Here is a 53,923-nt window from a genome sequence, read left to right as displayed (position 1 = left end):
GGAGCCAACCGAGGAAGACTGCGTACTGCGTCGCGAACCATCCCGCGGCGAGGGCGAGGCCGCGCGGAACGAAGGAGGTCCTCGCGCGAAGCGCGGGACTTCCGAAGCGGTCGGCCACGAGGAGCGCGCCGTGGAGGACGCCCCAGAGCACGAACGTCCAGCTCGCGCCGTGCCAGAGGCCCCCGAGCGCCATCGTCGCCATGAGCGCGAACACGGTTCGACCGGAGCCGTTGCGACTGCCTCCGAGCGGCTTGTAGAGGTAGTCGCGCAACCACGTCGAGAGCGTGATGTGCCAACGCCGCCAGAACGCGCGCGGACTCGTCGCGAGATAGGGGAAGTCGAAATTCTCGGGAAGGTCGAGGTTGAGGAGCTTCGCGCTCCCGAGCGCGATGTGCGTGTAGCCCGCGAAGTCGCAATAGATCTGCACGCCGAAGGCGAGGACGCCGAGAAACACCCACGCGCTCGAAAGCTCCCACGCGCCGGGCTTGAGGAAGACCGCGTCGACGAACGGCGCGAGCCCGTCCGCGACGACGAGCTTTTCGACGAGGCCGAGCGCGATGAGCGAGAGGCCCGGCGCGAGGTTCGAGGATCGGAACGCGATGCGCTCGTGGATCTGGTGGAGGAACTGCTTCGGCCGCACGATCGGCCCCGCGACGAGGTGCGGGAAGAAGGCGATGAACGTCGCGTACTCGACGAACGACGTGGACGGCTCGAGTTCCCGGCGGTACACGTCGACGAGGTAGCTCACGCTTTCGAAGGTGTAGAAGGAGATCGCGAGCGTGGGGAGGAGGCCGTCGAACGGCAACGCGACGCCCTCCGGCGGGAGGCCGGTCGCGATCGCGAGGGACCGAACGAAGAACCCGGCGTATTTCACGAGGACGAGCGTCCCGAGGCTCGCGACGAGTCCCGCGACGAGGAGCGCGCGGCGCTTGCGGGCATCGCCTTCGCGGGCGATCGCGAGGCCGAGGCGCCAGTCGACGATGGTCGTCGCGAGGAGAAGGATGAATGCGCCGCCGCCGGTGACCGCGAAGAAGATCCAGCTCGACGCGAGAAGGCCGATGACGCGGAGACGGTTCGAGCGGAGGACCGCGACAAGGAGGATGGTCGCCGCGAGGAGCGCATAGTACGGAAGGTCCCCGAAGGCGGTCACGCGCGCGCCTCCAGGAGGCCCGCGACGAGGTCGGCAAGGCGGGCGCTGAGCTTCTCGCGGCCCGCCCGGTTCGCGTGCACGTGGTCCGCGAAGTCGTCGGGCGCCGCGATTCCCTGGGCCCCGACGAAGGGGACTCCGTGGCGCAGGCTCGCCTCGGCGGCGCGCGCGCGGAAGGCCGCGAGCGAATCGGCGGGGACGAGGTCATCGAAGGCCGGGTTGAGGGGGCTCTCGACGACGAGGGTCGGGATCCCCGCTTCGGCGAGGGTCCGCAGGACGAGCTCGAAGGCGCGCGTGTTTTCGTTCTCGCGGTCGCCGACGGTCTCCCATCCGCGAGGAAACGACGCGAGGGCGGCTTCGAGCGCGGGCCCAGAGAGCGACTCGGCCGAGGTCGTCCAGGGATCCTTCACGCTCGAGACGCGCAAACTTCGGTCGCGGGACCGGCGCTCGTTCTCGTCCTCGAGGCCGAGCGCGGAGGCCACCGCGTCGCGAAGCGCGTCCCGGATGGCTTGCCGCTCCATCGAAAGCCGCTCGGGCGAGAGTCGCGCGAAGGGCGGGGGATCGAGGGCCTCGATGTGCGCAGGGCCCAGAAGCATCGCCGCCTCGCTGCCCGGGGCCGGCGCGGCCGCAAGGTGCGCGACGGGCATGAACCGGTTCACGAGGCCGTCAGGCGGCGTGTCGCGGAACGTGAAGGGGCCGACGGTGTAGACGACGAGGGCGGGCCGCGCCTCGACGAGGAGCGGAAGCTCCGGGATGCGGCGAAGCGGCGTGTCGCCGCCCACCGCGAGGTTGAACGTCTCGTGCGGAAGGCCTCGCTCCCTGAGAAGGCGGTCGACGATGTACGCGTCGACGCCCTCGCGCGCGTCGCTCGCGCCGATCACGATGACGCGCGGCGCGTCGCCGCCCCTCGCGCCCGAAAGGAACGTGTAGGCGCGACGCGCGGCCGCGGCTTCCGCGTCCACGTCCTCCGCCTGGTGGACGGCCCATGCGGAGATCGCGTCGTAGGCGACCGCCGCCGCAATAAGCGCGACGACGAAGGCCGCAGCGTACGCGAGGCCGCCCCTGTCCATCGCCCGGGGTCTCGGGGGCCCTCCTCATGACCGTTGTGGGCCCGGACGAGGGCGCTCGAACCCGGAGAGGCCCTCCGCCCTCATTCCCCGCGCAAGGCCTGCGACCTTGAAGCGTTCGCCCATGCCCCCGGGAAGGGCGAGGGTCCGCATCGCGAAGAGGCCTTCGAGGTCGCCCGAGACGCGGGCCGCCTCCATCTCGTCCACGAGGCCGTTCCCCAGGAGGAACGACCCCTGGTTGACGGGCCCCGCGACCGCGAAGCCCGCGCGCCGGCCGGCTTCGGCCACCGCGTCGAAGTCCACGTCGGCCGTGAGGTCCGCCGAGCCGGGGTCGGCGAGCGGGTCCACGATCGCGTGCTGCCGATACGCGCGGAGCGTCCCGCGCGGCAGGTGCTCGCCGCGGATCTCGTGCGCGGCGCCGCCGTAATCGAGGACGATCGCGACGCCGCGCGTGAGCGCGCTCGAAAGGTCGGCGATCCACGCGAGGGCTGCGGGCGAGGCCTCCGCGCGACAGCCCGAAGGCAAATCGCCGACGAGCGCGGCGAGGGCCGCGTCGGCGGGCCCGAGCGGCACCTCGACGAAGCGGCCCGCGGCGTCGAGGCCGACGCCCAGTTCGACGAACCCTTCCGCCGTCGCCTCGACGCGGCGCGCGGGGAACGCGTCGAGGAGTTCGTTCGCGACGACGACCCCCGTGATCGGCGCGAAGTCGCCGATCGCGGGCCGCGTGTCGAGGCCGCGCGCGCGCTGGGCCGCCGCGAGGCCCGGAGCGCGCTCGACGACGCCCACCGCGAAGCCCTCCGCCGCGAGCGCCGAGGCCAGCGCCCCGGTGCCGCCGCCCGCGTCGATCACGCGGAACCCCGGCGGGTCGCCGAGGCGGGCGCGCACGTCGCGCGCGAAGCGCGCGAGGCACCGCGCGAAGGCGGGCTCGTTCGTGGCCGTCGCGAAGTCGCCCGCGCGACCGATCGCGGGGCCGCGCGCATAGTATCCGTCCTCGGGGTCGAAGAGCGCGGCCTCCATGTACGCGTCGAAGCGGAGCGGACCCTCGCGCGCGATCCGCGCCCTGAGCCGGTCCGCGAGGGTCACGCGCCGGGAAGCGGGGGGCGGGCCTTAAGGGGTTTCATGCGCTCGCGCCCCGCGTGCGCGTTGTGGACGGATCGCAGGGGGAAGGCGGGGGGCAGGTGCTCCGCGTCGCCCTTGCGCTTTCGGCCGTTGCGCGCGTGCCGGTGCGCGTCGTGAATGTGCGCGGCCGACGCGACCCGCCCGGGCTCAAGCCGCAGCACGTCGCCGCGGCGCTCGCCGTCGCGGAGCTCTGCGACGGGGAGATCGGGGGCGTCCACCCCGGCTCGACGGAGGTGACGCTCCGGCCCGGCCTCGCGCTCGCAAGCGAGCGGAGCTTCAGGGTCGGGACCGCGGGGAGCGTCGCGCTCGTCCTCCAGGCGGTGCTCCCGGTCGCGCTCGCTTCGCGGGAGCGGCACGTCCTCCGGGTCGAAGGGGGCACCGACGTGCCGAAGGCGCCTTCGTGGACCTACGTGTCGCGGGTCCTCGAGCCCGCGCTCGACCGCCTCGGCGCGCGGGTCGCGTTCTCGCTCGAGCGCCGGGGTTACGTGCCCGTCGGCCGCGGCGTCGTGACCGCGACCGTCGAGCCGACGCCGCTCGACCGCGTCCGCCTTCTCGACCGCGGACGGCTTGCGGGGATCGAAGGCGTCGCGCACGCCCACGGCCTCCCGCGGCACGTCCTCTCGCGCGCGACGGACGCGGCCCGCGACGCGCTCGCGTCGGCGGGCCTCGCGGCGACGTTCGAGGAGGACCACCACCGCGGCCCGGGCATCGGCATGGGCTTCGACCTCGTCGCGCGCTACGCGAGCGGCGCCGTCCTCGGCGCGAGCGCGCTCGGCCGCCGCGGCTACCCGGCCGAGGAGGTCGGGCGGGAAGCGGTCGCGACGCTCCTTGCGGAGGACGCGACGGGTGCGCCCGTGGACGAGCATCTCGCGGACCAGCTTCCCGTCCTCATGGCCGTCGCGGGAGGCGGCGCCTATCGGGCCAGGCGGCTCTCGCTCCACGCTTCGACGGCGCTCGACCTCGTCGCGGCGTTCGGGCACCGCGTCGAGCGGACCGAAGACGCGTCGGGCGTGCTCGTCGAGATCGGCTGATCACGTCTCGATCGGGAGGATCCGCGCGGGTTCGGGGTCGACCTCGGTGACGAACGTCTCGCCGAACGGTTTCAGCGCCGCGAGGAGGGCGTCGCGGCGGCCGACCGCGAAGAGGCTTCCGCCGAGCATGCTCATGGACGCGTGCCCGTGCTGGCGCGCCGTCTCGACCGCGTCGAGCAGGCGGCCCTTCAGAAGGCCGGTTTCGATCGCGAACGCGTGGCTGAGGTCGAAGAAGCGCTCCACGGTCGGCTCCGCGAGCAGGGCGTCCACGGCGCGAGCGCCCGCCGCGTTGATCGCGCGACGCTTCGCGGGATCCGCGAGGACGCTCTTCGTCTCGAGGGGTTCGTCGACGACGCAGAGCACGAGCTCGCCGTAGCCCATGAACGACTGGACCGCGCCGTAGGGCGGGAGTCCAGGGGCGCGTCGGATCTCCCAACCGCCGTGGATCGCGCCCGCGACGTCGCCGAGCCCGGACCGGTTCGCGATCTCCGCGGCATGCGCGGCGCGCACGGCTTCGGTGCGGCCGACGCCCAGCGCCTTCGCCGCGGCCATCGCGGCCGAGAGCGCGCCCGCCGCGCTCATGCCGAACCCCTGCGACACGGGGAGCTGCGTCTCCGTGAAGACGCGCATCGCGACCTTCGCGCGCTCGCCCGCGGGCGCGTCGCGGTCGTACGGGACCTTCCCGTCCGCGATCGCGGCCTTGAGGACCTCGCGCACGGCGTGCCGCGTGACGGGCGCCTCGGAGCGCGACTTGTCGAGCGAGATGTCGAGCGAGAACCTCCGCGCGGGCTCGACCTCGACGAACGAGAGCGCGCCGAGTTTCGTCGCGAAGCCCGCGCCGCGCGAGCCCTTCCGGTCCCACTCCGAGGCCTCGTCGCGGATCTCGAAGAATCCCGTGACGTGGCCGGGCGAGAACGCGGCGGCGCGGCGCGGCGTCACGCGGCGCCCCCGAGGACCTTCGCGAGGCGGTCGAGGATGCCGCGCGCGACGCGGTCCTTCGGGCCCGCAAGCGGCGCGACCCCCTTCGCGTCGACGACGAGCACCGACGCCTCGGCGCGCCCCGCGTTCGCGACGTCGTTCGCGACGACAAACGCGGCGCCGTTCGCGGCGAGGGCCTCGCGCGCCCTCGCCGCGAGGGCGTCGGGCGCAAGGCCGCTTTCGGCCTTGAACGTCACGAGCGCGCCGTCGAACGCCGCGCGGATGGCCTTCGCGACCTTGGGCGTCGGCGCGAGGCGCACGACGGTTTCGCCCTCGGAAGTCGGGATCTTGCCGCGCTGCGGCGCGGCCGGGGCCCAGTCCGAGACGGCGGCCGGCATGACGACCGCGTCGAAGCGGCGCGCCTCGGGGGCGAGCGTGAGGAGGTCGGCGACGGTCGCGAAGCGTTTCGTCGGGATCCACGCGGGCGGCTCGACGCTCGCGCGACCCCACCACAGTTCGACCTCGGCGCCGAGGCGGAAGGCCTCGCGCGCGAGGGCCGCGCCGAAGGCTCCCGTGCCGCGGTTCGAGACCACGCGCATCGCGTCAAGCGGCTCCTCGGTGCTTCCCGCGACGACGAGGACGCGGCGGCCCTTGAGCGTGCGCGGCCCGGCGAGGCGCACCGCGTGCTCCGCGATCGCGACCGGGTCCGCGAGCTTGGCCTTGCGCTCCTCGAAGACGGGGTCGAGGACCTCGACGCCCGCGGCCCTCAGGCGCTCGAGGTGGCCGACGAGGAACGGGTTCTCGTACATCGTGCCGTGCATCGCGGGCGCGATCAGGACGGGCGCGACGCCGAGGTGCGTCGTCGCGAACGTGGTGACCGGCGTGTCGTCGATGCCGAGCGCGATCTTCGCGACGGTGTTGCCCGTCGCGGGGGCGACCACCATGAGGTCGCCCTTGAGGTCCACGTGCTCGACTGCGCCCGTGAGGCGTGTGATCGTCCTGTGGCCCGTCGCGAATTCGAGCGCGTCCGGGTGGATGATGCGCTCCGCGGAGGGCGTCATCACGGGAATGACGTCCGCGCCGTGGCGGATGATCTCCCGCGCGACCTCGACCGCGCGCACGGCGCTGATCGAGCCCGAGACGCCGAGGATGACGCGCTTCCCCGCGAGAAGGTCCGAGGCGGCCCCGCGGATGACGTCGCTCGGGTGCATGGTGGGCCACGTGCGGTTCCCGGCATGAAGCTTCCCGACGACGTCGCCGAAAAGGGCAAGACCGGGGAGCCCCTCCGCATCGCATGGCCCTCAAGACCGCCCTCTCCGTGCTCGGCGGCGTCGTGCTCATCCTCGTCCTGGGCGGCGGCTACGCCTGGACCTCCGACTACGGCTTCGAGGCGACCGTTACCGAGAAGCGGGCGACTTCGGACGGCGGCGTCATCGTCCTCACGCCGAAGGTGCTTCCGACGACCGTGGAGCAGAATCTCGCGCGCGAGGCGTTCTGCATGATCAAGGTCGGGAACTTCGTCGTGTACAACATCCAGAGCGAGCGCGTCCGCGTCTACGAGTCCGAAGGCGGCCGGATCATCTACGACACCGCGAACGGCGGCCTCCAGGTCGCGCCGCTGCCGCAGTGTCTTTAGCGAGCACGGACCGGGCGTCCCGAGGCGAAGCGGTCCACATCGACCGCGGCGATCGCGCGCGCGTCAGTAGTGGAAAATCATCCCGCATTCGGGGCAGGAGCCCGGGGCTTCGTAGTCCGTGCTGCACTGGGCGCAGGTCACGCGGAAGAATTCCGGCTTGTCGCGTCCCAACGATTCCTTTGTCGCGGCCAAGTCGATGAACCCGGGGCGAAGTGTTCGCTCGGGCGCCTTAAGAGTTTCGACAATGCCCACGCCGGCCGACCGCACCTGCGGACGAACGCCGGCCGGACCGGGCGGATGCTTCGAGCGTTGATCGCGGGGCCTTGCTCCCGCTGCTCGGGAAAACGTCCGCGCGTCGGGCGCGCGAAGAAGTGCGGCTGTCGGGATTTGAACCCGAGTCGGAGGCTTGGGAAGCCCCAGTTCTAGCCAAACTATACTACAGCCGCGAGGCGCGGAGCGGCGCATCCGCCGAACGTCGCTTAAACATTGGCCTTCGCCGGGCGGCAACACCAAGGCGCCTGAGCCCTTCTCGAAGGGCATGGACATCATCTGGCGCGGCCACAGCTTCTTCGAGCTGCGCACGGCGCAGGGCCACGTGATCCTCATCGATCCGTACGACCAGAACGGCCTCACGCGCGCGCGGGCGCGCGACCTCGACGCCGACCTCGTGCTCGTGACGCACGGCCACGCCGATCACGTCGGCGCGACGGTCGAGGTCGACCGGCCGACGGTCGCGACCTTCGAGCTCGCGAAGCTCCTTCACCGCGCGGGCGTCGCGGACGTCACGGGCATGAACGTGGGCGGGAGCTTCACGGGCCTCGACGGCGCGCGGATCTGGATGACGTTCGCCGCGCACACGAGCGCCTACGAGGTCGGCGATCCCCCGTGGGCGTACGGCGGGGCGCCCGTCGGGTTCGTCGTGGACGACGGCGAGACGAGGTTCTACCACGCAGGCGACACGGGTCTTTTCGGCGACATGCGGCACGTCATCCGCGACGTGCTCCGGCCCGATGTCGCGGCCGTGCCGATCGGCGACCTCTACACGATGGGCCCGGAGCACGCCTCGATCGCCGTCGACTGGCTCGGCGTGGAGACCGCGATCCCGATGCACTACAACACGATGCCCGAGATCCGGCAGGACGCGCAGGCCTTCGCGCGCCTCGTCCAGGACCGCGCGCGGGTCGTCGTCCCGGACGTCGACGAGCGCCTCCGGTTCGAGGGCGGGGAGCCTCTCCTCGCCGCCGGTCGCACGAAAGGTTAAGGAAGCGGGCCCGCTCTCGTCGACGGTCCATGGGCCACGCCCCCTTCTCGGACGCCCTCGGCGGCGCCGTCGCCAAGGCCGCCGAGGCGACCCTCCTCAAGGAGATCCGGCAGGATCCCGTCCCCCGCCACGTCGCGATCATCATGGACGGGAACCGCCGCTTCGCGAAGGTCGCGGGCCTGGACCCCCTCCTCGGGCACGAGATCGGGCGGGACACGCTCGAAAAGGTCCTCGACTGGTGTCTCGAGGTCGACGTAAAGGTCCTCACGGTGTACGCCTTCTCGACCGAGAACTTCGCGCGCGCCCCCGAGGAGGTCGAGAAGCTCATGGACCTCTTCGAGACCAACTTCCGCAAGATGGCGGACGACGCGCGCGTGCACAAGCACCGGATCCAGGTGCGCGCGATCGGCCAGACCGACACGCTCCCGGCCCGCGTGCAGGCCGCGATCCGCTACGCCGAGGAGAAGACCGCGGGTTACGATGCGTACCGCTACAACATCGCGATCGCCTACGGCGGGCGGCAGGAGATCCTGCGCGCCGTCAAGGCGATCGCCGCCGACGCCGAGGCCGGACGCCTGCGCCCCGACGACGTCGACGAGGCCCTCATCTCGAAGTACCTCTACACGGGCGACCTGCCCGACCCCGACCTGATCCTGCGCACCTCCGGCGAGGAGCGGATCTCCAACTTCCTCCTCTGGCAGCTCGCGTACAGCGAGCTGTACTTCACCGACGTCTACTGGCCCGGCTTCCGCAAGGTGGACTTCCTGCGCGCGATCCGGACGTACCAGCAAAGGAAGCGACGGTACGGGAAGTAGCGTCCCGTCACGCGCGCCCCGCGTCGACGGGCCGCGATCGCGGCGACGCCCGTCCCGCAGGCCACGTCGAGGACGCAATCCCCCGGCGCAACGCGCGCGGCGCGCGGGAGGTGCTCGGCCGCCGGGATGTGCGTGAACCCGACCTCCCGGTACCGGGCGCTCGACCACAGGGCCCCGACCTTGGCGGCATCCGCCATGCAGTCCTGGTCCGGCGGGCGGTGCTTGTGCGCCGCGAATCCTTCAAGCGTGGGCTCCGAGCCTGCCCGCGGCAGCCCTCGGGGTCCTTTCAGAGCCCTTCCTTGATCTCGTAGATGCGGTCGGCGACCATCCCGTTCGCCTCGCGGTGCACCCGCTCCGCGGCCTCCTTGCTCGGGGCCTCCACGAGGCAGAAGACGCGGCCCTCCTTCTCGTTGAACCAGTATTTGTGATAGTGCACGTCGTACTGGCCCTGCTTCTCGAGGTCGCGCTTGTGGGCTTCCGCAATCTTCTCAGGGGTGAGCCCGCGCACGTTCTCGTGGACGTCCATGTAGAGCGGCATACCCGCGACGAGCGACGCGCGCGTGCAAGAACGTGGCGCCGAATTGGCCACCGGGCGGCCCCGACGTCCGTTTCGTAGCCTGGCGCGGCACCTTCATGCGTCGAGGATGGCCTCGCGACGCCGATGGACGTCACGCTCGCGCCGACCCTTGCGACGCTTCGCGAAGTCTACTCGATGCCGCGCGACATGGCGCGCTTCCGCGAATACCTCCGACGCATGACGGAAGGGACGCGCGACGTCGTGGTGCCCATCGTGAACGCGAACCCCATGGCGAAGGATCACGTTCTCAAGGCGCTCGACGCGCTCGAGGCGTTCGACGCGGAACGCGTCGCGCTCGAGGCCGCGTGTCGCGCGGCGGCGCGCCTCCCGCACGTCGCGCGCGCGTTCAAGTTCGCGCTCGTCCTCGCGGACGACGTCGGCGGCGGTTGGACGGATCGGCACCTCACGGATGCCGAGCACCGCTTCGAAGGCGGGCCGATGGTCAAACGAGGTTTCGCGACCGCCCTCGTGTGGACGAGCGAGACCCCGACCGCCGAGGGCGTTGCGACTCTCGCGGCCGCCGCCGTGTACCGCGCGGCGCACCTCGCGCGCCACGGCGCCCCCACAACGCTCGGCGAGGCGATCCGCCAGGAGGGTCGCGTCGCGCGCTTCGCGGGACGCACGTTCCCGGCGGTTGCGCCCGCGGACGCCGCGGTCGCGCAACGCGTGATCGCGACGCGGCTTGCGGCGCGCGATTTCGCGACCCGGTTCGCGGCGATGTACGGCGACGAGGCGGCGCGGCGCGCGGGACACGCGCCGCTCGGGGTCGCAGCGTGGGCGGGGTTCGCCGCGGCCGAGCACGCGGCCGCGGGCGCGCCGGAGAGGGACGTGTGACAGCCCCGAGGCTGGCGTCGGGGGCGGTTGGCCGATCGCTCGATCGGGCTTACGGCTTGGGCGAGACGACCTCGAAGCGCCGGAGCTCCTGGACCGAGCGGTCCAGGGTCACGGCGTCGCGGCGGATCCCGAAGACGTAGCTGATGGGAATCTCCAGAAGCTCATCGTGGAGGCCCAGACGGCGTCGCGCGTCGGGGGAGACGTTGACGATGATCTCCCGCGCCGAGCGCGTCTTCGGATCCTTGCGGATGTCGGCGACGGTTCCGATCGGAACGTGGTTCCAATCGAAGACCGGCTTGTCGTCGAGGACGAATCCCGCCAGATCCTTGTTGTCCATTTGACCCACCTTCCAAAACAGGACGGCGTGACATAGGCCCAAAGCGAGCATATACCTATCCCCCGAAAGAGGGTTCTTTATAAACTGAATTTGTCGGCGATCGCCGACGATGCATGAATCGCCGCGATCTCACCCCGTCGGCGGCGCCGGCGGGGCGCCCGGGGTCGACGCCGCGTAGGCCCGGAACAGGACCTCGACGCTTGCGCAATCGATGCGCTTCCCGAAGCACGTGTGGGGGACGAGGGCCCCGCTGAAGGTCTTCGGGATGTGCATGAGCTCGTGGATGAGCGTCCTCGTCTGGTCGTCCATCGATTGGCGGTCGAAGGCCTCCACGACCTCGATCGCGTAATGCGCCTCGACGCCGAGCGCGATCTGCCAGATCTGCGGCAGGCTCCAGATGCGCGCGTAGATGCGGGCCGTCGAGCCGCGGCTGCGGAAGCACACGATGCGGTTCGGGTCGACGTGATCGAGCGCGAGCTTCGCGACGAGGTCGTGGATGCGCGCCTGCACGTCGGGCGCGACCTCGAGCGCGTACTTCGCGCGCGGCTTGCGCCGCGTCACAGGAAGACCTCCGCGAAGATCTCGCGCTCGAACGCGGCGACGGCGTCCTCCGCCGGAACGGGCGCGTTGAGGCCCGCGGCCGCCTCGTGGCCGCCGCCCCCGAAGCGCGCGCCCTCGCCCGGAAGCGCGGCGGCGCCGAGCGCGCGCGCCGCGCGGTTCGCGGCCCGCCCGAGGTGCGCGCCGCGGGCGACGAGCGCGGGCGAGGCGCGCGCGGAGACGCGGGTTCCCTCCCGGCGCTCCGCGGCGGCGAGGGCGAGGTCGGCGCCGAGCCGCACGAGGCCGAGGGCGGCTGCGGCCTCGAAGCTCGAGACGCGCGTGCGCGCGACGACGAGGCCGCGCACGAGGGCGACGTCCGCGCGCTGCGCGGCTACGAGCTTCGCGTGTCGGCGCGGGACGTCGCGCGGATCCTCGTCCTCCTCGTCCGCGTCGAGGGTCTCGAGAACGGCGGGGACCGAGAGGCCGTGCAGGGCGGCGAGGCGCGCGGCGGCCGCGAGGCTTGCGGCGTCCCCGAAGCGGAACCGCGCGGTGTCGGCGACGAGCCCCGCGAGAAGGCCGTACGCGCTCGTCGCGTCGATCGGACGCCCCGTCTTCTCGAGGAGCGCGAGGACGACCTCCGCGCAGCTGGCGCGCGGGGCGTGCACGAGGAGCGCCGCGTCCCCCGCGAGGTCGCCGTACGCGTGGTGGTCCACGACGATGAAATCCTTCAATCGCTCCCCGAGGGCGCCGAGCTGGACGCGCGTCGAGGTGTCGACGACCACGACGCGCCCGAAGCGCGCGGGGTCCGGGAAGGCGATCAGGGCCGCGTCGAGCTTCAGGAGAAGGCGTCGCCCGGCCGCGGAGACGCCCGCGGGGGCCGCCAGTTCGCCGCCGAAGGCGCGCTGGAGGGCGACCGCACTCCCCACGCAGTCGGGGTCCGCGTTCGCATGGAGGAGGAAGAGGTTGCGGCCGTCCTCGGCAAGCGCGGCGAAGCGGGCCTCCGGGGAAGCGTCCACGCCCGCTCGTACGCCGGTCCGCCTTATGGGCCTTTTGCGCCGCGGCGGCCGACCGTTGGGCGGCGACCCACCTTCCGCGCACCCTATATAGTCTCAAACGATCCATCCGAGCCTGTAGGAGGCCCCCTCCTGGACAAGATCACGCTCGACAGGGAAGCGTTCAAGGCGCTCGCCTCGGACACGCGGCTCGACATCCTGAAAAGCCTCGACCAACGGCAGAAGACCGTGACGGAGCTTTCGCGCGAGCTCGACCTCAACAAGGCGACGGTCTTCGAGCACCTCGAGAAGCTCACCCAGGTCGAGCTCGTCCAGAAGCTCGAGGACGAGCGCAAGTGGGTCTACTACCAGCTCACGTGGAAGGGCCGCCGCATCCTGCACCCGGAGAAGATCACGATCGCGCTCCTCCTCTCCACGTCCGCGGGCGCCGTGGTCGCGGCCGCGACGAGCCTCTGGCTCTGGTGGAGGGGATCCAGGGTCGCCTCGCAGGACGATTTCGGCGACGCCGGCTCGAAGGAGCGCGCGGCCGACGCGGGCATCGCCGCGCAGCCGATGGCGGAATCCGCCCCCGCCATGCCCGTCGAGGACCTCGTCCGCGACCCCGCGCTCCTCGCCGCCGGCCTCCTGCTCGTGGCCGCCGCCGCCGCGCTCACCGCGGTCTCGCTCTACGTGTGGCGCCGCAAGCTCGCCCGTGAACGGGCGGCCGCGGCGTGATCAGGCGCCATCGGGCGACGTGATGTCGGCCTTGTCGAACACGATGAGGCCCGTCTCCAGGCTCGCCGCCTCTTCGGGCGTGAGCACGACGCGCTTCGCGCGTTCGCTCGCGATGCCGGAATTCCCGAACGGATCCTCGAGAACGAGCGTGAGCGTCGCTTCGAGCCGTCGCGCCGCCGCGATGCGTTCGAGGCCGCGCTCAGCGATCGCCCGCTTCTCGGGATCGTCCGCGTGGAAGCGGCGCGCGAAATCGAACACCATCTCGACGCGGTCGAGGACGCCCTCCACGTTGGAGACGTAGGCCTCGCTCTTCGCGGTGGGCTCCGCGGAGAATCCGATCTCAGGCACGCGGATCGTGCCCGAGTTCGAGCGGACGACGCGCGCGACGAGGTCCTCGGGCGTCTCGACCGTGAGGGTGTAGCGCACGGGCTCCTTCTGCTCGGCGACGAAGAAATCGACGTGGCGCCATCCGCAGGCGTGGCAGGAAAGGGAGGTTTCGAGCGTGCGGCCGAAATAGGCCACGTCGTGCTCGAAGGTCCTCATGAAAAGGCTGCCCGGCGCCTTGCACGCCGGGCAGGGGGACTGGACGGGGATCTCCGCGACCACGCGGTCGGCGAAGTTACGCCGCGACCTTAAGCTTGCGCCGGTCGACCTTCACGCCGCCGGGCGTGAGGATGATCGAGTGGTCGGCGATGCCCGCGACGTCGCCGTTCACGTCCTGCGCGAGGCGGCGCAGCTCGTTCGTGACGCGGCGAAGCAGGATCTCGTCGCCCGAGACCGCCTTGAAGTCGAGGATCAGGATGTTCCCGTCGTAGACGTAGCTCGCGAGCTCGCGGACGTCCTCGAGCTTGTGGATCTCCGCGACGCGCACGTACGTGTTCGCCCCGCCCGCACCGTTCTCGGGAACGGCGTACTCGGTGAGGTCGATGTAGTCGCTCGGGTTGCGCTTCGGAGGAGCGTCATCCCCCATGATACGCTTGAGAAGGCCCATGTGCATCCCGTGGGCAAAAGGGCCGGTCCCCCTTCTTAGGCGTTGTGAAATCGAAACGGCCCGTCCGGGGGGCGGGACGCTTCCCGCCGCGGCACGGGTCATAAAGGTTATAAGCTGGGGGTCGTTTCCTTATATACCCAGAACCGGGGGGACTTCGACCCCGTCCGGAGCATGACCGCTATGGCGAAGATCAAGATCGAGAACGTCGTCGCGTCGACGTCCATCGGAACGGAACTGGATCTCCAGAGCATCGCGCTCGCCCTGGACAACGCCGAGTACGAGCCGGAGCAGTTCCCGGGTCTCGTCTGCCGTCTCAAGGAGCCCAAGACGGCCGCCCTGCTCTTCCGCAGCGGCAAGGTCGTCTGCACGGGCGCGAAGTCCATCGATGCCGTCGGCAAGGCCGTCGACATCGTGACCGCGAAGATCGAGGCGAGCGGCGTCAAGGTGGACCGCAACCCCGAGATCACGGTCCAGAACATCGTCGCTTCGAGCGACCTCGGCGCGGAGCTGAACCTCAACGCGATCGCGATCGGCCTCGGCCTCGAGAAGGTCGAGTACGAGCCCGAGCAGTTCCCGGGCCTCGTCTACCGCCTCGACGACCCCAAGGTCGTCGTGCTCCTCTTCGGCTCCGGCAAGCTCGTGTGCACGGGCGCCCGCAAGCCCGAGGACGCGGAGCGCGCGGTCGACAAGATCACCGAGGAGCTCCAGGCCCTCGGCCTCCTCTGAGGCGCCCGGCCGCTCCGCTCTGACGCCCCAGCGTCAGCCCTGTCGCTTCGCCGCGCGCGCGAACCCTTCCGCGATTGCCGCCTTCGTCGCGGGATCCGAGACGAGGCCCGCCCAGCGGCTGGCCTCGTTCTTGACGAAGGCGTCGAAGCGCGCGGCGAGCGCGGCCGAGCCGCCTTTCGCGCTCGCGACGGCAAGCGTCGAGTGGGCGCCGACTTCGGCGGCGAGCTTCGCGGCCTCCGGAAGGAGCGCCTCGGGCTCGACGAGCGCGTGCGCCCAGCCCGTGGCCACGGCTTCCGCGCCGGTTCGCGCAAGGCCGCGCAAAAGCGCGGGCGCGTGCTCCTGCGGCGGGAGGCGATCGCGCGCGAGATCGGCGACCGGCGTCGGGAACGGAACGCCGACGGGCACCTCCGTGAGGCCGATGCGCGCGCGGGGCGCCACGAGCCGGAAGTCGCTTGCGAGCGCGAGCACGGCACCCCCCGCGAGCGCGGGCCCGTCCACGGCCGCGACGACGGGCCGCGGGTGCGCGAGCACGTCGCGAAAGATCCCCATGAAGCCGCGCGCGAACGTCTCGAGCGCGGCGCGGTCGAGCGTCGGGAGCGTCTTGAGGTCGAGGCCCGCGCTGAACGCCTTCGCGTTGCCCGCCACGACGATCGCGTCGCCTGTGGCTTCGGCCTCGCGCCAGGCGGCCTCGAACGCCGTGACGAACGAAGGACCCATAGCGTTCACCTTGCCGTCGTCCATCCTCAGCAGGCTCACGCCTTGATCGAGCCGCTCGATCTTCATGCGATGGCGACGGTCGGAGACCGTCTTGAGGCCTTCCCCGGACGCTTCCCGCAAGCGACCGTCGTGCGGCGGCTCGTCGTCGAAGCCCGACCCGCCCATCGCTTCGCCGGCGAGCACACCGCCCCATCCATGAACCCGGCAAGCTTCTTGCACCGATCCGGGCATCTGGACGGCATGACCGACCCGGTGGCGATGTTCAAGCAGAAGCAGCGCGAAGGCTGGGCCTTTTTTGCTCCGCTCGAGATGGTGACGACGAACCCCGCGGCAAGGCTCGTCCGGTTCGCGGGCGTGGAGAAGGGGCAGCGCGTCCTCGACGTCGGATGCGGCACCGGCGTGGTCGCCCTGACGGCGCGGCGCCGGGGCGCGCGCGTGACCGGTCTCGATCTCACGCCCGAGCTCCTCGCCCGAGCGAAGGAGCACAGTGGCCTCGCGGGGTTCGAGGACATCACCTGGAAGGAGGGGGACGTCGAGGCGCTACCCTTCGCCGACGGCGAGTTCGACGTCGTCCTCAGCCAGTATGGCCACATGTTCGCGCCCCGGCCCGAGGTCGCCACGCGCGAGATGCTGCGCGTCCTGAGGCCGGGCGGGACGATCGCCTTCAGCACCTGGCCGCCGGATCACGCGATCGGCAAGCTGTTCGGGCTCGTCGGGCGATACTCGCCGCCGCTCCCGGAAGGCATCTCGCCCCCCACGCTCTGGGGGGACCTCGCCGTCGTGCGGGAGCGTCTCGGAGCCGCGGTGCGCGACCTCGTGTTCGACCGCGAGACCATGGTGTTCCCCACGATGAGCCTCGGACACTACCGGGAGGTCATGGAACGGACCTCCGCCCCCGTCCGCAAGCTCGTCGAGAGCATGGCCGGCGACCCCACGAAGCTCGCGCGCTTCCGCGCCGAGATCGAAGCGGTCTTCGAGCCGTACTTCGAACCGGATTCGAACCTTGTGCGCCAAAGCTACCTCCTCACCCGCGGCGTCAAGGTCTGATCCCGCAAGGGCACGCACGGCCGCCAGGCGCCCCCGCGGTCGCGAACGTCCGACGCGCTACGGCACGCCGACGATCGTGTAGGCGCCGGAGGTCTCGAGCGCAATCGTGACCGGGGATGCGCCCCGGTTCTGGAAGAACCATCCGTGGAGGCCGGAAAACGTGGCCGTGACCGCGCCGCGCTCGCCCGCGCTCGTGCCTTCCGCGAAGCGTGTGGACGCTTCGTGATCGTGGCCGTGCTCCTCGGCGTGGAGGTCCCAATAGACGGGCCCGGTCGCGGTCCATGCGTAGCGCAGCGTCGCGTTCGGTTGCATCCCGAACTTATACTCGAGGCCCTCGTTCGGCGCAAGCGTGAAGCTCACGCGGTCGCCGCCTTCACGCGCATCGAGGATCAGGTCGAACGTCTCGGCGGCGAGGGTGAGGCGCCACGCATTCCCGGGATCCGGGGTGGCCGCCCCTTCGACGCCGCCGGCCGATTGGAGGCGCACGACCACGGTCCACGTCCCGTGGCTCGACGCGTCCGGCGCAAGAAGCGGGAGCGCGTACCGGTCGCCTGCGGCCGCAGGCTGCGGGACGCTCCGCCACGCGAGGCTCGTCGACAGGTTGCCGTGCCCGTCTGCGCCGTTCGCGCCCTGCACCGTCCGGGCCTCGCGCCCGTCGGGCGCGACGAGCGCGAGCTCGAAGACGTCCGGCTTGGTGCGCGCTCCGTCGATGGTGTCGTTGTCCCACCAGTCGAGGCGGGCCGTCAGCTTCGTGAGGTTCGTGAGGTTGAGCGGGAACGTCTCGCGCTCCGTCGTGAACGCGCCGCGATTCTCGCCCGCGCGCGTCGCGACCACGCTTTCGACGACCTCCCAGCGCGCGTCCACCGCCGAAACGATCCGCGGGCCCCCCGCCTCGACGGTCGGGCCTCCATGCGCGTCGCTCAGGCGCGCGAAGCCCGTGACGCGGCCGAGGCCCGTCGGATCGAGGCCATACTCCGCGGGAAGCACCGCGACGACGAGGACGATCGCCGCGATGGCGGCGGCGACGAGTGTCGCCCGCGCGAGTTCGCGGGGCGGCGGCGCAAGCGGGGAAGCCACCTCACTCCACCCCGATGACCTCGTACGCGCCCTCGATCACGAGCGTGACGGTGACGGGGACGCGGTTGTCGTTCTTCCACCACCAGCCGTGACGGCCCTCGAACGGCGCGGTCCACGCGCCCTGGTCCGTCGCGGCCGTGCCCTTGTCGTGGCTCCGGTAGCCCGTCGCGCCGCCCGTGTCGCCGTGGAAATCGTACGCGACGGCGCGCGTCGCGGTCCACTGGTAGTCGAGCTTCGCGCCTTTCGCGAGCCTGAGCTTGAATTCCAGGCTCTTCCCCGGCGCGAGGTCGAACGTGCGCGTCTCCTCGCGGTGCTTCGACGGGGCGGGCGCGTTCCCGCTTTCGCCCACGCAGCCCGCGAACGCGAGGGCGACCACGAGGGCGGCGAGGAGGACGGGTCGGACGACGGCGGGACGCATGGTGTCAACTCACGAGGTAACCGGCGATCTGGTAACCGAAGAGCACGAAGCCCCCGGCCATGAGAAGCGTGTTCGTGGCGAAGGCGTGTTTCGCGAAGCTCTCGCGCGCGCGCCACCACGTCATGAAGAGGAGGATCGCCCCGAGCGCCAGGAACTGGCCGATCTCGACGCCGAGGTTGAAGCTCAGGATGTTCTCGACGAGGCCGTCGCGTCCGAGCTCGAACTCCTGGAGCTTGGTCGCGAGGCCGAAGCCGTGGAAGAGGCCGAAGACGAGGACTGCGGCCTTCGTGTCGGGCTGGCGCCCGAAAAGGCGCCGGAAGCCGCCGAGGTTGTCGAAGCCCTTGTAGACGACGCTCAGGCCGATGACGGCATCGACGAGGAACGCGTTCACGTGCACGTCCGCGAGGACGCCGAAGAGGAGCGTCGCGCTGTGGCCGAGCGTGAACATCGAGACGTAGACGAGGACGTCCTTCGTGCGGTGGAGGAAGAAGATGACGCCGACGAGGAAGAGAAGGTGGTCGTACCCGGTGACCATGTGCTTCGCGCCGAGGTAGAGGAAGGGTCCGATCTGGGGACCCGGGTTGTCGACGATCCACTCCTGGTCGCCCTTCTCGACGCCGTGCGCGGAGGCGACGGGCACGAGGGCGAGGGCCGCGGCAAGCGTTGCGGCGGCGAGGGCCGCGGACGGGAGGCGCATCGTCGGGCCGCGATGGCTGCCATGGGTCTTCAAAGGCACCCCGCGCCCGGCGACCCGCCGCCCGGGACTCCGCAACGCTGATGCCGCGCGCGCGCCCTCGCCCGTCGATGGCCGCGCCGCGCCTCCCGATCTTCGACAACCACTTCCATCTCGACCCGCGCGGCCGCGGCCTCGACGCCGTGCGCGAATTCGCGCGCGCGGGCGGCACGAGCCTCATGCTCGTGCACAAGCCGTACCGCGAGCACGAGCGGCCCAACACGACCCTCGAGGACTTCCGGCGCGACTTCGACACGACGATCGCGCTCCACGCGAAGATCCGCTCCGAGGTGCCCGAGGTGACGGCGTGGGTCGCGCTCGCGCCGCATCCGGCGGAGTTCACGGAACTCCTCAAGGTCGGGTGGTCCCTCGACGACGCGCACGCGCTCTACATGCGCGCGCTCGACCTCGCGGCGACCTACGTCCGCGACGGGAAGGCCGTCGCGATGGGCGAGGTGGGGCGTCCCCACTGGCGTCCGATCGAGGACGCGATCCTCGCGAAGGCGAACGAGAGCATGGCGCACGCGTTCTCGCTCGCGCGCGACCTCGGCTGCGCCGTGCAGATCCATGCGGAGACCGCGACGCCCGAGAGTTTCGCGGACCTCCGAGCGCACGTCGACGCCGCCCGTCTCCCGGTCGGGAAGGTGGTGAAGCACTACTCGACGCCCATCGTCGACACGGCCGTCAATCACGGGATCTGGCCGAGCGTCCTCATCGGGAAGGGCGCCGCGGAGGAGGCCGCGAAGGGCGGCGTGCGGTGGATGATGGAGACGGACTACATGGACGACGCTCTGGTTTTTGATAACATGACCAAGCGTTCCATGCCCATCGCCGAGTCGTGGCGGTTGGTCACCGCGGGCGCCGAAACCGAATGGCGCTCAAGGTTCAAAATCATTGGCTCCACGGGTGCCGTTCTGGGACCAAAGACGGTCCCAAAACGGACACGCGACCTCCTCGCGAAGGGCCTCATGACCGAAGAGCAAGCGTGGACCATCCACGCCGAGAACCCGAAGAAGGTGTACGGCATCGAGGTCGACCTGTGACCGCCCCCGAGTACCCCGTGCCCGATTCGACCGAACCCAAGGTTCGGTTTGTCGAAGACCGGCTGCCGCGGCTGCCGATCTTCGACAACCACTTCCACCTCGACCCCCATGGGCGCGGCGTGGAGGCCGTCAAGGAGTTCGAGCGCGCGGGCGGCACGCACCTCATGCTCGTCCACAAGCCGTACTGGCGCGAGGGCCGCGCCCGCCGCTTCAGCCGCACGCTCGACGAGTTCCGCGAGCAGTTCGACACCACGATGGCGCTCGCGGAGAAGGCGCGCGCCGGCACGGGCGTGACCGTGTTCGTCGCCATCGCGCCCCACCCGGCCGAGTTCACGAAGATGCTCGACGCCGGCATCCCGCCCGCCGAAGCCGAGGCCGCCTACCGCGCCGCCACCGAGCTCGCGGGCGAGTACGTGCGGGACGGGCGCGCCGTCGCCCTCGCCGAAGTCGGCCGCCCCCATTGGCGCCCCGTGGACGAGGACGTGCTCGCGCGCGCGAACGAACTGATGCGCCACCAGTTCGAGGTCGCCCGCGACCTCGGGTGCGCCGTCCAGATCCACGCCGAGACCGCGACGCCCGAGAGCTTCGCCGACCTGCGCGCGTGGGCGGACAAGGCCGGGCTCTCCCCGGAACGCGTCGTGAAGCACTACAGCACGCCCATCGTGGACGTCGCCGACAACCACGGGCTGTGGCCGAGCGTCCTCGTCGGCAAGGGCGCGGCCGAGACGGCCGCGCGCGCCGGCACGCGCTTCCTCATGGAAACCGACCACATCGACGAACCGCTCGTGGAGGACGCCGCGACCAAGAAGCGCATGAGCGGGTACGCGTGGCGGCACGCGAACCCCGACAAGACGTTCCTCGTCGACTGCACGATCGTCGGCACCACCGGCGAAGTCCTCGGACCCAAGACGGTGCCACGGCGCACGCGCGAGCTCCTCGCGCAAGCGCTGCTGACGGAGGAGCAGGCGTGGACCATCCACGCGGAGAACCCCAGGAAGGTGTACGGGATCGAGGTGGATCTGTAGACCCCGAAGGGGTCCGCCGTTCCCCGGGGGGCGTTCCATGACCATGCACATCACGATCACGAAGCTGCTCGCGCAACAGGACAAGACGCGGGTGAATGACGATGGCGAGGATGAGCTCGAGTACTGGAAACGCGTCACGGCTCGCGGCATCGCGGAGGAGAACGGATCCACGCACCACTTCGAGCTCATCCTCGACCGGCGCGCGGGCCTCCTCACCGTCGGCCCGCGCAAGGACCAGCCGAGCGGCAATGCTCAGCGCATCGCGGAGGCCATCGTCCGAGAGATGGGCGCCTTCGTGGCCCGCCCCATCGGGCACCTCGTCATCCCCGCCGAATCGCCGGATCCCGCGTCTCGTTCAGAGTGGATCGTCACGAATGCGGACCACGTGAGCGGCCTCCTCCACCGCGTGAAGGAGCAGAAGAGGTTCTCGGCCCGCAAGGCGACGCCGACCCCGGCTCACCTGCGCGGCATGGTCGAGTCCCTCGTCAACGACGTGATCGCCAACCTCCGGGCCGTCGAACGCATCTTCAACGACCACGACAACCTTGATCGCTCCGAAGTCCTGGTCGTCGAGACGACGGCTTGGGACGTCCACCGCGAGAGCTACCTCCAAGAATCGGATGACATGCGGCAGAAGGAGCGCCTCGCGCGGTTCTTCGAAAGGGTGCGGCAACTCGGCCGGTTCTGGGACATAGCGATCCAGGGCGCACGAGAGCGTCCCGACTACTCCGCCGCGGCGCCCGGGCATCTCATCGGCCTCGCCGGGTCGGCAATGCGGGAGCTCCGCCGGGCCCGGGACGACGTCCGCCGGTGGGGCCGCGAGATTGCTCGCGAGTACGGGACCCCGAACCAGAAAGTGGAGGCGAAATAGCATGGGACGAAGCAACGCCGTCGTCGTGCTGGGCGCCGGCTTCTCGAAGCCCCTCGGGGGCCCACTCCTCGGCGAGCTGCTGAGCGAGCCGTACCTGGACTCAAGCCGCGCGAGCGCGGATGCGCTCCAGTGGATGACCGCGACCCTCGCGGAACGCCGGCTGAGCCAGCCGAACTTCTCGATAGAGGACCTGTTCACGGAAGTGTGGCGGGACGCGCGCACGGGGGAAAAGGTCGCCGAGGCCGCGCTCCGCGAGCTCACGATTCATCTCGCGTCCGTATGCACGGCGCTGCGTCCCAAGACCCAGCGGAAGTCCTTCGCACAGTACGTAGATTTCTTCGCCGCCCTGCACGCCAACCACGACCGCCTCACGATCGTGAGCTTCAACTACGACCTCGTCCTGGAAGCTGCCCTCGACCGGGCCGACATCCTCTATGATTACGGGAACGCCCCCGACCTCTTCTTCGACGACAACGCGCGCCGCCGCAAGCTCAACCGACGCGGCGCAGACGTGCAGATCTTGAAGCTGCACGGGTCCGCCAACTGGGGCGTGTGCCGCGGCTGCAAGAAGGCCGACAAGTCGGACGACCAGGTGATCGCGTACGAGGACGGGTACGTGCCGTGGCGCCGCCGAGCCTGCCCCCTCTGCAACGAGCGCTACCTCGAAAGCGGCATCATCCCACCCGTCTTCGGCAAAGCCGGCGAGACGCGCCACGTCCGCGACGCGTGGCGACAAGCCCGCGAGCAGCTCCGGTACGCGCACCACGTGCTCGTCGTCGGATACTCGCTCCCGCCGAGCGACCACGAAGCGCGATCCCTCCTGCGGGAAACGCAGCAGTCGAAGAACCGCATGCAGGTGGACATCGTGTGCGGCGAGCGGGGCGGCTCTGCCGAGTACGCCCACGTCTTCCCCGGCGTGCAGGACTGGCAGTGCAGGTTCGAGGACTACCTCCAAGCCCTCAACGGGGAAGCATAGGAGCGCGGTAAGGTATCGTCGCGTTTCCATGGAAATGCGACTTCCGAGAGCTCGGCGCGACCTCCACGGGCCTCCAGTGCGGCCCCGTCTCGACCTTGCTGCGGATCAGAGTCGCCCGCAGCGGCCTGAGCTCGGGCGACCCGTGAAATTATGCGCGCAATGGGTCTGTACGTGCGGCTGGCGGAACCCGATGGTTGACGTGTGCAACGAGCGAGACTTTCAGCGCCGTCGGCCGCTCGTGTAAGCGTCCGTGAATCGCTTCATCAACGGCAGAGACAAGGTCGATGCCGTAGCAGTCGACATAGGCAGTTCCGACTTGCGTCTCAATGGCAAGGTGCTGGGATCGGTCTTCGCCCCCGTCCGTGGGGTATACGAGCAGAGTTCTGTGATCCGGAGCCGAGACTGCAACAGCGTAGAGGAACCCCTGGTAGAGATCGCCTTGCGCGATGTCGCGCTTGTACTTCGCATCTATCGCCAGTCGCATGGCTGGAACATGGCGGGGTGATAGAACAATGTCGGGTCGGATCGTGGAGTGGGACGCGCCCGTCGTGGCGTCGCGGATGATGCAGGCAGTGCCGCGCTGGTAGGCGACGCGACCTCGTGGGCCTACGACATCGCTGATGTAGCGGCATAGGAAGCGCTCGAAAAGAACATCCATGTTGAGGAGAAATGCATGGCTCTCGACATGGGTTTCACCCTCCTCAGCGATGCCTTCGCCGTGGAGCATGAATCGCGCGAGGGCGTGCGCTCCCTGATAATGCGCATTGAGGCGATTATAGACGACGCCGCAATCAGAAGCGGGAGGCGGAGTCTCTTCGCCGCCACACGCCTCCTCGAAGGCCGGGAGGATCGCCCGAATTCGCTTGCGGACGGCCTCTTCATGGACGCGATGGAGTGCTACGCGGAGAGCAGCGGATAGCAAACGATTCTCCAAGATTTCCGTCGTGTGCTCGTCGAATCGACATGCGATTCGGGTGGGCTGCCGGAGGCGCTGGGTCGCGTAGCGCTTGACGAGGATGCGCCCCCGTACGTACGGCAAGTCGCTCTCGTCTTCGACGTAGTCGGCGTGCAGGCCCTGCCGCAGCACTTGTTCAGATGCCTCCGCAAGCAGGAGGCCTACGAGATCAAGAAGGTCCTCGCCCTCGGCCAGCTCTTGCCGGCGGGCGGGAATCATGTCAAGGGCGGCGAGCCCGGTCGCGTAGCCGGCCATCTTCAGGACGTTCAGCGATCCCGCCGCCAGCTTCGGAACAATCCGGATTCGAACCGTGTCAAGAGCGACCACGCCCACCCATTGCTTCGCGCGGATACGAACTCCAGAGGTCAGTTCATCCACGTCAAGCCGCCCGGCCGCCCCGAGCGCACGGAGTCGCTCCAAGTCTTGGGCGGACAATTCGGCAGTTAGGAGCGTGGGCTTCCATTCTTCGAGGACGACAACCTCGGGCATGCGCACCTACTCGCTCTCGTCGGTGTCGTCGCGAGCATACTCCTCGACGAGAGCCGCGACAAGACGGTCGTCGTCCTGAAGAAGTTCTTCGTCGAGCCTCTGGAGCTTGGGTTGGACGAGCGCGTTTCCGAGGAATCGTGCGAGCGCCGGATAGTCGTCGTAGCAATACTCCTGGAGGAGGGGCAGGACGTCCTCGCGGAAGCGGCAAGCGAATTCGTCGCTGCTTGTGATGGGTTCGCCGTTTTCGAGGAAATACGAGTGGCCGATCTGCTTCTCGCGCCCCAGGTTCTCTGCGATACGCGCGTTCAGTTTCCGTAAGAAGGCGTCGAGTTCGAGACCTTGGATCTTGGCGCCGGCAAGGGTCGAGGGGTCGGGCATCATCTCGCGGAAAGCGAAACGCCGACGGAGGGCTGCATCGAGGAGCTTGATGCTGCGGTCGCTCGTGTTCATCGTGCCCATAATGTACACGTTGGGCGGGATGCTGAACGGCTCCTTGCTCTGGGGTAGCGTGGTGGTGATGCCTCGCTTGTCCTTCTCGATGAGGGTGATCAGCTCTCCGAATACCTTGCTGACGTGGGCGCGGTTGATTTCATCGATGAGAATGAGGAAGCGCTCGTCGGGCCGGCCGTGCGCTTCGCGGCAGACGCGTTTGAAGACCCCGTCCTCCAGTTTGAGCGTCGGCGTGCCCTTCCGATCGATGCCTGGGCGGAACCCCTCGATGAAGTCTTCGTAGCTGTAGGAGGGGTGGAACGTCAATTGCGTGAGGTTCGGCGCCCCGGGCTCAGGCTCGACCTCGTCGAGAACCTCGGGCTGCGTCGTCGCGAGGCGATCGAGGATTCGGTGTGCCTGCTCAGCGGTAAGGCCAAAGAGCGTGCCTTGGTTATTGAATCTCGCCGGCTCGCTTTCGCCGAGCAGGGGGTCCTCCAGGATCTCGTCGTAGGTGATCCCGTTGGTCAGGCGCATGACGGGTGCGAGCTCGATGACGGGTTCCTGGCTGTTGGGCTTCGTGTGAAGGCCTCGGGTGACGCGCGCGATGGCCATGAGGCGCTTGTCCGGCGTTGACTGATATCCGAAGACCAGATCGCCGGGCTGGACGAGCGGGTAATTGCGTTTGAGCCGCCCGTAGCGGTACTCAACGGTCTGCTCGTCGAAGAGCTGGTCCCAGCTCCACTGCTTGGGGTTCGCAACGATCCACCAGTACCGGGAAGGTGTTTCGCCTGCGGCGCGGGCCTCCGCGGGCGTCCGATGCTTCTCTTTCAACCACCACTCGGCGAACCTGCGGGCGTGGTAGGTCTTCCCGGTGCCTGGGGGCCCGTACAGGATCAGCTGTCCCTTCCTTTCAAGGGTCTGCGCCATCTCCTCGAAGATCGGGTCGGCTGCTTCGATGGCGGGCGATGGTTCACCCTCCGTGTCCTCGCCCATGATCACGTTGTAGAGTTCCGGGCTGACCTTCGCGACGGTGACGAGCGCCCACCGCGGTTGGGGCGGGATGGTCCGGGCGCGTGACGTGTCCCACTTCACGCCCACCGTGTGCTTGTACTCGGGCCGCTCGGGACGCCACAGGTATCCTTCCTCCGTGACGGTCCCTACGGCCAGCACCTTGGAGGTGCCTTGGTTGGCGATCACGATGTCGCCCGGCTGAAGTTCCATGAGCGTCCAGACCTCGTTGGCCTTCTCCGTGGCCTTCGATTTGCTCTCGTAGTCGGTCTTCTCGCGGAACTCATCACGGAATGCGGCCTTGTTTGCGTACTGGCGGAGGTCGCCCACTTGATCCCAGCCCACGCAGATGTAGTCGCCGGCGAGACAGTCGCTCCAGTACTTCGCGTTCTCACCAGGGGCGATCTTGACGACGCGTCGCGTGCTGCGTGGGTCGTTCCACGAGTACAGGAAGCGCATGATCTCGACATGGCTCCACCCTTGGACAAGGCCCGTTTCGCGGATGGTGTGCAGCAACCTCCGGTTTAGGCGGACGACGTTGTAGTCTTTGTAATCCGAGTCGGTATCCGTGACGCCGAGTGCTCTCAGGAAGTGAACGAGGTGGTCGCGCGAGTAGATGGGGAGAATCTCGTCGGGGAAGTAGATGTGGAGCGTCTTCTGGCGCACCATCGGCGCGTTGTACAGCGGGTCAAGCTGGTCGATCTTCTGCCAGTCACCCCTCTTCGCAGCTTCGAACGCTTCCAGGAAGGAGGCGCGGAGGGACGCCCATGCCTCGTCGACGCTAGAAAAACGCGATGGGAAGTACCACGACTGGTCTTCCTTCCTCCGGTAGATGACATGCTTCCTTGAGTCCCCGCCGCCGATGGAACCGAGGTGTTGCGTTCCGAACTCCAGCAGGTACGACACCGTGGGTTTCCCTTTGCCGCCCTGCCCGAGGGCGTACTGTTCGAGCGAGAGGTCGTTCCACGCCTCCAGTGGATAGGCGAGGGTAAACGCATGCCGCTCCTCCTCGGCCCTCTTTAGTTCTTCAGATAGCGAGCCCCGGTCAAAGCGGGTGATTGCTTGATCGAATTCCACACTGGCGCCAGGCATCGGCTCCCTCTCGCGTCCGGAAGCGGAATCCGTAGTATTAAAGCGGCTCCCTCGAACCAGAAGTCGGGGAGGCAAAAGGAACTTCTTCGTTTGGCCTCGACCTCGGGGGAGGAGGCTTACACCACAAAGCGTCCGTCCCGGCCGTCGCTGAACCGGGGCCGCAGGACGCTAAGCATGAAATGCTCGTGCCAAGCACGCTTCTCATCATCCTCGATGACGAGCGTACGGACGATGCAATTCTCGCCGATCCACCGCCGCGCGTCACCAAGATCGCGGGCGGCCCCGGTCGCGACGAGTTGACCCGCCAGGTTACCCTTCTGATCTCCCTTCCAGTGATTCTGGTACACGCGTTGACGCAGCCCTTTCTGTCCCTTCGTGCGACCGGCTCTCAAGACCTCACCTCCGCGACTGGAGATCACGTACAGCCCGTGACGCGTCTCCAATCGCCCGTGCAAGCTGCCGTCGAAAGCCAGGGGCGGGACGGCTAAGAGCCGCTCAAGTGCCTCACTCATTTCCTCGATGCGGGCACCGAGTGTCAGTGGTAGCGGGCGATTCCTAGTTTCGGCGTATCCTTGTTGGCTCGACGTAGCCGATCACCTCCCGCAACTTCCGGGCGGCCGTCCGCCCTTTGCGCGTGAGCTCCAGCATGCGGTAGCGCCCCTTGCCTTCGAGCTCGAAGGTTTCCTTCACGAGGCCCGCCTTGATCATCTCGTTCACGCGGATGCCCGTGACCTGGTGCGCGCCCTTCACCTTGCGGCGGAGCGCGCTTGCGTGCACGCGTTCCTTGTCGAGGGCGAGCAGGATTTCGGCGGCTTTCGTGCGCAGGAGGAGTGGGCCACTCCGCTTGGGCGTCCAGTCGTTGCCCATGGGCACGGGTCAGCCACGCCCCTTGCCCGACGCGCGGATTCGCTTCGATCGCATCCCCATGGACCATTCTCCTGCGCCGACCGGGTCCACCGGTGACAAGTGGGCCATGACCGCGAAGCACCATGAAGGGTGGGACGAAGGTACTTGGCCTTGCCCGGACTGGGCATCGCTGTCCGGGACCGGACTCCACCCTCGGTGCTCCTTGGCGAGGCACACGTCACGCGCGAGGTGTCAGGACATCAGCGGCCGCGGGCGGGTCCTCCCCGTTGGCGCTGCGCTTAGGGTCCGGCGCCGGGTAGAGCTTGATGCCACCGGTCTCCGGGTCGTCCTCGATAAGGAACAGCGTGCCGTCAGGTTCGGCGGCGCGGACCTCGGGCGGCGGGTGGAACGACCCCCGCCACCCCTTCAGCTCCACGATCACTTTCGGGATGGAAACGCTGTAGCTGCGCGCCCCGCGGTTGTACTGCAAGCGAACTCCGTTCACGGGCATTCTCGTATACCTCGACACCTACAACGATCATCCTGGTCGCACGGGCTCGGCCAGGTCGGCGAATGGACCTCGACGTGCGGGGGAGGGCGGCGCCGGCCCTACGGCGGGCTCTCCTCCGTTCGTGGTCGACGCGCGACGCCCTTTGGCCTCGGACAGGAGCGCGTAGGCCACGTACCCGAGGAGGCCTACCGCGATCACGCACCCCGCGCCCACGCACGCGCCCTGGACCGCGCTACGCCGCTTCTCCGCCTTCAGATCGGGCTTGGGTGGGTGGGTTGCGGAAGCCTGCACCGCGGCCGACTCCTGCGGCGGGTGAGGGCGTCTCTCCCAAGTGGGCGCGGCGCGCATCGGCGCGAGCGGAAACTCGCCGGCGGGCCCCGGCGCAAGGTGGGTCATCGGACCGGCTCCAACACCAGGCTGCGGTTCATCCGACCTCATCCACGATGCCGCGCTGGACTTTCACGGGGGCAGCCATCCGCGTCCACCGGCGCGCACCGTACAAAAAGCGAAGCCGGGAGTACTTCGTCTTCTACCATGGACCGCACCGCGAAGGCCGATGGCAGCGTGACCATCGATGCGTAGTCCGGTCCCGGACGCCAATCAGGGCCGCGCTTTCACGCGGGCCCGGTGCTCGTCGCGGAAGAACTTCCAGGGTTGGCAGCGTTTCTCCCAGAGGAGCGACACGACGAGGCGGCGGTCTTCGGCATCAGTCTGCTTCGTCCGTTTGAGCATGAGGTCCGCGTCCTCAAAGCAGCCCGCGAGAAGGTCCCGTTGGTAGAGGCGGTACGCCTCCCACGCGTCGACGTCTTCCGAGGCAAGGGTTCTCCGCCGTAGTTGCCCGGTCATGTGAGGGGATTTGATGACGGTCAACGTTAGCGGTTGTTGGGGGAGGGCCCCGACTGTGCCTCACGCCCCGCCTGCGCCACCGTCCTCTTACCCACCTTCTCAGGATTTCGGTCCTCCGCGTTCTCCAACGCGTCGTCGACCGGATTGTGGGACGCGACGTGTCACAAGGCTCCTTCGCCGCGCTCCCCGTCTCGCGCGGGACGCGGCCGGCTACTTCCGAATGGAGCGGATGACCTCCGCCCGTGCCTCTCGGCTCCGCCGCTTTTGGCTGATCTCGACAAGGAGCCGGTCCCGCGCATCGCCAGGTGGAATGCTCGCCCATGTCTGCTCCGCGTCCGCGATCTCTTGGTCGAGCCGGCGGATCTCCTGCTGGAGGTCGCCCACGCTCACGGTCTCCAGCGGTGACACGGCTTCGGCGGGCTTGCGGAACCATCGGGTTGCTTGTCCTTGGAGCCGGGCTTGCGGCCCCATCGGGCGCTGACGAGGGGAGTCTCCTTCGCGCGCCAGCTCACGCTCGGGCGGGTGCCGTGCTCGGCGAGGACGTGGCGGTAGGCGTCGCGGATGCGCTGGGAGGCCATGTCCCACTCCATCTCGGCGAAGGCGCCGCCGATCGCGAAGAACGCTTTGCCCTCGGGGGTCCCCGTGTCGATGTTCTGGGTGACGCTGATGAGCGCGACGCCGTGGCGCTCGCAGAACTCCTTGAGCTCCAGGAGGTACTTGATTTTCCGGAGCGCGCGGTCGAACTTGTAGAGGACGATGGCGTCCACGTCGCGGTGCTCCATGATCCGGTGCAGCATCTCGTCGAAGCGCACGCGCACGAGCTTCTTTCCGGAGTAGCCCCCGCCCTCGTCGTAGACGTCGGCCTCGTCCACGTGGAGGCCGTTGCGCGCGGCGTACTCCAAGCAGAGGAAGCGCTGGTGCGACGTGTCCGACTCGTCGTCGCTGCCGCGGAGGTACACGACCGCGCGCGACGAGGGCGCGTCCGCGCTTGGGCCGACCGTCGTCTCCGTCGCTCCTCACCTCCGGGTCACGTCGGCGTTTGCCCAGCACTCGCCGCGGCGCCCTCGGTGATAGCCTTGGTCTCCTCGGGGCTGAGGGCATAGACGAGGTCGAAGGGCACGGCCTGCTCGCTCGTGGCGTTTTCCCCAGGCACGCGGAGGCGGAGGCTCGTGAGTTCGATCTTCATGAGGGGCTTCCCGTGGAGGTCGGCGTGCACGCGTTCCATGGGCCAGAACGCGACGTCGAAGATCGTCATGAGTGCGACGAGGATGGGCTCGCGTCCTACCGAGCGCCGAGCCTCGTCGAGGGTGCGCCAGAAGGCGACGAGGTGCCCGTCGCGGTACGGGAACATGCGCTTGCCGACATGGGACGGGTGGAACTCGACGCCGTCCGCATTCGCATGTCGGGGTTTGAGCACGAGGGAGATCATGGCGGGAGCACGCAACCTTGGGATCGATGCCGCTGCCGAGCCCGCCGTAGCCTTACGCGAGCGCCGAGCTCGCCTTGGCGAGGACGCCGGCGGGGCCCGTGAGGAGCCGCTTGGCGAACCGGATGGCCCACAGGACGACCCAGACGAGCAAGAGGAGGAGCCCGACGATGACCAGGAGCTTGACGAGGCCCATGGGGACTACAATCACCGTGCGGGGCTGATGTAGGGTGACCCCGGAGCGGCGTCGGGGCCTCAGTCGCTGACCTCCTGGTGGCCGGTTCGTCGGGCGCGGCCGCGCGTGAGGCTGTTTTGGCCGGTCGCTCCGTTCACGCGCTTCCATGTCTCGATTTCGAGCGGGGAGAGCTTGCGGTAGCGGACCTCGTGGGGCGTGACCGTGACCTCGAAGAGGTCGCCGACCTGGAGGTTGTGGGCGCGAGCGAGGACCGGCGGGATCCCGAACTGGAGGCTGTGCGCGCCCCGGGGCTTGAGGCGCTCCACGATCATCCGTTACCCTCCGACGCTGCGGTCCTGGCGTGGCACTCGCAAGGACACGCGCCGCCCTCGCCGTTGCACCACATGCAGACCGCCCACGCGCAGCTCCACCGAAGGTGACGTGAGTCGAGCGACTCAGCCCCGGCCTCGTCCGCGGCGGCAAGGTAGAACGCGGTGGCGCCTTCGAGGCACCGGATCGCTTCCGCCTTCTGCGTGGGCACCTCCGCAAGGAACGCCGCAAGGAAGGCTCGCCCGATCGCCTCGCGGATCGCAGTAAGGTCGAGGGGCCGCGTGTGAGGACGTTGCCTGAACGCCCCCTCCTCGTGGTGCGGTGTCGGCGGACATGGGTCGGACGTCATGCCGCCGCACCTCCTGCGTAGAGGCTGGCCTCGCGCCGCCCCCGGCTGTCGCGCACGCGGTCCGGCGCTTCGGGCTCGCGGTACGAGCGAGCCCAGAAGCAGCGGAGGAACGCACGAGCGCTCCGGTGTCGTCGGCGGCATCCATCGTGGAGGTAGCGCCGAGCGTCCGGGTCCCACGCCGACCCCGCGAGGCGGTCGGGCGTGAACTCCCCCCGCGGGCCGCCGGTGCGGCGGAGCTCGCGGAGACGGCGGTATCGCACGCACTTCTCCAACGTGCTGCCGTTGCGATGCCCCATGGAGCAGCCCTCGTGGCGAAGGAGGGTGCGGCTCATGGCGTTCCTCCTCCGTCGGCGATCGCTTCCTGAATGGCTGGCGTAGCGGTCGTGGCGGGGTCGGCCCGCGCCTCGATGACTTGGATCTCCGCGGCGACGTCCGCGAAGAAGGCGCACTCGGCGAGCCACTGGAGGAGCGCGCGCGATTCGCTCGCGACCGCCGCACCCGCCAACTCGTCGGGTGGCCGAGATCGGTACGCGTCGGGACGGCTTGTCCACTGGAGCACGTCCTCGGGCGCGAGCGCAATGCTGGCAGGCGTGCTCCGATCCTCCGCCGTCAAGATCGCCCGCCACCAAGTGCGGAGGCGATCGAGGCGGCCGTGCGCGTCGGCCGGAACGACCGCATGGGTCGCCTCAGCGAGGTTGCGGACGAAGTGCCAGTAGGCGGCGCGGAGGCGCGGCCATCGCCCGCCGCCCCAGGACCTCAACGACGTCGTCCTCCCCCGCCTCCGCGAGATCCTCGCGCTCGAACCGAGCGAGAACGAGTTCGGGCGACGGCTGGAGCAGGGGGACTACGCGCCCGACCTCCTGTTCGAGGACGTCGGCGTCAGCGCGGAGGTCGCGCGCCACCCCGCCGCGGCGTGGCGCCGCCAGCACCCGCACGGGAAGTCGCCGGACGAGACCCCGTAGCCCCGCGCCGCGACGGCCCGTCGTGCGGCCGCGCCCCTAATGAGGCGGAAGACGATTCGAAGCCCGTGTCGAACGCACCATGCCCCAAGTGCGGAAGGAAGCAATTCAACCCGTCCACGCGCAAGTGCTACACGTGCAAGGCCGAGCAGCGACCGGACGGGACGATGGTGGAGGTGCCGGCTGGGTACTCCATGGACAATCACGGCAACCTGAGGTCTCCAGTCGTGGGCGAGCTCAAGGATGGGAAGCTCCTCGTCTCGTTCCACTACCTGTTGGAGCCCGGCAAGACGACGCCTCGCGGCGAACACCCGAAGTTGGCGGGCGAACCGAAGTGCGCGTACCCGACTCGCCTCTCGTGCAACTACGGGGAGGGCTTCCAGCGCTGCGAGTACATGAATTACGAGGAGGGGCGCTGGAGTTGCGCTGCCCCACCCAAGGCATGAGCCGTCAGGAGAATGGAGGGTGTCGGAGCGGAACGGGGGCGAGGCCTCGCCGGCCGTGGAATCGGCGAGGCTCGTAGGTCCTCACAGCACCCGCTGGAGGTCCGCCCCCGTGTACTTCGTGACGGGGACGTAGTACGTGACGTCCTGCGCGAGGCCGGCCGCGTTGCGGATGCTGAGCTTCCACCGCTTCTCGGGGAGCACGCCCACGACGGGCGTGCAGAGGAAGACCTCGCGGTTGTTGCCGCCGACGGGGAAGGGCGCGGCCGCGCTGGGCACGTCCTTGTAGACCGTGGTCTTCTCGACTTCGAGCGTGGCGAAGAGGTCGTTTGCGCCCGAGTCGGTGAAGCCGAGGCGCTCGATCGTGAGCATCTCTTGGCCCGTGAGCGCCTCGTCCACGACGGTCTTCGTCTCGCCCGCGCCGATGTTCACGGTTCCGGTGCGGAAATCCTTCTGGACTGCCATGATTCTTCACCTCCTCACAGGACCCTCTGGAGGTCCGCGCCCGTGTACTTGGTGACGGGGACGTAGTAGCGGACGTTCGCGACGGCCGCGGCCCCGACGTTCTTGATCGTGACCTTCCACCGCTTCTCGGGGAGGACGCCCACGACGGGCGTGCACAGGAACACCTCGGCGTTCGCGTCGGAGACCGGGAAGGCCGCCGACTGCGTGGGGAGGTCCTTGTACACTGTCGTCTTCTCGACCTCCAGGGTGACGCGGAGGTCCGCGTGCGGGGTGACCCCGAGGCGCTCGATCGTCAGCATCTCTTGCCCGGTGAGCGCCTCGTTCACGACCTCGGAGCTCGCTCCGGCCGCGAGGTTGGCGATGACGCCCGTTCGAAAATCCTTCTGGACTGCCATGTGTGGTTCACGCTCCTTCGCGCATCAAGCCCGTGAGGTTGCCCTCACTGGCCGACGAACACCCCCGAGCTCTCGACGCCCTGCGCGGGCTCGAACTGCTTGTTCGTCTGCGCGCGGGAAGGGGGCGGCGGCGAGGCGCTGGGCTGCGAGGCCGCGGCGACCGCGCTTGCGGCGGCCGCGCTCGTGGCCGCGGCCGCCGTAAGGCCGCGCGAGAGGGGCGGGAAGAGGGGCGCGAGGATGCCGTACCCGACGCCAGCGCCGAGAGCGCCCAGCGTGACGAACCGGAGGTTGCGCCACGCGCTGCCGGGCGCCGCGTACCGGTCGGCAGCCCACAGGCCGACGCCGAGGATGGCCATCGTGCCGAGGTAGGCGGGGGAGGTGAGGTTGCGCGCGACGGCGCGCACGTCCACGTAGTCGCGGAGCGGCATGCGGGATCACCGCCCCTTCGTGACGGCGCGCATCGTTCCCAGGACAAGCCCGAAGGCGAGGACCCCGAGCCCGAGATAGCCCGCGACCCTCGCCGTGTGCATCGTTTCCTCCGAGATCTTCGGAAGCGGAAGTTCTGCCATACGGTCGAGACCACCCTTTGTGGCGCGTCCGTCCCGGACGGTCCGGCCTCGGGCGCGCGCTCCGCGCCCTCGCCGTTCCCGTAGCGTCCCCGGTAAGGCCGCTTGCCGGACCATCGACGCGAACGGGATTTAGTCTTTGAGCCGCACCGAATCCAGGACTGGACAACGGGGCCCGGTTCTGCCTTCACTCGGGAGCAACAGCGTCGCGCTGAAGCAAGCGCTGGAGCGGAAGGAGGACGACGGGAAACGCGAGCGCGCCCACGCCGAGGAGCGCGGCCACCTTGTACGCGCTCACGCGCCGCACGGGCGGCGGCAGCGGCGGAAGCGACGACGGAACCTCCGCCCGGGGCAATGGTGATGACCCTGCGCCTGGTGGCGCACTCACGCTGGGGGGATGCGCGCCACGGAACGTCGCCGGGTCCGCGGCGCCGGCCTCGCCCCCCGCTGCCGGGGTCGCTGGCGTGGCGGAGCCAGGCGCGCCGTCTTGGAATGCGGGGTTGTCCCCGAGGCCGGGCTCGTCGCCCATGGGTCGCACGTAATTGTCGGGCGTGCCGCCCGTGTGCGGGGTGACGCGGCGCCCGTTCACGCGCTTGCGCTCCGCGGTCTGCAACCACTCGGGCGAGTAGAGGATGACCTCGCCCTTGCCGAGGCTTGGCATGGAGCCGATGATCTCCTGGATCTTCTTCTCCTCCTCGGGCGGGAGGGACGTGCGCGCGGTGAGCACTTCCTCGACGGCGCCCAGGTCTTGGGGGAGCATGAGCTGGAAGAAGAAGAACGCGTCCGTGTTCGCGATCACGGTCTTGGAGACGATGGCGGGACGCTGCGTGACGACGGAGAAGCCGATGCCCTCCATGCGGCCCATGGTGCTGATGACTTCCAGCATTTCCTTGCTCTCGGCCTTCCCGCCCTGGGGCGCGAACTGCTGCACCTCCTCCACGACCACGTGACGGGGCCCGAAGTCCTTGTTCCATCGGTACAGGTTCTCCAGGAAGAGGGCGATGAAGAGGCGCTGCTCGTCGAAGGAGAGCGCGCGGAGGTTCACGACGATGTTGAGGTCGTTCTCCAGGATGTGGCGCACGAAGCGTCCCACGTGCATGCCCCGCTGCACCTCGTGGAAGACGACGCCTTCGAGCTGCGCGACGCCCGTGTGCGTGCCGACGGGGTCGATGACGATGAAGCGGATGCCGTTGCGACGCATCTGCTCCAGGAGGAGGCCCACGCCGTACGACTTCCCCGAGCCGGACTTCCCGATCCACGCGAGCTTGCGAACCGCGACGTCCGCGGGAAGCTGGATGTCGTCCCCGAGGCGGAGCGTCACGCGGTGCGCAGGCTGGTCCTGATCCTCGAACACCTTCTTCTTCGCCGGCTTGCGGCGCCGGGGCTTCGCCCGGCGAGCACCCTTCGGGTTCGCCGCCATGGCTACTCCACCTGAACCGACCGGAACACTATTTCATCCTCCACGCGCGGCGCTGCCGCTACCCGTGCTCCGGCGGAATTCGCTCGCGGGAGCGCGTCCACGCGCCGCGTAGAATGGCGGCCGTCTTAGTTAGTCGCCGGTGAATAAGTTCCCGACCACGCTATCTTGCGCACGGCCTCGTCCGCCGGCAGCGAACTTCGAGTCGAGACGCGGCCACAGGCACGAGCGCCCGTTTCTTGGGATTCCACGTCCTGAAACGTGGGCTCCTTTCCCCGCGCTTGAGCGGCGCCTTCGCGGAAACGTCGCCCTTCGATGTCTCCTTGAGTTGGGGGCGATGTCGCTGACCTCGTGAACGGCCCCGGACATGGGCACCCGAATCGAACCGTGTACATGCTGCCGAGCTTGGAGCTAGCGATGGAGCGGTACGGCAAGGCCCTCGCCGCGCGGTGGTTGTCGGTGTACCGGATGGAGCGAGTGGAGGTATCCCTGAGAGCAAGCCCATTTGGCGTGGTCACCCCAAGCGGGACTTCCGCGAGATAGCGCAGGAACCCGCGAGAGGCCCCGAACGACGATACGTTTATATTTTACCGGTTCGGTTTCGGCGGGGCCAACCTCATAGGGAGGTCATGGAGGCGACTTCAGTTTGCAGTCCACTCACCGTTCGCGCCACTGGGGTCGAGCCCCACTTGCCCTCTTGACTGTTCTCGCGATGCTTGTGGCCGGCTGCGCCACGCCCGACGCGCCAGGCGCGACGGGGGATGCGCTCCCCGCTGGTGATGGGTCCGACGGCGTCATTTCGCCCAGCACGCCTGGCACGAATCCTTCCGACGGCTCCCCCGGATCGGTTCCCTCACCCGACGCGGGTGGCAAAGGGTCCGTGCCGGTCTCCGGCGCAGGCTCTCCTGGGAGTGACCAGAACCCTGACGGCTCATCCGGCGGGCGCCCCGGCACGACGGGCTCCGATCCCTCAGGTGCGGGTTCCGGTACTCCAAGCGCCGGTACGAGTGGTCCGGTTGGCACTCCGGTTGAGCGAACGGGCTTCGCTGTCGTTCAGACATTCGGAGTGTCGCTCCAACAACTCTTCCCGCAACAGCACAGCGAAATCACGTCCAAGCTGGCCGAGAAGTTTCCCACGTCCACCTACTCGGTCGGCGTGCTCATGGATGAAGCGTTCGTCCTGAAACTGGCCCAGCCCGACGAGATTCTCAACAAACACACGTCTTTCATCGTTCTGAAGGGCTTCGAGGGCGCGAGCGATGAAGTCCACTTCCTCACAGTCAAGGGAACCAACTACGACCTCGTGAAGTTTCTCGGGATCGCCGCGTCGAGTGCACCCTCGATCAATCTCCTCGTGGCTGATACCTTCACGACGGCTGAGGCGGAGAGCGTTCCTCTGAACACGATAGCCTCCAGCCCGCAAAGCGTGCTCGGCGATGCCTATGCTCGCCACCTTTCCACTCAAGGATTCGCCTCCGGTACCACCATGAAGACCGTGGTCAAGGCAGTCGGCGCGGCTACGAGCGGTGGCAGTTCGGAACTCGCGACGAAGGTTGCCAACCTCCCGTTCGATGTCGGCGTGTACGATCTGGGGACACACACCTACAGCGAGAGCCGCGTGGACACGTACAATCTCGCGCTCGTCCGCTTCATGCCAGACCCGACCAGCCGCGATCTCCTCACGCTCGCGCAGTACCCGTACACGACCACCGGCCATGAGGTCAAGGTCCGGGGCTTCCTCGTGAACACAGCCAAATTGGGGGCGCCCGCCACAGATGCGGCACTCGATCTGAAATCGCTCGCTGACCAGTGGACCGGCAAGACCGGGGTCCTTCAACTCTTGAGCCGGACCCCGAGCAGCCCCTTGGCGAACATCGGGGAGAGCAACTTCCTCAGCGGGATGGGAGAACTCCAGGCATCCCGGACCCAGGCCAATGCTATCTTCGTTGTGACTGGATTGGAGTGGGTTCCACCCGGCAGCAGCCACATGGCAAAGGAGCTACCGGGTCTGACCTTCCCACAGAATAGCCTCGTGCGCCACATCGAAGTGAAGGGCTGGATACTACCACCCGAACAGACCGCGTGGACCGCTTCGGCAGGCCTTCTTCCCGGAGTTATGTTCGACTTCGCCGCGGAGGGAATTGAACCGCGCATCTACGCGACGTTCACCGCCATGGCCCCTAGCCCTGCCCCGGTGCCCGTGCCCGTCAAAATCGACGGCATCCTCGTCTCCGACCGGGCGATGAGGGCGGCTCTCGAAACGGGCCTTTCTGACGCTCGCGGAAAAGACCCTTGGTCGGAGGCCATCATCGCCGCCGCCAGTAATGCTTCCTACAACCGGTTCTTCACTGCCACCGGCGGCTACCTCTGGCCCCTGAAGGTGGAGCCATGGAACCCGCTCGATGGGCAGCCCACGCCAATGATTCTCTACCAGGCCGAGGGGCGACTCAAGTGGACACCAACCATCGGTGAGGGTTTCACGCGATACGAGGTACGAAACTCGAACAGCCCCATGACGAGCCCTGGTGCTGGAACCGTCGTGGCAACCATCACTGACAAGGCGGCGCGCACGTACACCCTCCCAGACGACGCCAAGGGGTACTACACCGTTTGGGCCTTCAACAGCAAGGGTAGCGCGGCCTCCAACAGCCTCTACGTCGAAGGCGCTCCGGTTGTAGTGCTGTCGTCCGTCGTTTTCTGTGCGTCGAACCAGAAGACCTGCCTGAAAGTCGGGTGGTCGCAATACTCTGGGTCGGGTTTCCAGAAGTATGAGATTTACCGGCGGACCGGGGGTGGGTCGTGGGCCCTGGTCCAGACCATCACGAGCGTAGGAACTACGACCCACGACGACAGCGGCCTCACCTGTGGCACGACCTACGACTATCGCGTTTCGCTCTACGTCAACGGGAAGCGCGGTGACAGCAACAGCCTGAGCGGCAATCCGAACAACGGATTTGGCGGATGCACCGCGTCCGCGGTCGCGGTCACGAGCGTTGTCCTCTGCGATACCTCTCCCAAGACGTGCCTCCGCGTCGGGTGGTCACAATACACTGGCGGCGGCTTCGAGAAGTACGAGGTTTACCGGCGTGCCTCCGGCGGAGACTGGAGCCTCGCGCAAACGATCACGGCGGCAGGGACAACCTCTCACAGCGACAGCAGCCTCACGTGTGGCACGACCTACGAGTATAAGGTGCGCCTCTACAGCGCGGGCGAGTCCGCCGACTCGAACACCATGAGCGGCATCCCGAACAACGGCTACGGCTCGTGCGCCGCACCGTCCACGACGCTCAACTCTGTCGTGTACTGCCAGACGAACCAGAAGACATGCCTCAGCCTCGGATGGTCGAAGTATAGTGGCCAGGGGTTCGAGAAGTACGAGGTTTACCGCCGCACAAGTGGCGGGGCATGGGGGTTAGTTCAGACGATTACGGACCAGAACACGACTAGTCACGACGACAATGGCCTGACTTGCGGAACCACCTACGAGTACAAGGTCCGGCTCGTCGTCGCTGGCGAAGGCGCGGACTCGAACACAATGTACGGGAATCCCAACAACGGCATGGGAGGCTGCTGGTAGCCCGGCGGAGGGCCGGGCCTTGTGAACCTCCTCCGCGCTGTTGGGACCGCAAGGCGCCCATTCGGTGCACCCGTTCGGCGTGGCGAGGGACGCCTCTCTCGCCAGAATGCGCGCGTGCCTGCCATTCACGGCAGCAGCTCGTAGAGCCCGAGCGCCATGAGTCCGAGCAGGGTCATCTCCAGCGCGTGCGCGCCGCTGCCCATGTAGGCTGTGACGCCCATGCCGAGGAGCGTGGTCCCCGCGCCAAGCAGTGTGACGTTGCCCGTCGCTTGGACGGATCGCTTGCGCCAGATGCCCGCGGGGCCTCCGGCCGCGGTCGCTCCGTTCTTGTCGCAATCTTCCGTGTGTTTCACCTCCCGTCAGAGGGGTTCCAGTTCGCTGTCCTTCCGGTTCCGGAGGGCGTTCCAGAGGGCGTAGCCGCCGAGCGCGACCGCGCCGACGAGGAGGAGGGCACCGCCCATCCCGCCGCCGCCATGGTCGACCCCGGCCGTGTCCGCGATCACGTCGTAGGTCTCGCGCCCGTCGAGGTAGGGTTCCCTCGTGTAGTCGACGAATCGGTCCGCCCCGAGCGAGCGCACGAGGTCCTCGTTCGCGCCGCTCGCGACGGCCGTGATGTGGGCGCCCGCGCGCTTCGCGAGCTGCACGAGCGCGGTGCCGACGTTGCCCGAGGCGCCGACGACGAGGATGCGCTCGCGCGGCCGGAGCTCGACCTTGCGCAGGAAGTCCAGGGCCGTCGCCCCGCCGAAGGGGAGGGCCGCGGCGTCCTCCATCGAGAGGTTCGCGGGCTTCGGCGCGATGGGGCCGTCCTCCGCGATCGCGCGAAGCTCCGCGTGCGCGCCCATCGCCTCGCCCGGGAAGGCGAAGACGGCGTCGCCGGGTCGGAAGCGGGTCACGTGGGCGCCCACCGCTTCGACGATCCCCGCAAGCTCGGTGCCGAGGATCGGCTGCCTGGGCCTGCTGAATCCGATCGCGAGGCGCGCGACGAGGCCGAGGCCCTGCGGAACCTCGAGCGTGCGCACGCGCCAGTCGCCCGCCGTCACGGTGGTGGCGTGGATCCGCACGAGCACCTCGTGTTCCGCCGGGACGGGGTCGGGGACCTCGGCGAGGTCGATCGCGTCGACGCCGCCGTAGCGGCGGCAGAGGTAGGCTTGCATCGGCGTCGGCGGATCGAGCGCGGCCGCGCCGCTTCAACCTTCGGGGATGCGTTCACCCGGGTCGCGGGCGCGGCGGGACCGCAAGGTCTTTCGCGGGGTTGGAGGCTCCCCGCGCCGTGAAACGCGCGCTCCTGTGGTCGCTCGGGGTCCTCGACCTCGCGCTCACGGTCGCGCTTCTCTATTTTTTCATGGAAAGCGGCGATCCCATCTACCTGTTCGCGGCCGGCTTCCCGATCGCCGCGGCGGTCGTGTTCGCAGGCCGAGCCCTCGCGTGATCACGGGGCGAGGACCAAGGGTCCCGGCGGTGGAGCCAAGGATCAGGCAAGACCTGAATAGCCCTCGGGCGCGCGCTCCCCGTAGAACACGGTCACGACGAGTTCGAAGGCGTGATCGCGCGCGGCCGATACGCCCAGGTACCCCTGTCCGCCCGCGTTGTGGCCCGCGCCGAGCACGAAGGCGCGCGCGCGGATGACCTCTCCTCCGAGAGGATTGGGCTTGTCGTCGGCCGTCGCCGAGGCGTGGGCTTCTCCCGGAAAGAGGTCGATCCTGAGGGGCGAGCCGCCCGCGGCCCGCGCGTACTTCGGGGCGTAACCGTGCGTCGGCGCCTCGGCCGGCTCGAGGGCGAGGCTCATCCCCTCGCCGGTCGCGGGGGTGGAGGGGTCGGCGCGCCAGGTCATCTCGACGATGAGATGCGACCACGTGAGGTCGAGCGGGAAGTCGATGACGTGGCGCTCGCGCGTCGCGCCCGAGACGGGGTCTGGGGCTCCCGCTCGCTCGGTGGCGTTCGTGACGAGAAGGAGGCAATCGCCCGTGAGCACGACGGCGGTGAGGCTGCAATCGAAGTGCCCTTCGAAACGATACGTGTCGTGGTGCGCTCCGAAGCCGGCCCGATGCGCGTGCGAGCCGCCCTCGGCGGAGGCGAGGACCATCTCGACCGTGGTTTCAGCCCCCGGCGCGACGTCGATGCCCGCCTGCGCCCCGCGGTGAGCCGCTTTGGTCGCGACGAGCGTGTGGAATCCGGCCGGAAGCGCGAGCCGGGCCACCCCCTCGGCATCCGTCGTTGCCGAAAGGTTTCCCGTCTCCACGAGGACGCCCGGCAGCGGGGAGCGGTCCGTGAAGAGCGCGAGCACGACAACCCGCCCCGTGTCGTTCTGGACGGTCGGGGGCGGGACCCCATGGTCGTCCTCCGACAGCGCGGATTCCTCGATGCGGGTCGCTCCGAGACAACCCGCGAGCGCGACGACGGCGCAGAGGAGGAGGACCGCGCGCACGGCCGTCACGGCTCCATCGGCTCGGCAACGGCCCGGCCGTCCCGAAGCACGAGGCGCACGGTCCCGGGCGCGGGCGCGGCGCGCAGCGGCTTCCCGACGAGGTTCACGGGATTGCCGTCGAGGTCGCCGTAGATGAGGAAATAGCCCACGTCGCCGTGCTGGGGGGCGCGCAGAAGCCGCCACCCCGCGGCTTCGAGGTGCGCGCGCAGCCGGTCTTCGTCGCCCGCGATCGTAAATCCGAGCGCGGTGTCGAGAAGGGTCGTCGGGCGCTCGTCCCAGCGGTGGAGGACGAGGCCGACGCCGTCGTGATGGCGAAGCACGAGCATGTCGCCCGCGTCGCGCACCAGCCCGAACCCGAGCGCCTCGTAGAGCGGCAGGTTCGCGGCCGGATCGCGCACATAGCGCGCGACGTTGCGGAAGGCGAGCGTGAGGCGGGCATCGGAAGCCGGACGCGGCGTTGACATGGGCGGGCCTCGGCCCGGCGATCGGGCCGATTCCGCGAGAACGACGGGGGAATAAATAGCCTCCCTGCCTGACGTGCCCGCATGACCCCCCCGGCTCCTTGCAGGCTATATGCATCATGAGGTTGCCATCGGACGCGGGATATCGATGGGGGATTCCAGGTACGGCCACCACCTCGAACGCCTCAAAGGCTCCGACCATCCGGACTGGGAGGTGAGGTCGCTCCACGACGACGACGTCGTCGCCGCCCTCGCGGCGGCTTCGCGCGAGCGCGACGCCTATCTTGCGAACGTGCTCGCCACGGAGGCCTTGAACCGGTTGCGTCGCGCCCGCGGCGATCCCGGACCGCGGCGCGGAGCCGAGGCGGAGATGGAACTCGCGGTGGCTCCGCACGACCACCTCTGCCTCGTCTACGCTTCGACGGAGGACCAGCTCGCGGCCGTCGTCCCGTACGTGAAGGACGGGTTGGAAAAAGGCGAGCGCTGCATCTACGTCGCGGACGACCGCACTGTCTCGGAAATCGACGCGGCGCTCGTCCGGGCGGGCATCGACGTCGCGGCGGCGGAGCGGTCCGGGAGCCTCGTCATGGCGTCGAAGACGGACGCTTACATCCGCGACGGCGGATTCGATCCCGACCGGATGCTGGGTTATCTCGCCGAGGCCGCGCTCGAGGCCCGGGACCGCGGCTTCGCCGCGCTTCGCGTGACGGGCGAGATGACGTGGGCGCTCGGCAGCGAGCCCGGAACCGAGCGCGTCCTCGAGTACGAGGCGAAGCTGAACGGGTTCTTCGCAAGATACAATGCGTCGGCCATCTGCCAGTACAACCTCAACCGGTTTCCCGCCGAGCTTCTCCTCGGCGTCCTGCGTACCCATCCCAAGGTCCTTCACCGAGGCCTCCTTTGCGACAACCCGTTCTACATCCCGGCGGAGGAGTATCTTGGAACGGCGGACGCCCGGCGGTCGCTCGATCGGCTGCTCGATCGGATCGTCTCCGGCCGCGAATCCGAGATGGAGCGCCGGAGCGAGGCCCTCGCCCTCGAAGGCCTCGTGCGGACGCGCACGCGGGACCTCCTTGAGGTGAATCGGAGCCTCGAAGCGTTCGCCGCGGCCGTTTCGCACGACATCCGCGCGCCGCTGCGCGGCGTCGCTCAGCTCCTCGAGGTGCTCGAGGAGGATCACGGTAACGCGCTCGGTGAGGAGGGCGCCGCGCTCGTCGGCCGCGCGCGGAAGGAGAGCCGACGACTCGTGACGCTCGTGAACGACCTTCTCGCGCTCTCGAGATCGGTTTCGTCGCCCGTCTCACTCGCCCAGGTCGACGTCTCCCAAGTCGCTCGGGAGGTCGCGTCGGATCTTCGCGAGTGGATGCCCGACCATGATGTTGACGTGTCGATCGAGGAGGGCCTCGTTGCCGAGGCCGACGGTCGCGTTCTGCGCGTCGTCCTGCGCAACCTTCTCGGGAACGCCTGGAAATTCACGAAGGGTGTCGGGAATCCGCGCGTCGAGGTTTTCGCGGAGCGTGACGGGGACGGAACCGTCTTCGTCGTCCGCGACAATGGCGTCGGTTTCGATCCTTCCGAAGCCCCCGCGCTGTTCGAACCCTTCAGGCGGCTCGCGAACGCGCGCCACGTCGAAGGGTCGGGGCTCGGCCTTTCGACCGTTCGCCGGCTCGTCGAGCGTCAAGGAGGCCGGGTGTGGATCGAAGGTCGCCCTGGCGCGGGCGCGACGGTGCGCTTCACGATCGGGTCCCCGTCTCGCATGCACGGGGTCGGCGCGGCTCGCGCGCCTCAGTGAAGGGGCTTGACGCGACCCGTGTCGTTGTCGTAGATGAGCCCGTGGACGCGGATGTCCTTGGGCATGAACGGGTGCGCCCTCAGCCGAGAGACGGATTCGCGCACATGGTCCTCGACGTCGGGGATGCCGCCAAGCCACCGCTGGAAATCGGGCCGCATGACCTCGTGGAGCGGAACCGCCGAGCGCGAGGCGATGCTCTTCGCGATGCGGAACTCGCCGCGCCCGACCGTGGTCATGCCGCACTTCGTGTGGCCCATGATCACGATTTCGGTGACCCCGAGCAGGTGCACCGCCACGATGAGGCTGCGGAGCGTCCCGTCGTCCACATGGTTGCCCGCGTTCCGGATCACCTTCGCGTCACCATGTTCGAGGCCGAGAACGCGCTCGACGTTGTACCGCGTGTCCATGCAGGCGACGATCGCGAGCCCTTTCGCGGGAGGCGACGGGAGCTCGCGGTCCTTCGGGTCCCATCCGTTCGCGACGAAGCGCGCGTTTCCTTCGAGGAGATCGTCGAGGATCGGGGACATGCGGCACGGATGGAAACGTGGGCCTTCAAGGTTGGGGTCCCCGGACCGTCGAGACCACCAGAACGCTCAAGGGCGACCCGCCCCGACCCCTCGGCATGTCCGAGCGCAAGCGCGTGCTCGTCGTCGTCACGAGCGCGGACCGACTCGACGCCTCCCATCCGACCGGCCTTTGGCTCGAGGAGTTCGCGATCCCCTACGCCGCACTCCGGCGGGCCGGGCACGAAGTGGTCGCCGCAAGCGTCGAGGGCGGAGCGGTCCCCATCGACCCCGCAAGCGAAGAAAAATCCCATCCGGCCGACGCCGAGGCGCGCGCCGCGCTCGAAACCACGCTTCCCCTCGCCGAGGTGGACGCGGCGGCATTCGATGCCGTCTACTTCCCGGGCGGCCACGGGACGATGGTGGACTTCGCGAACCGCGCCGTCGGGGACGTCGCGTCCCTTTTCGCGGCCCAGGACAAGCCGATCGCGGCCGTGTGCCACGGTCCCGCGGCGCTCGTCGCGGCCGTTCGCCCGGACGGCCGCCCCCTCGTCGCGGGTCGGCGCGTCGCGGGGTTCACGAACGAGGAGGAGCGCGAATCCGAGCTCGAGGGCAAGGTCCCGTTCCTGCTCGAGTCGCGTCTTCGCGAGCTCGGCGCTCAGGTGGAAACGCGTCCCCCCTGGTCCTCCCACGTCGTGAAGGACGGCGGTCTCATCACCGGCCAGAATCCGCAATCAAGCGCCGAGGTCGCCTCCGCGCTCATCGAGGCCCTGGAGCGGCGCTGAATGAAGGTCGGCGTCATCGGGGCCGGCCGCATGGGCACGCCCTTTGCCGAAAATCTGCTTTCGCAGGGGCACGAGGTCGTCGTCCACACGCGCACGCCGGCGAAGGCGCGAGGTCTCGAGGGTCTCGGCGCGCGCCTCGCGGCTTCGCCCCGCGAAGCGGCCTCTCCGGGCGGGATGGTGGTGACGTTCGTCCCGGACGACGCCGCGGTCGAGACCGTGAGCCGGGGGCCCGGGGGCGTCATCGCGGGCCTCGGACCGGGCGGGGTCCATGTCGTCGCCAGCACGATCGCCCCGGAGACCGCGCGGCGACTCGCAATCGAGCACCGGTCCGCCGGCGTCGGCTACGTGGCGGCGCCCGTGCTCGGTCGTCCGGACGCGGTCGCGGCGCGCCGGGTGTGGTTCCTCGTCTCGGGCGAAACCCTCGGGCGCGCCCGGGCCCGGGATCTGCTCGCCCCGTACGCGCGCGAGGTGTACGATGTCGGCGACGAGCCGGGGGCCGCGAACGTGTTGAAGCTCGCGGCAAACTTCCTCCTCGCGACGAGCCTCGAGGCCATGGCCGAGGCGTTCACGCTCGCGGAGAAGGAAGGCGTGCCGCGCGAAGAGGCGGCCGACCTTCTGGGACGGACGATCTTCGCCTCGCCCGTGCTCAGCGCCTACGGCCGGATGATCGCCGACCACGCTTACGGCGAAGGGGGATTCGCGACGCGCCTCGGGCTCAAGGATGTGAAGCTCGTCCTCGAATCGGCCGAAGCCGCCGCCGCGCCGATGCCGCTTGCGAACCTCCTCCGTCATCGCTTCGAAGACGCAGTGGCGCACGGCCGAGGGCAACTCGACTGGGCCGCCATCGGCCTCGAGGTCGCGGAGGCCGCGGGCGTTCATCCCACGGGTACGCCGCAATAATCCATGACGAAAGCAATTCGCGGGCGGCCGCAGCCGCCCGGGTGCTCGATCACTCCGTGAGGAGAAGGATCGAGAAGAGGTCGTCGCGGTCGAAGCCGCTTCGTGCGCGAAGCGTCCGGTCCCGGTCTTCATCGAAATCGATGTCGGCGATGTCCTCGAGGTCGATGGAGCTGTCGAGGGCCCTTGCGAGGATGACGTCGTCGAAGTCGAGGTCGATCGACCGGCCGAGATCGCGACGGTCGCGGAAGTCGATGTCGATGTCCGTGCCGTCCTCGAAGAGGTCGCGATCGAGGTCGACGTCGAGCGCGCGCGCAAGAAGCGCGTCGTCGCGGTCGAGATCGATGGTGCGGCGAAGCGTCGCATCCCTGTCGGTCACGATGTCGATGTCAAGGATCTCGTCGAGGTCGATGCGGTCCCCGAGCGCAAGCGCCGTGAGGACCGTGTTGCGGTCGAGATCGACCGATTGATCGTAGCTGCGGCGCAGCACGCGTTCCTCGTCGAAATCGCCGGGGAAGCTCGAAAGCTCCCTCAGGACGTCGTCATTGTCGAAAAGTCGTTCCAGGTCCCGCTCGTCGCTCCCCTCGAAGAAGTCGTCCTCGAGGTCCCGCATAATACGGTCCCGCTCGCGCTCGAAATCGCGGTTGTCGCTCACCTGGGCGGCAACCGCGGGCACGAGCATGCCCATGACGACTCCCGCGAGCAGGAGCCGGTGCAACAGTCTCATGGAATTCATCTACGTCCAGCTTTTACGACTTCATCATAAGGTCTTATGGCTGACCTATCACGGATCCTTCCCTGGATCCGAATACGCCCTTCGGACTCAGGGTCTCGCGGTCGGCTCGGTCCTTCCCGCGAGGCGCAAGGAGAGGAGCGAAAGGAGATCGTGACGGGCGACGATGCCGACAGGCACCTCGTCGCGCACGACGGGGATCCTCGTCACGTCATGTTCGAGCATGAGCTCCACGATCCTCTCGAGCGTGTCCCCTTCGTTCCCGCAGACGACGGGCGTCGTCATGATGTCGCGCGCGAGCTTCGAGCCGGCGCGCTCGTAGATGGCCTCGAGGCCTTCGCGTCCGAGCCATTCGCCGAGCACTTTCGGCGCGTGGACGAGCGAAAACGGGATTCCGTGCTGCTTCGCGGCGAAATCGCTCACCGTGATGATCCCGACGATGCGCTCGTCGCGGCCTACGATGGGAACCCCCCCGATGCGGCGGTCGCGCATGAGGTTCGCGACGTCCCTGAGCGTCGCGTCCTCGGGGGCCGTGAGCACGGGGTGGGACATGATCTCGCGCGCGAGCATGGTCACCGCTTGCGCCCCCGCGACGCATGAAGGCGTCGGCAACCGAAGCTTCATGAGCGGATGCGCCGTCGGCCTCCCCGTGAGCGACTTCGACGACCTGCCGATCACGGAACGGGCCCGCGAGGCCGCCCACGCGCTCGGTTGGCGCGAGCCCACGCCGATCCAGGCGGCCGTCCTCCCCCAGCTCGCCGCCGGCCGCGACGTCATCGGGCGCGCCGAAACGGGGTCCGGGAAGACGGGGGCCTTCGGCCTTTTCCTGACCGACGCGGTTGCGGATGGCGGTCTCAAGGCCCTCGTCCTCGCGCCCACAAGGGAGCTCGTCGTGCAGATCGCTCGCGACCTCAACGCGCTCGGGCGCGGTTCGCCGTTTCGCGCCGTCGCCGCCTACGGCGGCGTGCCGCACGAAGACCAGCTCGCGGCGCTCACGGATCCCGCAACGACGTGCGCTGTCGCCACGACGGGTCGCCTCCTCGATCTTCTCGAAAAGCGGCCGAGGCTCCTCGAGAGCGTCCGTTTCCTCGTTCTCGACGAAGCCGATCGGATGCTCGACCTCGGCTTCCTGCCGGACGTCGAGCGTATCCTCCGTTTCATTCCCGGCGAGCGGCAGACCGCGCTCTTCACCGCCACGATGCCGAAGAAGGTGACCGACCTTGCGCGCAAGTACATGTCGCACCCGCGCGAGGTCGGGGTCGGCGCCGCGACGCCCGAAAGCGCGACGCACCACCGCATCGACGTCTCCTCCGTCCACAAACATCAGGCCCTCCTCGCCCTCCTCGCGGCCGAGCGGCCGGAGCGGGCGCTCGTCTTCGCCCGCACCCGAGAAGGCGCGCACGACGTCGCGAGGCGACTGCGCGAAAGCGGGATCGCCGCGGTCTCGTTCGCGGGCGATCTCGACCAGGCGGCGCGGGACCGCGTCGTCGCGGGCTTCGCCTCGGGGGCCCACGCCCTCGTCGTCGCGACGGACGTCGCGGCCCGCGGTCTCGACATTCCGGGCATCACGCACGTCGTGAACTTCGACGCGCCCGAGGAGGCCGACGCCTACGTCCATCGCGCCGGCCGCACCGCGCGCGCGGGCCGCGCCGGCCGCGTCTTTACCCTGGTGGGCGAGAACGACGGGGCCCGCATCGTCGCGGCCGAGCGGGAAGCGCGCGTGAGGCTTCTCCCGTATCGCCTTCCCGCGGACGACAACGCGCCCCCGATGCGCGCGGCGGCGCCGCCGAAGCCGGTCCGCCGGGGAGGAAACGCGGCGGGAACGGCCCGCCGCCGCGCGCCGCAGGCGCCGGCGAACCCGCTCAAGCGGGAGGCGAAGGATGTCCGGAAGAAGGGACCGGAGCACTCGCTTCCCCGATCGAGGCGGCGCGACGTCGACGAAGACGCGGAATCGTGATCACTTCGCGCCCGCGGCCGAGGGCGTCGCGCGGCCGACGTAGGACGTCGCCGTCGACTCGAGCGCGACCGGGTGCCGCGCGGTCGGGTCCGGGCCGCCGTGCGTGACTCGCACCGCGACGAGCCACGTCCCGTGCCCCGCGGTCGCGTTCCCGGTATCGGCGTCGCGCAGGGCGGCGTCCGCGTCGGTCGCGCGGCGCTCGCCGTCGGCTGGGACCACCCCGAGGGGAACTTCGATCGCGAGCGTCGCCACCACGGGCGTTCCGGTGAGCACGGGGGCCGTCGGTTTCGCGGTGGCGGTCATCTCCGTCCCGTTCGGCGCCTTGACCGTGACGAGGATGTCGTCGGTCGCGACGTGGGGCGAGAACGCGGAGACCCTCACGACGAAGGTCAACGAGGTGGTGTTCGGAATGTCGAGCCTCACGTCGAAGGTCGTCTCGCCCGAGGCCATGATCGCCGTTGCTTGCTCGGAAAACAGGGAATCGCGGCTCTCGAAACCGACGAGGAAGAGGCCTTCGGCGGTTTGGGTCGCCCCGGTGAGCGCGCTCCCGGCGATCGCGATCGTGAGGATTCCGGCGCCCGCAAGCGCGATCGTGAGGTCCGTGCGGTCCACGTCGCATCAATCCGATCGCGCGGCATCAAGGTTTCCCGCGCGGCGGTTTCAAGTCACCGGGCGGTGTTCCGCTGGCCGTGGAACTCGACAGCCTCACGTTCCCCGAGTTCGAGGCTCGGGTCACGCCCCGCACGGTCGTCCTTTGGCCCATCGGCATCGTGGAGGAGCACGGTCCGCACCTTCCGCTTTCGACGGATTCGCTCCAGGCCGAGTGGACGTGCGCGGAGGTCGCGCGGCGGACCGGAGCCCTCGTCCTCCCGCCCCTGCGATATGGAAACGCCGTGACGACGCGCCCCTTCCCGGGCACGATCTCGCTCTCCTTCGACACCGTGCGCGCGGTCGCCCGCGACGTGCTCCGCGAATGCGATCGGAACGCCCTCCGGCGGGTCGTGATCGTGTCGGGCCACGCGGGCGGCGGTCACATGCGCGCGCTCAAGGTCGCGGCCGAGGAGGTCCTCGAGGAGGGCCGGAACATGAAGATCGCCGTCCTTTCCGATTGGGATCTCGTGCCGGAGCTCCGAAGGACGGCCCTCGCGAACGCCGCGCCGGCGGACGACGGCCACGCCGGGACCGCCGAGACGTCGCGCGTGCTCGCGATCGCGCCGGACGCGGTGCGCGCGTCTCGGCCGGGCCCGTCGCCCGCGAAGTTTCCCGAGTTCCGCGTGGAGATCGACACCCGCGGTCGCATCCCGTCCGGCGTCATCGGGGGCGACCCGTCGCGCGCGACGGCGGAGCTCGGGCGCGCCATCAACGAGCACGTCGCGTCGAGGCTTGCGGGCATCGTCAAAGATCTCGCGGCCGAGGACTAGCTCGCGCGCGGCGGGAAGACGAACAGCTCGCCTTCGTGCCGCGCGACATGCACGGTCGCGGGCGTCTCGCCCGCGAAGAAGGACGGGCGGAGCACGGAAACGGTCGCGTACGTCCACGGGTCGAGAAGCTGCAGCTCGGAACCGGTCGCGGAGACGACGACCGCCTCCCGCGCCTCCCGCCGCGCGAGGACGGTGACGCGCTCGAGGTCGTCGCGCTCGCGCGAATGGATCGCGCCTGTCACGGGGTCTCCGAGAGACACGCGCTTCTGTTGGATCGCGGTCACGAGGTGCGGCCTTTCGGCCACGAGCACGAAGTCCCCGACGCGGTAGCTCGGGATCTTGACGAGGAAGGTGAGGCGGAAGATGTCGCGGCCGTCCTTCTGGCCGACGAGCTTCGCGCTTTCGCGCTGGCGCCCGCCCATCTCGTTCGAAAGCGCCTTCGCGAGGATGCGGGCGGCGTTGATGGTTCCCACGTAGACGTCGAGGCCGCCGTGATGGAACTCGTCCTTGAGGACGAACGCGTTGCGATCCCCGTCCCCGACGATGCGCTCGATCGCGCGGGACGCGACGGCGCGTGCGCGCGCGAGCTCCTCGTCGTCGATGTCGCGGTCCTCCGCGCGGAGCTGGATGACGGCTTCGTAGTAGCCGCCCTGGATGCGGCTGCACCGCAGGCACGTCGCGTTCTTCACCCGCGCCCTCGGCGTGTGGATCTCCTCGAAGGCGATGCCTTCCGCCGACCCCGCGACCTTCACCGTCGCGAGGAAGTTGCGCTGGTCCTCGCCTTTGAGCTCGACGTCCACGGCGGCGGCCTTCACGCGCCGGTCGACGCTCACGGCCTCCTCGACGGCGGCCTCGATGGTCGCCTCGTACGGCAAGGTATCGTCGACCCAGATCTCGCCACGCTTGCGCGCGCCGCAGTGGACGCACACCTCGAGGTCGACATTCTGGGGCATCGCGGAGAATCTGTTCTTCAGGACGAAGCAGGCCCGGCAGAGGCCGTCCACGAGGTCCTCGGAGACGGCCTGGCCGCAGGCGACGCAGGGGATCGTGGACCGGCGCGGGGCGTCGCTCATGGTTCGGACCTCAAAGCGTCGCGAGCTGGGCGTGCGGGATGCCGCCGATCTCGATGATGTGGTCGGGGTCGATGAAACCGTGGCGGACGGCGACCGTGATGACGTTCACGCCGACGAGGTTCGCGATGGTGCACGCGCGCAGATGGTTGACGAGGGTTCCCTCGTCGGTCCCCTCGGACCCGTAGAAGCTCTCGTGGACGTGGAGCTTGAGGTCTCCCTCGCGGAACTCGCGGCCGACGAGCTCCTCGTCGGACGCGGCGACGAGGACCTCCCGCCCGGTGCGATGGACCTTCATGCGGAAGCGCGGCGCGGCCACGGGGCCTCGGAGGCCGATTTCCGCCATAAAGGCTTCCTAGCGCGAAGCGAGGCGGAAATGCTCCGAGCGGGGCTCGAAGATGGTGCCGTTCTGCTTGAGACGCTTCAGGATGTCGCGCGTCTTGTCCGGAGGCACGCCCTGGGACTCGCACTCGCGGAGGACCTCGTCGAACGGAGCGCCGAACTCGGTGCCGGCGGAGAGGCGGCGGATCGTCTCCTCGATGATCGGGATCACCTGGCGCTGGCTATGGCTCACGCCGCTCGACACGAGGTCGATGTCCAAAAGACCGCCCTCGCCGCCCGCGATCCTCCGGAGGTAGTACTCGACGATCCGGATCGCGCGGTCCGCGTCCTCGCCGTTCGCCTCGTCCGAGAGCCGGACTTTCGCGGAGGCTTCGGACAAGCGGACGAAGGCTTCGAGCTGTCGGGCCGTGAGCGGAATGGGCCCGCCATTCTCGCCCTGCGCCTGCCGCCTCAGGCCGACGTAGTAGTCGCGGATCTTCTCCTTCGCCTCCTGCGTGATGACCGGGAAGCAGGAACGTTTCGCGAAGGCGACGTATTTGCGAAGGAACTTCGAGTCGATCGCGGGGTCGACCTTGCGGAGCGCGCGTTGCACGTCCTCCACCGTGAACGGCGAGTCCGAGCGGTTGCGGATGCTCTCGTTCATCGCGCCGCCGCGATGGACTTCGAGGATGTGGCTCGCGAGCATCGCGTCCCGCGCCGCCTCGGGCTTGTCTGTGAGGACGAAGATGCAGTCGAAGCGGGACAGGAGCGCGGGCGGGAAGTTGATCTGGTCCGTGATGGGCTGGAACGGATCGAAGCGGCCGAGCTTCGGGTTCGCGGCGCCGAGGATCGCGCAGCGGGACTGGAGCGTCGCGGAGATGCCGGCCTTCGCGATCGAGATCGTCTGCTGCTCCATCGCCTCGTGCATGGACGATTGGTCGTTCTTGTCCATCTTGTCGATCTCGTCGATGCAGGCGATACCCTTGTCCGCGAGCACGAGCGCGCCCGCTTCGAGCGTCCAGCGGCCTTCGCCGAAGTCGTCCTTGACGGCCGCCGCGGTGAGGCCGGCGGCTGACGAGGACTTGCCCGAGGTATAGATGCCGCGCGGCGCGAGGCGCGACATCTCGCGGATGAGCTGCGACTTCGCGACGCCCGGGTCTCCCACGAACAGGATGTGGATGTCGCCCCTGAGACGCCCGCCGTTCGGGAGGCGTTTCGCGAGGCCGCCGAAAAGCTGCAGGAGGAGGGCCTCCTTTTCGGCCTCCATGCCGTAGATCTCGGGCGCGATCGAGGCGCGCATCTTCAGGTAGAGCTCCGGATCGCGGCTTGCGCGGCGGATCTCCTCCTCTTCCTCCGGCGTGATCTCGACCTCGTCGTACTCCTCCTGATCCATCTCGAGATAGACGGACTCGAGGTGGATGTCGAGGATCGTGCTCTTCGTGTTGCCCTGCTTGCGGACCGAGGACCGGAGGATCCCGTTCACGGTCACGCGGTCGCCGGGCGCGACGAGGCCGCAGAGGTCGTCCTCCGCGTAGATGACGAGGCGCTGGGGCTGCTCGCCGCCGCGCATGTTCTCGGGACTTTCCTGGATCTCGATCTTCTGCGTGTCGATGAACGACGAGCGCTGGCCGCGCGCCTCGTCGAGGACGAGGCGGAACGAGCCGCTGCGGCCGCAGCCGCCCTGGTCCTCGTAGCACTCGACCGGCTCCTTGAGGACGAGGTGCTCGTCCTGCGACTCGCGGATGAGCGATCCGCAGACCTTGCACTGGTAGAGGGCGTCCTGGATCTTCGGGCGCACCTCGGTGACCTTCTTCACGAGGCCCTTCACGGCGATGATCTTCCCCATGTGGTCCCCGCGGAGGTCGCGGACCTCGACGCGGGCCGATTCGGGGAGATTCTCGAGCCGCAGGTGGAGCTTCGGGCGGGGGTCGACCGGCATGTCGATGCTCTTCAGGGCCTCCTCCCCGGCGCGCAGGCTCTGCGTGGGGCTGAGAAGCGTCCAGTCGGCAAGCTGCGGGTCGTGACGCTCGAGGTCCCAGAACGAGACGACGACGGACCGCTTGGCCGGGTAGGCCTGCGCCGCTTCGTTCACGCGGGCCTTGCAGTAGGTCTTGAGGAAGCGCTCCCAGTTCTTCGTCTGGGGATCCTCGCTCGACGCAGCCTCCCTCTGCATCTCAGCCGGCAATCGTCACCTGCCCACCCGCGTCCCTTCCGCGGGCGGCGTATGCGCGCCCCCCGTCACCTTCGTTTCTGTGGAAGGCGGGGCGTTGCGCCTCGAGCCCGCGGACCATAAGGCTGCCTACCGGGCGGTGAGGGCCTAAGGGCATTGTCCAGGGATCGCTGAAGGTACGCGTTGACCCGTCGGCCCTCGGGTACCCCCTCCCCTTGATTTCGATTGGAGACTGTTGGAAATTGCGGGGTTTCGGGTGGAGACGGGCCGCTTTACCGTTCTCTGCGCGGCGGTCGACCCTCCCTCCGTCTCGGGAAGACCCTCCCTCCGTCACGGGAATTCGAGAAGGGACGTTTGCTTCGCGGGCTCCGGGTCGCCGCGCAGCGCCTCTTCCGTCACCCCGAGGACCGCGAGGACCCGCATCGCGGCGGGGATCACCTGCTTCTCGACATAGTAGGTGGCGTCGAGGGCCTCACCGGG

General features: G+C 69.0%; 64 protein-coding genes and 1 tRNA gene (1 of these 65 cut by a window edge). 20 read left to right on the top strand and 45 right to left on the bottom strand.

Annotated features, from left to right (window positions below):
• The 3 genes in view from VM889_13560 to VM889_13550 are tightly spaced (at most 24 nt apart) and all read right to left on the bottom strand, a layout consistent with a single transcriptional unit that may run on beyond the window.
• Nucleotides 1–1,150, bottom strand: the 5' portion of a protein-coding gene (locus VM889_13560) for an MBOAT family O-acyltransferase (protein ID HVL49577.1). The gene continues 296 nt to the left of window position 1, outside the view; 1,150 of the gene's 1,446 nt are visible here — the first part of the coding sequence; it begins with the start codon at nucleotides 1,148–1,150; its stop codon lies off the left edge, out of view.
• Nucleotides 1,147–2,217: a hypothetical protein gene (locus VM889_13555; GenBank protein ID HVL49576.1), complete on the bottom strand. Its 1,071-nt coding sequence runs from the start codon at nucleotides 2,215–2,217 to the stop codon at nucleotides 1,147–1,149. Before VM889_13555 ends, VM889_13560 begins: the two co-directional genes overlap by 4 nt.
• 24 nt (nucleotides 2,218–2,241) lie before the next feature.
• The gene (locus tag VM889_13550) at nucleotides 2,242–3,297 is read right to left on the bottom strand and encodes an SAM-dependent methyltransferase (GenBank protein ID HVL49575.1); all 1,056 of its coding nucleotides are present in this window, start codon (nucleotides 3,295–3,297) and stop codon (nucleotides 2,242–2,244) included.
• A 53-nt stretch (nucleotides 3,298–3,350) separates the two neighbouring features.
• Here VM889_13550 and rtcA point away from each other — a divergent pair, with 53 nt between their 5' ends.
• Nucleotides 3,351–4,364, top strand: coding sequence for an RNA 3'-terminal phosphate cyclase (rtcA, locus tag VM889_13545; protein HVL49574.1), 1,014 nt, complete (start codon nucleotides 3,351–3,353; stop codon nucleotides 4,362–4,364).
• On the opposite strand, the gene VM889_13540 is transcribed toward rtcA, so the two are convergent.
• Together VM889_13540 and coaBC are read right to left on the bottom strand one after the other, a co-directional pair.
• On the bottom strand, nucleotides 4,365–5,303 hold the full coding sequence (locus VM889_13540) for a hypothetical protein (protein HVL49573.1): 939 nt from the start codon (nucleotides 5,301–5,303) through the stop codon (nucleotides 4,365–4,367).
• A complete protein-coding gene (gene coaBC, locus VM889_13535; GenBank protein ID HVL49572.1) occupies nucleotides 5,300–6,493 on the bottom strand; it encodes a bifunctional phosphopantothenoylcysteine decarboxylase/phosphopantothenate--cysteine ligase CoaBC in 1,194 nt (397 codons plus the stop codon). The genes VM889_13540 and coaBC overlap by 4 nt, the downstream gene beginning before the upstream one ends.
• An 83-nt stretch (nucleotides 6,494–6,576) precedes the next feature.
• On the opposite strand from coaBC, the gene VM889_13530 reads away from it, so the two are divergent.
• On the top strand, nucleotides 6,577–6,918 hold the full coding sequence (locus VM889_13530; protein ID HVL49571.1) for a hypothetical protein: 342 nt from the start codon (nucleotides 6,577–6,579) through the stop codon (nucleotides 6,916–6,918).
• Nucleotides 6,919–7,290: 372 nt separating this feature from the next.
• Here VM889_13530 and VM889_13525 read toward each other — a convergent pair.
• Nucleotides 7,291–7,364 (bottom strand) — tRNA-Gly (locus VM889_13525).
• 92 nt (nucleotides 7,365–7,456) lie between these two features.
• Between VM889_13525 and VM889_13520 the strand changes: the two genes are divergently transcribed.
• Both VM889_13520 and uppS read left to right on the top strand, forming a co-directional pair.
• Nucleotides 7,457–8,179, top strand: coding sequence for a metal-dependent hydrolase (locus VM889_13520; GenBank protein HVL49570.1), 723 nt, complete (start codon nucleotides 7,457–7,459; stop codon nucleotides 8,177–8,179).
• A 29-nt stretch (nucleotides 8,180–8,208) separates the two neighbouring features.
• The gene (gene uppS / locus VM889_13515; GenBank protein HVL49569.1) at nucleotides 8,209–8,994 is read left to right on the top strand and encodes a polyprenyl diphosphate synthase; all 786 of its coding nucleotides are present in this window, start codon (nucleotides 8,209–8,211) and stop codon (nucleotides 8,992–8,994) included.
• On the opposite strand, the gene VM889_13510 is transcribed toward uppS, so the two are convergent.
• Nucleotides 8,913–9,191 carry a hypothetical protein gene (locus VM889_13510; protein ID HVL49568.1) on the bottom strand — a complete coding sequence of 93 codons (279 nt, stop codon included), beginning with the start codon at nucleotides 9,189–9,191 and terminating at the stop codon, nucleotides 8,913–8,915. The genes uppS and VM889_13510 overlap by 82 nt on opposite strands.
• An 89-nt stretch (nucleotides 9,192–9,280) precedes the next feature.
• Nucleotides 9,281–9,532 (bottom strand): DUF4242 domain-containing protein, encoded by a 252-nt coding sequence (locus VM889_13505; protein ID HVL49567.1) that lies wholly within the window; start codon nucleotides 9,530–9,532, stop codon nucleotides 9,281–9,283.
• A 123-nt stretch (nucleotides 9,533–9,655) separates the two neighbouring features.
• Between VM889_13505 and VM889_13500 the strand changes: the two genes are divergently transcribed.
• Nucleotides 9,656–10,405, top strand: a complete 750-nt coding sequence (locus VM889_13500) for a hypothetical protein (GenBank protein ID HVL49566.1) — start codon at nucleotides 9,656–9,658, stop codon at nucleotides 10,403–10,405.
• Between the two features lie 49 nt (nucleotides 10,406–10,454).
• Here the strand turns inward: VM889_13500 and VM889_13495 are convergent, their stop codons facing one another.
• From VM889_13495 to VM889_13485, 3 genes are all read right to left on the bottom strand, one after another.
• A complete protein-coding gene (locus tag VM889_13495; protein ID HVL49565.1) occupies nucleotides 10,455–10,742 on the bottom strand; it encodes a hypothetical protein in 288 nt (95 codons plus the stop codon).
• Between the two features lie 129 nt (nucleotides 10,743–10,871).
• Entirely contained in the window at nucleotides 10,872–11,303 is a 432-nt protein-coding gene (locus tag VM889_13490) for a putative metallopeptidase (protein HVL49564.1), read from the bottom strand.
• Complete coding sequence (locus VM889_13485) at nucleotides 11,300–12,295, bottom strand: DHH family phosphoesterase (protein ID HVL49563.1); 996 nt, start codon at nucleotides 12,293–12,295, stop codon at nucleotides 11,300–11,302. The genes VM889_13490 and VM889_13485 overlap by 4 nt, the downstream gene beginning before the upstream one ends.
• Here VM889_13485 and VM889_13480 point away from each other — a divergent pair.
• Nucleotides 12,227–13,006, top strand: a complete 780-nt coding sequence (locus tag VM889_13480; GenBank protein HVL49562.1) for a winged helix-turn-helix domain-containing protein — start codon at nucleotides 12,227–12,229, stop codon at nucleotides 13,004–13,006. The genes VM889_13485 and VM889_13480 overlap by 69 nt on opposite strands.
• Here the strand turns inward: VM889_13480 and VM889_13475 are convergent, their stop codons facing one another.
• Complete coding sequence (locus VM889_13475) at nucleotides 13,007–13,612, bottom strand: ZPR1 zinc finger domain-containing protein (GenBank protein HVL49561.1); 606 nt, start codon at nucleotides 13,610–13,612, stop codon at nucleotides 13,007–13,009.
• Nucleotides 13,613–13,625: 13 nt separating this feature from the next.
• Nucleotides 13,626–14,003: a cell division protein SepF gene (sepF, locus tag VM889_13470; GenBank protein HVL49560.1), complete on the bottom strand. Its 378-nt coding sequence runs from the start codon at nucleotides 14,001–14,003 to the stop codon at nucleotides 13,626–13,628.
• A gap of 174 nt (nucleotides 14,004–14,177) precedes the next feature.
• On the opposite strand from sepF, the gene VM889_13465 reads away from it, so the two are divergent.
• A complete protein-coding gene (locus tag VM889_13465) occupies nucleotides 14,178–14,723 on the top strand; it encodes a TATA-box-binding protein (GenBank protein ID HVL49559.1) in 546 nt (181 codons plus the stop codon).
• A 33-nt stretch (nucleotides 14,724–14,756) separates the two neighbouring features.
• Here VM889_13465 and VM889_13460 read toward each other — a convergent pair whose 3' ends face one another.
• Nucleotides 14,757–15,506, bottom strand: coding sequence for an enoyl-CoA hydratase/isomerase family protein (locus tag VM889_13460; GenBank protein HVL49558.1), 750 nt, complete (start codon nucleotides 15,504–15,506; stop codon nucleotides 14,757–14,759).
• A gap of 174 nt (nucleotides 15,507–15,680) precedes the next feature.
• On the opposite strand from VM889_13460, the gene VM889_13455 reads away from it, so the two are divergent.
• Complete coding sequence (locus VM889_13455; protein ID HVL49557.1) at nucleotides 15,681–16,487, top strand: class I SAM-dependent methyltransferase; 807 nt, start codon at nucleotides 15,681–15,683, stop codon at nucleotides 16,485–16,487.
• 57 nt (nucleotides 16,488–16,544) lie between these two features.
• Here VM889_13455 and VM889_13450 read toward each other — a convergent pair whose 3' ends face one another.
• Genes VM889_13450 through VM889_13440 form a run of 3 tightly spaced genes read right to left on the bottom strand, consistent with a single transcriptional unit; the run spans nucleotide 16,545 to nucleotide 18,679 of the window.
• Entirely contained in the window at nucleotides 16,545–17,564 is a 1,020-nt protein-coding gene (locus VM889_13450) for a hypothetical protein (protein HVL49556.1), read from the bottom strand.
• A gap of 1 nt (nucleotide 17,565) precedes the next feature.
• Entirely contained in the window at nucleotides 17,566–17,982 is a 417-nt protein-coding gene (locus VM889_13445) for a hypothetical protein (GenBank protein HVL49555.1), read from the bottom strand.
• A gap of 4 nt (nucleotides 17,983–17,986) precedes the next feature.
• Nucleotides 17,987–18,679: a HupE/UreJ family protein gene (locus VM889_13440; protein HVL49554.1), complete on the bottom strand. Its 693-nt coding sequence runs from the start codon at nucleotides 18,677–18,679 to the stop codon at nucleotides 17,987–17,989.
• A gap of 107 nt (nucleotides 18,680–18,786) precedes the next feature.
• Here VM889_13440 and VM889_13435 point away from each other — a divergent pair, with 107 nt between their 5' ends.
• From VM889_13435 to VM889_13420, 4 genes are read left to right on the top strand one after another with little or no spacing between them, the layout of a single operon-like run.
• Complete coding sequence (locus tag VM889_13435) at nucleotides 18,787–19,758, top strand: TatD family hydrolase (protein HVL49553.1); 972 nt, start codon at nucleotides 18,787–18,789, stop codon at nucleotides 19,756–19,758.
• Complete coding sequence (locus VM889_13430) at nucleotides 19,755–20,783, top strand: TatD family hydrolase (protein HVL49552.1); 1,029 nt, start codon at nucleotides 19,755–19,757, stop codon at nucleotides 20,781–20,783. The genes VM889_13435 and VM889_13430 overlap by 4 nt, the downstream gene beginning before the upstream one ends.
• 37 nt (nucleotides 20,784–20,820) lie before the next feature.
• Nucleotides 20,821–21,654: a hypothetical protein gene (locus tag VM889_13425; protein HVL49551.1), complete on the top strand. Its 834-nt coding sequence runs from the start codon at nucleotides 20,821–20,823 to the stop codon at nucleotides 21,652–21,654.
• A 1-nt stretch (nucleotide 21,655) separates the two neighbouring features.
• On the top strand, nucleotides 21,656–22,630 hold the full coding sequence (locus VM889_13420; GenBank protein ID HVL49550.1) for an SIR2 family protein: 975 nt from the start codon (nucleotides 21,656–21,658) through the stop codon (nucleotides 22,628–22,630).
• 148 nt (nucleotides 22,631–22,778) lie between these two features.
• On the opposite strand, the gene VM889_13415 is transcribed toward VM889_13420, so the two are convergent.
• The 12 genes from VM889_13415 to VM889_13360 form a co-directional block, all read right to left on the bottom strand.
• Entirely contained in the window at nucleotides 22,779–24,074 is a 1,296-nt protein-coding gene (locus VM889_13415; protein HVL49549.1) for a hypothetical protein, read from the bottom strand.
• 6 nt (nucleotides 24,075–24,080) lie between these two features.
• Nucleotides 24,081–26,603 (bottom strand): AAA family ATPase, encoded by a 2,523-nt coding sequence (locus tag VM889_13410; GenBank protein ID HVL49548.1) that lies wholly within the window; start codon nucleotides 26,601–26,603, stop codon nucleotides 24,081–24,083.
• Nucleotides 26,604–26,719: 116 nt separating this feature from the next.
• Nucleotides 26,720–26,995, bottom strand: coding sequence for a hypothetical protein (locus VM889_13405; GenBank protein HVL49547.1), 276 nt, complete (start codon nucleotides 26,993–26,995; stop codon nucleotides 26,720–26,722).
• 163 nt (nucleotides 26,996–27,158) lie between these two features.
• Nucleotides 27,159–27,476, bottom strand: coding sequence for a hypothetical protein (locus tag VM889_13400; protein ID HVL49546.1), 318 nt, complete (start codon nucleotides 27,474–27,476; stop codon nucleotides 27,159–27,161).
• A gap of 211 nt (nucleotides 27,477–27,687) precedes the next feature.
• The gene (locus tag VM889_13395; GenBank protein HVL49545.1) at nucleotides 27,688–27,939 is read right to left on the bottom strand and encodes a hypothetical protein; all 252 of its coding nucleotides are present in this window, start codon (nucleotides 27,937–27,939) and stop codon (nucleotides 27,688–27,690) included.
• Nucleotides 27,940–28,560: 621 nt separating this feature from the next.
• Nucleotides 28,561–28,806 carry a hypothetical protein gene (locus VM889_13390; GenBank protein ID HVL49544.1) on the bottom strand — a complete coding sequence of 82 codons (246 nt, stop codon included), beginning with the start codon at nucleotides 28,804–28,806 and terminating at the stop codon, nucleotides 28,561–28,563.
• Between the two features lie 386 nt (nucleotides 28,807–29,192).
• Nucleotides 29,193–29,765 (bottom strand): recombinase family protein, encoded by a 573-nt coding sequence (locus VM889_13385; GenBank protein HVL49543.1) that lies wholly within the window; start codon nucleotides 29,763–29,765, stop codon nucleotides 29,193–29,195.
• 68 nt (nucleotides 29,766–29,833) lie between these two features.
• Nucleotides 29,834–30,235 (bottom strand): hypothetical protein, encoded by a 402-nt coding sequence (locus VM889_13380; GenBank protein ID HVL49542.1) that lies wholly within the window; start codon nucleotides 30,233–30,235, stop codon nucleotides 29,834–29,836.
• A 52-nt stretch (nucleotides 30,236–30,287) separates the two neighbouring features.
• Nucleotides 30,288–30,428 (bottom strand): hypothetical protein, encoded by a 141-nt coding sequence (locus tag VM889_13375; GenBank protein ID HVL49541.1) that lies wholly within the window; start codon nucleotides 30,426–30,428, stop codon nucleotides 30,288–30,290.
• Nucleotides 30,429–30,487: 59 nt separating this feature from the next.
• Nucleotides 30,488–30,739, bottom strand: a complete 252-nt coding sequence (locus VM889_13370) for a hypothetical protein (protein HVL49540.1) — start codon at nucleotides 30,737–30,739, stop codon at nucleotides 30,488–30,490.
• Between the two features lie 343 nt (nucleotides 30,740–31,082).
• On the bottom strand, nucleotides 31,083–31,418 hold the full coding sequence (locus tag VM889_13365; GenBank protein HVL49539.1) for a hypothetical protein: 336 nt from the start codon (nucleotides 31,416–31,418) through the stop codon (nucleotides 31,083–31,085).
• Nucleotides 31,415–31,846 (bottom strand): hypothetical protein, encoded by a 432-nt coding sequence (locus VM889_13360; protein ID HVL49538.1) that lies wholly within the window; start codon nucleotides 31,844–31,846, stop codon nucleotides 31,415–31,417. The genes VM889_13365 and VM889_13360 overlap by 4 nt, the downstream gene beginning before the upstream one ends.
• A 267-nt stretch (nucleotides 31,847–32,113) precedes the next feature.
• Here VM889_13360 and VM889_13355 point away from each other — a divergent pair, with 267 nt between their 5' ends.
• The gene (locus VM889_13355; protein HVL49537.1) at nucleotides 32,114–32,491 is read left to right on the top strand and encodes a hypothetical protein; all 378 of its coding nucleotides are present in this window, start codon (nucleotides 32,114–32,116) and stop codon (nucleotides 32,489–32,491) included.
• 81 nt (nucleotides 32,492–32,572) lie between these two features.
• On the opposite strand, the gene VM889_13350 is transcribed toward VM889_13355, so the two are convergent.
• From VM889_13350 to VM889_13330, 5 genes are all read right to left on the bottom strand, one after another.
• Nucleotides 32,573–32,953, bottom strand: a complete 381-nt coding sequence (locus VM889_13350; protein ID HVL49536.1) for a hypothetical protein — start codon at nucleotides 32,951–32,953, stop codon at nucleotides 32,573–32,575.
• Between the two features lie 14 nt (nucleotides 32,954–32,967).
• Complete coding sequence (locus tag VM889_13345; protein ID HVL49535.1) at nucleotides 32,968–33,348, bottom strand: hypothetical protein; 381 nt, start codon at nucleotides 33,346–33,348, stop codon at nucleotides 32,968–32,970.
• Nucleotides 33,349–33,392: 44 nt separating this feature from the next.
• Nucleotides 33,393–33,776 carry a hypothetical protein gene (locus VM889_13340; protein HVL49534.1) on the bottom strand — a complete coding sequence of 128 codons (384 nt, stop codon included), beginning with the start codon at nucleotides 33,774–33,776 and terminating at the stop codon, nucleotides 33,393–33,395.
• Between the two features lie 6 nt (nucleotides 33,777–33,782).
• Entirely contained in the window at nucleotides 33,783–33,917 is a 135-nt protein-coding gene (locus VM889_13335) for a hypothetical protein (GenBank protein ID HVL49533.1), read from the bottom strand.
• Nucleotides 33,918–34,101: 184 nt separating this feature from the next.
• The gene (locus VM889_13330; protein ID HVL49532.1) at nucleotides 34,102–35,334 is read right to left on the bottom strand and encodes a DUF87 domain-containing protein; all 1,233 of its coding nucleotides are present in this window, start codon (nucleotides 35,332–35,334) and stop codon (nucleotides 34,102–34,104) included.
• A gap of 1,063 nt (nucleotides 35,335–36,397) precedes the next feature.
• Here VM889_13330 and VM889_13325 point away from each other — a divergent pair.
• Nucleotides 36,398–38,908 (top strand): fibronectin type III domain-containing protein, encoded by a 2,511-nt coding sequence (locus tag VM889_13325; protein HVL49531.1) that lies wholly within the window; start codon nucleotides 36,398–36,400, stop codon nucleotides 38,906–38,908.
• A 125-nt stretch (nucleotides 38,909–39,033) separates the two neighbouring features.
• Here the strand turns inward: VM889_13325 and VM889_13320 are convergent, their stop codons facing one another.
• Both VM889_13320 and VM889_13315 read right to left on the bottom strand, forming a co-directional pair.
• Nucleotides 39,034–39,261 (bottom strand): hypothetical protein, encoded by a 228-nt coding sequence (locus VM889_13320; GenBank protein HVL49530.1) that lies wholly within the window; start codon nucleotides 39,259–39,261, stop codon nucleotides 39,034–39,036.
• Nucleotides 39,262–39,267: 6 nt separating this feature from the next.
• Entirely contained in the window at nucleotides 39,268–40,062 is a 795-nt protein-coding gene (locus tag VM889_13315; GenBank protein ID HVL49529.1) for an NAD(P)-dependent alcohol dehydrogenase, read from the bottom strand.
• Between the two features lie 116 nt (nucleotides 40,063–40,178).
• Between VM889_13315 and VM889_13310 the strand changes: the two genes are divergently transcribed.
• Complete coding sequence (locus VM889_13310; protein ID HVL49528.1) at nucleotides 40,179–40,337, top strand: hypothetical protein; 159 nt, start codon at nucleotides 40,179–40,181, stop codon at nucleotides 40,335–40,337.
• A 42-nt stretch (nucleotides 40,338–40,379) separates the two neighbouring features.
• On the opposite strand, the gene VM889_13305 is transcribed toward VM889_13310, so the two are convergent.
• The gene (locus VM889_13305; GenBank protein HVL49527.1) at nucleotides 40,380–41,333 is read right to left on the bottom strand and encodes a hypothetical protein; all 954 of its coding nucleotides are present in this window, start codon (nucleotides 41,331–41,333) and stop codon (nucleotides 40,380–40,382) included.
• 5 nt (nucleotides 41,334–41,338) lie between these two features.
• Nucleotides 41,339–41,797: a VOC family protein gene (locus VM889_13300; GenBank protein HVL49526.1), complete on the bottom strand. Its 459-nt coding sequence runs from the start codon at nucleotides 41,795–41,797 to the stop codon at nucleotides 41,339–41,341.
• Between the two features lie 145 nt (nucleotides 41,798–41,942).
• Between VM889_13300 and VM889_13295 the strand changes: the two genes are divergently transcribed.
• Nucleotides 41,943–43,586 (top strand): MEDS domain-containing protein, encoded by a 1,644-nt coding sequence (locus VM889_13295; protein HVL49525.1) that lies wholly within the window; start codon nucleotides 41,943–41,945, stop codon nucleotides 43,584–43,586.
• On the opposite strand, the gene VM889_13290 is transcribed toward VM889_13295, so the two are convergent.
• Nucleotides 43,580–44,113: a carbonic anhydrase gene (locus VM889_13290; GenBank protein ID HVL49524.1), complete on the bottom strand. Its 534-nt coding sequence runs from the start codon at nucleotides 44,111–44,113 to the stop codon at nucleotides 43,580–43,582. The two genes, VM889_13295 and VM889_13290, sit on opposite strands and share 7 nt — an antisense overlap.
• A gap of 95 nt (nucleotides 44,114–44,208) precedes the next feature.
• Here VM889_13290 and VM889_13285 point away from each other — a divergent pair, with 95 nt between their 5' ends.
• On the top strand, nucleotides 44,209–44,874 hold the full coding sequence (locus VM889_13285; GenBank protein ID HVL49523.1) for a type 1 glutamine amidotransferase domain-containing protein: 666 nt from the start codon (nucleotides 44,209–44,211) through the stop codon (nucleotides 44,872–44,874).
• Nucleotides 44,875–45,774, top strand: coding sequence for an NAD(P)-dependent oxidoreductase (locus tag VM889_13280; GenBank protein ID HVL49522.1), 900 nt, complete (start codon nucleotides 44,875–44,877; stop codon nucleotides 45,772–45,774). It begins immediately after the preceding gene.
• A 49-nt stretch (nucleotides 45,775–45,823) separates the two neighbouring features.
• Here the strand turns inward: VM889_13280 and VM889_13275 are convergent, their stop codons facing one another.
• Nucleotides 45,824–46,507 carry a hypothetical protein gene (locus VM889_13275; protein HVL49521.1) on the bottom strand — a complete coding sequence of 228 codons (684 nt, stop codon included), beginning with the start codon at nucleotides 46,505–46,507 and terminating at the stop codon, nucleotides 45,824–45,826.
• An 87-nt stretch (nucleotides 46,508–46,594) separates the two neighbouring features.
• Nucleotides 46,595–47,074: a CBS domain-containing protein gene (locus tag VM889_13270; GenBank protein HVL49520.1), complete on the bottom strand. Its 480-nt coding sequence runs from the start codon at nucleotides 47,072–47,074 to the stop codon at nucleotides 46,595–46,597.
• Nucleotides 47,075–47,153: 79 nt separating this feature from the next.
• On the opposite strand from VM889_13270, the gene VM889_13265 reads away from it, so the two are divergent.
• A complete protein-coding gene (locus VM889_13265) occupies nucleotides 47,154–48,461 on the top strand; it encodes a DEAD/DEAH box helicase (protein HVL49519.1) in 1,308 nt (435 codons plus the stop codon).
• Here VM889_13265 and VM889_13260 read toward each other — a convergent pair whose 3' ends face one another.
• The gene (locus VM889_13260) at nucleotides 48,462–49,073 is read right to left on the bottom strand and encodes a hypothetical protein (protein ID HVL49518.1); all 612 of its coding nucleotides are present in this window, start codon (nucleotides 49,071–49,073) and stop codon (nucleotides 48,462–48,464) included. It abuts the gene before it with no gap.
• 77 nt (nucleotides 49,074–49,150) lie between these two features.
• On the opposite strand from VM889_13260, the gene VM889_13255 reads away from it, so the two are divergent.
• Nucleotides 49,151–49,882 carry a creatininase family protein gene (locus VM889_13255; GenBank protein HVL49517.1) on the top strand — a complete coding sequence of 244 codons (732 nt, stop codon included), beginning with the start codon at nucleotides 49,151–49,153 and terminating at the stop codon, nucleotides 49,880–49,882.
• On the opposite strand, the gene VM889_13250 is transcribed toward VM889_13255, so the two are convergent.
• Genes VM889_13250 through VM889_13240 form a run of 3 tightly spaced genes read right to left on the bottom strand, consistent with a single transcriptional unit; the run spans nucleotide 49,879 to nucleotide 53,446 of the window.
• On the bottom strand, nucleotides 49,879–50,955 hold the full coding sequence (locus VM889_13250; protein HVL49516.1) for an NMD3-related protein: 1,077 nt from the start codon (nucleotides 50,953–50,955) through the stop codon (nucleotides 49,879–49,881). The genes VM889_13255 and VM889_13250 overlap by 4 nt on opposite strands.
• A gap of 10 nt (nucleotides 50,956–50,965) precedes the next feature.
• Nucleotides 50,966–51,271: a DUF424 family protein gene (locus tag VM889_13245; protein ID HVL49515.1), complete on the bottom strand. Its 306-nt coding sequence runs from the start codon at nucleotides 51,269–51,271 to the stop codon at nucleotides 50,966–50,968.
• Nucleotides 51,272–51,307: 36 nt separating this feature from the next.
• On the bottom strand, nucleotides 51,308–53,446 hold the full coding sequence (locus VM889_13240; protein ID HVL49514.1) for a minichromosome maintenance protein MCM: 2,139 nt from the start codon (nucleotides 53,444–53,446) through the stop codon (nucleotides 51,308–51,310).
• Between the last annotated feature and the right edge of the window lie 477 nt (nucleotides 53,447–53,923).

It is taken from the genome of Candidatus Thermoplasmatota archaeon (assembly GCA_035540375.1).
GTDB lineage: Archaea > Thermoplasmatota > SW-10-69-26 > JACQPN01 > JAJPHT01 > DATLGO01.
The sequence above is the reverse complement of the archived record's forward strand: the minus strand, read 5'-3'. Positions and strand labels throughout refer to the sequence as shown.

Bases quoted from the DNA above. Each gene is read 5' to 3' on its own strand.
- VM889_13555 (HVL49576.1), bottom strand. From the start codon at position 2,217: ATGGACAGGGGCGGCCTCGCGTACGCTGCGGCCTTCGTCGTCGCGCTT.
- coaBC (HVL49572.1), bottom strand. From the start codon at position 6,493: ATGCACCCGAGCGACGTCATCCGCGGGGCCGCCTCGGACCTTCTCGCG.
- VM889_13530 (HVL49571.1), top strand. From the start codon at position 6,577: ATGGCCCTCAAGACCGCCCTCTCCGTGCTCGGCGGCGTCGTGCTCATC.
- VM889_13520 (HVL49570.1), top strand. From the start codon at position 7,457: ATGGACATCATCTGGCGCGGCCACAGCTTCTTCGAGCTGCGCACGGCG.
- uppS (HVL49569.1), top strand. From the start codon at position 8,209: ATGGGCCACGCCCCCTTCTCGGACGCCCTCGGCGGCGCCGTCGCCAAG.
- VM889_13510 (HVL49568.1), bottom strand. From the start codon at position 9,191: ATGGCGGATGCCGCCAAGGTCGGGGCCCTGTGGTCGAGCGCCCGGTAC.
- VM889_13505 (HVL49567.1), bottom strand. From the start codon at position 9,532: ATGCCGCTCTACATGGACGTCCACGAGAACGTGCGCGGGCTCACCCCT.
- VM889_13500 (HVL49566.1), top strand. From the start codon at position 9,656: ATGGACGTCACGCTCGCGCCGACCCTTGCGACGCTTCGCGAAGTCTAC.
- VM889_13495 (HVL49565.1), bottom strand. From the start codon at position 10,742: ATGGACAACAAGGATCTGGCGGGATTCGTCCTCGACGACAAGCCGGTC.
- VM889_13480 (HVL49562.1), top strand. From the start codon at position 12,227: ATGGAGGAGGAAGAGGTTGCGGCCGTCCTCGGCAAGCGCGGCGAAGCG.
- sepF (HVL49560.1), bottom strand. From the start codon at position 14,003: ATGCACATGGGCCTTCTCAAGCGTATCATGGGGGATGACGCTCCTCCG.
- VM889_13465 (HVL49559.1), top strand. From the start codon at position 14,178: ATGGCGAAGATCAAGATCGAGAACGTCGTCGCGTCGACGTCCATCGGA.
- VM889_13460 (HVL49558.1), bottom strand. From the start codon at position 15,506: ATGAAGATCGAGCGGCTCGATCAAGGCGTGAGCCTGCTGAGGATGGAC.
- VM889_13455 (HVL49557.1), top strand. From the start codon at position 15,681: ATGACCGACCCGGTGGCGATGTTCAAGCAGAAGCAGCGCGAAGGCTGG.
- VM889_13445 (HVL49555.1), bottom strand. From the start codon at position 17,982: ATGCGTCCCGCCGTCGTCCGACCCGTCCTCCTCGCCGCCCTCGTGGTC.
- VM889_13440 (HVL49554.1), bottom strand. From the start codon at position 18,679: ATGCGCCTCCCGTCCGCGGCCCTCGCCGCCGCAACGCTTGCCGCGGCC.
- VM889_13435 (HVL49553.1), top strand. From the start codon at position 18,787: ATGGCCGCGCCGCGCCTCCCGATCTTCGACAACCACTTCCATCTCGAC.
- VM889_13425 (HVL49551.1), top strand. From the start codon at position 20,821: ATGACCATGCACATCACGATCACGAAGCTGCTCGCGCAACAGGACAAG.
- VM889_13420 (HVL49550.1), top strand. From the start codon at position 21,656: ATGGGACGAAGCAACGCCGTCGTCGTGCTGGGCGCCGGCTTCTCGAAG.
- VM889_13415 (HVL49549.1), bottom strand. From the start codon at position 24,074: ATGCCCGAGGTTGTCGTCCTCGAAGAATGGAAGCCCACGCTCCTAACT.
- VM889_13410 (HVL49548.1), bottom strand. From the start codon at position 26,603: ATGCCTGGCGCCAGTGTGGAATTCGATCAAGCAATCACCCGCTTTGAC.
- VM889_13390 (HVL49544.1), bottom strand. From the start codon at position 28,806: ATGACCGGGCAACTACGGCGGAGAACCCTTGCCTCGGAAGACGTCGAC.
- VM889_13380 (HVL49542.1), bottom strand. From the start codon at position 30,235: ATGATCTCCCTCGTGCTCAAACCCCGACATGCGAATGCGGACGGCGTC.
- VM889_13375 (HVL49541.1), bottom strand. From the start codon at position 30,428: ATGGGCCTCGTCAAGCTCCTGGTCATCGTCGGGCTCCTCCTCTTGCTC.
- VM889_13370 (HVL49540.1), bottom strand. From the start codon at position 30,739: ATGATCGTGGAGCGCCTCAAGCCCCGGGGCGCGCACAGCCTCCAGTTC.
- VM889_13365 (HVL49539.1), bottom strand. From the start codon at position 31,418: ATGAGCCGCACCCTCCTTCGCCACGAGGGCTGCTCCATGGGGCATCGC.
- VM889_13350 (HVL49536.1), bottom strand. From the start codon at position 32,953: ATGGCAGTCCAGAAGGATTTCCGCACCGGAACCGTGAACATCGGCGCG.
- VM889_13345 (HVL49535.1), bottom strand. From the start codon at position 33,348: ATGGCAGTCCAGAAGGATTTTCGAACGGGCGTCATCGCCAACCTCGCG.
- VM889_13340 (HVL49534.1), bottom strand. From the start codon at position 33,776: ATGCCGCTCCGCGACTACGTGGACGTGCGCGCCGTCGCGCGCAACCTC.
- VM889_13335 (HVL49533.1), bottom strand. From the start codon at position 33,917: ATGGCAGAACTTCCGCTTCCGAAGATCTCGGAGGAAACGATGCACACG.
- VM889_13330 (HVL49532.1), bottom strand. From the start codon at position 35,334: ATGGCGGCGAACCCGAAGGGTGCTCGCCGGGCGAAGCCCCGGCGCCGC.
- VM889_13315 (HVL49529.1), bottom strand. From the start codon at position 40,062: ATGCAAGCCTACCTCTGCCGCCGCTACGGCGGCGTCGACGCGATCGAC.
- VM889_13300 (HVL49526.1), bottom strand. From the start codon at position 41,797: ATGTCAACGCCGCGTCCGGCTTCCGATGCCCGCCTCACGCTCGCCTTC.
- VM889_13295 (HVL49525.1), top strand. From the start codon at position 41,943: ATGGGGGATTCCAGGTACGGCCACCACCTCGAACGCCTCAAAGGCTCC.
- VM889_13290 (HVL49524.1), bottom strand. From the start codon at position 44,113: ATGTCCCCGATCCTCGACGATCTCCTCGAAGGAAACGCGCGCTTCGTC.
- VM889_13285 (HVL49523.1), top strand. From the start codon at position 44,209: ATGTCCGAGCGCAAGCGCGTGCTCGTCGTCGTCACGAGCGCGGACCGA.
- VM889_13280 (HVL49522.1), top strand. From the start codon at position 44,875: ATGAAGGTCGGCGTCATCGGGGCCGGCCGCATGGGCACGCCCTTTGCC.
- VM889_13275 (HVL49521.1), bottom strand. From the start codon at position 46,507: ATGAATTCCATGAGACTGTTGCACCGGCTCCTGCTCGCGGGAGTCGTC.
- VM889_13270 (HVL49520.1), bottom strand. From the start codon at position 47,074: ATGCTCGCGCGCGAGATCATGTCCCACCCCGTGCTCACGGCCCCCGAG.
- VM889_13250 (HVL49516.1), bottom strand. From the start codon at position 50,955: ATGAGCGACGCCCCGCGCCGGTCCACGATCCCCTGCGTCGCCTGCGGC.
- VM889_13240 (HVL49514.1), bottom strand. From the start codon at position 53,446: ATGCAGAGGGAGGCTGCGTCGAGCGAGGATCCCCAGACGAAGAACTGG.